The organism is Pseudomonas sp. AK-TSAG1-1 (assembly GCF_056821665.1).
In genome coordinates, this window is the sequence record NZ_CM165965.1 from 5457186 (window position 1) to 5514534 (window position 57349).

Sequence of the window (57349 nt, forward strand, 5' to 3'; positions counted from 1 at the left end):
CTCGGCAAACACCTGCAAGGCGCGCTTGCGCCCGTCTATATCATCAGTGGCGATGACCCGCTGTTGTGCCAGGAAGCCGCCGACGCCATCCGCAGTGCCGCCCGCCAGCAAGGTTTCGACGAACGCCAGGTGTTCGCCGCCGACGCCAATTTCGATTGGGGTACGTTGCTGCAGGCCGGCGCCAGCATGTCGTTGTTCGCCGAAAAACGCCTGCTGGAACTGCGTTTGCCGTCAGGCAAGCCTGGTGACAAGGGTGCGGCGGCGCTGATCGAATACTGCTCGCGCCCCGCTGAAGACACGGTGCTGCTGATCAGCCTGCCCAAGCTCGACGGCAGTGCGCAGAAGACCAAGTGGGGCAAGGCGCTGGTCGAAGGTCAGCAGACCCAGTTCATCCAGATCTGGCCAGTGGATGCCAATCAGCTACCGAGCTGGATTCGTCAGCGTCTGTCGCAGGCCGGTTTATCGGCCAGTCAGGACGCGGTCGAACTGATTGCCGCACGCGTCGAGGGCAACCTGCTCGCCGCCGCGCAGGAAATCGAGAAGCTCAAGCTGATGGCCGAAGGCGGGCAGATCACCGTCGAAACCGTGCAGGCCGCGGTGGCTGACAGTGCCCGTTTCGACGTGTTCGGCCTGACTGACGCCGTGCTCAACGGCGAACCGGCCCATGCACTGCGCATGCTCGAAGGCCTGCGCGGTGAAGGCGTCGAACCACCAGTGATTCTCTGGGCGCTGGCGCGTGAGTTGCGCCTGTTGGCCAATATCTCGTTGCAGTACAGCCAGGGCACGCCGCTGGACAAGTGTTTCAGCCAGGCGAAACCGCCAGTCTGGGACAAGCGTAAACCGCTGATGAGCAAAGCCCTGCAACGCTACTCGGCGCCACGCTGGGCGCAGTTGTTGCTCGAAGCCCAGCGCATCGATGCGCAGATCAAGGGCCAGGCTGCCGGTTCGCCGTGGATGAGCCTGAGCCGATTGGCGTTGTTGATGGCGGGTCAGCGCCTGACATTACCCGCTGAGTGACGTCAGGCGCTGAGAGGCGCATTTTTTGCCGCAGCAATTCACTGCTTCACCTGGTCACCAAGGGCAAAGCTGAAAGAAGCAGCCTGCCCTGCGCCTATCGTAAGTTTGACGATCGGTACGATTTTCCCCGCAGCCTTATCAAAGTATGAACTCTGGTTTTTCTTTGCCTGCGCCAAGCCATCGGCATTTGTATAAAAGAACGCTTCGATTGGCATATTAACGGCCGGCTGCCTGGCCCATACAGTCGCGACCAGTTCGTTCTCATCGTTCACTCCATTCTTCGGTATACGGGGCATCGCCGCTAGCGCCTCTCGAAACAACGCAGCTGTCTGGTAGGGCGATGAGTCACGGACATCGAAGCTGCACTGTTTCTGCTCTCTCGTAGGCGTGTTTGCCATGTAATGAGCGACAAACTGATTGGCCGTCGTAATGCCCTGCTGAGAACAAGACCGGCTGATGGCTCCATGAAGACTGTGTTGTCCGCATCCTTTGTCTGCTCGCCACTCCGTGGCACCGTCGATTGGAAAGAAGCACGTGTATTGAAGCTTTATCTGGCCTGGGAGCGCATCAGAAACAGGACGGACGATGTAGCCGTTATTCGCATGACTATAAAGTGCGGGAAACCTTGCATCATTGCGCATATAGGAAAACGCGACAAAGCCTTTACTTACACTGCTCGGACTGGGATCCCAAACGTTATACCCATCACCATACGTCGTTGCTCGGATAATGATCCCCGAACATAAAAATGTCGGTGCCGTCTCACTGTTAAAACAGTTGCGCGTGGTTTGTGCATAACGAGTGTTGAGTGTTGCGGCGACCGCAGCCCCATCATTCGTGGCAAGCCCCATAAGGCCCACCGGCTCACTACTTGCTGTCGTGGGAGGAGGCGCTGTTTCATGTTGAACACAACCGAATAACAACGAAACTGCTAAAGCCAAAATTATTTTTCCCATGGCGATCTCCAATATCCTTCGCAATAAAACAATGGAATATGTCGGGCGCTTCGCACGACAGTCAGCGGCGTCACTTGGAAACGGCTCCTTACCAAGCCACGCCTTGTCTTCAAATTCGAGTGTTGTTGCTCGGATTGCGGGGGGCAGGCAGAGGCGTATACTCTTGCGCGCCATACAGGAGATCCGCCATGAGTAAAAAACGATCCAACAAAGCCAAATCCATCATCGCCCAACCCTTGTTCCGCAGCCGCCAGGAACGACCAACCAAGGGCAAGGGCAGCTACCGCCGCGAAGCCTTCCAGTCTAATAGCTGGGAGGCTTCTTGCTTTCTGGCTGCCTGAAAAATGGCCAACAGCAGCTTTTTCATCTCAATACTCTCGGTGGGTATCAAGCCGAAGCAATCAGCCACAAGATGTGAGTGAACCTCCAATAGTGATCCCTCGACAACTGTCAGATATGACAGTTGAACAGCGTGCAAGGAAAGGAATAAGGTGACCCGCATACGGGCCTGTCGCTGATCAAATTCCCGTACCGAATCCCGATTTTCAGGGCCGGCATGTTAAGGTCTGTACCTGAATAGTATTCCCTGGAACTGTGCATGCCCTTTCGTCTTTCCCGTCGTTGGCCCGTTCGCCAACTGATCGCTGCCTCCAGCTTCATTCTGCTTGTCGCCTGTGCGGAAAAACCGACCGCCGCCGATGCGCAACCGTTACAGACCGTCCCCGCAGTCACGGCCCCAGCGATCATCCCGCCGGTAGTGCCGTCCGGCGACAATCTCGATATTCAACCGACCCAGACGTTTGCCGAATGGCAGGCAGGTTTCCGCAAGGATGCCCTCGCCGCCGGTATTCGCGCGGATGTATTCGACCGCGCCTTTGCCAATGTCAGCTTCGACGCCAGCGTGATCCGCGCCGACCGCAGCCAGCCGGAATTCTCCCGCCCGGTGTGGGAATACCTCGACGGCGCGTTGTCGCCGCTGCGCGTGCGCAAGGGTCAGGCGCTGATCAGTCAGTACGCCGACATCCTGCAAAGCATCGAGCAGCGTTATGGTGTGGATCGTCAGGCGCTGGTGTCTGTGTGGGGCATGGAAAGCAATTTCGGCCAGTTCCAGGGCACCAAGTCGGTGATCAACTCACTGGCGACTCTGGCCTACGAAGGCCGGCGTCCGGGCTTTGCCCATGCGCAACTGATCGCTGCCCTGCAAATCCTGCAACAGGGTGATATCACTCCGGAGAAGATGTTGGGCTCGTGGGCCGGTGCGATGGGCCAGACCCAGTTCATTCCGACCACCTACAACACCCATGCCGTGGATTTCGACGGTGACGGTCGCCGCGACATCTGGGGCAGCCCGGCGGATGCGCTGGCGTCCACCGCGCATTACCTGCAAAGCTCCGGCTGGCAGCGCGGTCAGCCGTGGGGCTTCGAAGTGCAACTGCCGAGCGGCTTCAATTACACCCTGGCCGACGGCGCGATTCGCAAGAGCGTTGCCGAATGGCGTCAACTGGGGGTGATCCTGCCCAATGGCGCTCAGGCCCCGGCCGGTTCGGAACAGCTGTCTGCGGCTTTGCTGCTGCCGGCCGGTTACCGTGGCCCGGCGTTCCTGATCCTCGACAACTTCCGGGCGATCCTCAAGTACAACAACTCCTCGTCCTATGCACTGGCGGTGAGCCTGTTGTCCGAGCGCTTCAACGGTGGTGGGCTGATCAATGGCAGCTGGCCAAAAGATGATCTGCCATTGAGCCGCTCCGAGCGTATCGAATTGCAGACCCTGTTGAGTGCGCGTAATTACGATGCAGGCACGGCGGACGGGATCATCGGCGCCAACACGCGTAAAGCGATTCGCAGCGCACAGCAGTCGTTTGGCTGGCCAGCGGACGGGTATCCGACGCATAAGCTGCTTGAGAGCCTGCGCACTCAATAGTGGGCAGGTTGTATGGCTGATGGTGCCTTCGCGAGCAAGCCCGCTCCCACATTGGTTCTGTGTACGACACAAATCAAATGTGGGGGCGGGCTTGCTCCCGAAGACTGACACACAGGCAACAAAACTCTAGAGTTTGATCACTACATCCTGCTCCAGCATCAACTCCTGCTTCCCCGCATCCAGCCGCACCAACGCGCCCATTGGCAGCGTCAGGTTCGGGTCGCAATGCCCGCTGCGCCATCCCGACAACACCGGAATCCGCAATGGCTCGAACGTCTGCTTGAGCAAGCGGTTCAACGCCTCGACATCCACCCCCGCGACATCACCGACCAGCACCCCGCGCAACCTGGCCAGCTTGCCGGCCAAGCGCATCTGGGTGAGCAAGCGGTCGATGCGATACAGCGGCTCGTTGACGTCCTCGATCAGCAGAATCACGCCTTCCACGTCGATTTCATAAGGCGTCCCCAGTGTCGAGGCAATCATCGCCAGATTGCCACCCAGCAGCCGCCCATGGGCAATACCGGGCTCGACGGTAGTCAACGGATAAGCCACCGGATGGCTCAGCACACTCCCCGCTTTCAATTGACCACGCAGCATGGCGAAGAATGAGGTAACGGTCGGCGGCTCCTTGTCGCCCAGCAGATCAGCATTGAGCAGCGGGCCGTGAAAGGTCACAAACCCTGCGTAGCGACTGATAGCCAGATGCAGGGCGGTGATGTCGCTGTAGCCGACAAACGGCTTGGCATGACGACTCAGGAGGTCAAAGTCGATCCGGTCCAACAGACGCGGCGTACCGTAGCCGCCGCGCAGGCAGATGATCGCATCAACCTCGGGGTCGGCGAACGCGGCATGCAGGTCATTGAGGCGTACGTCGTCGCTGCCGGCCAGATAGCCGTCCTTTTCGTAGACACCGGGAAACACCTTCAATCCGTAACCACGGGCGCGCATCCACTGCACAGCCTTGTCGGTGTCCAGTGCACCGGGGCCGGCGGGCGCGATCACGCCGATCCGCCCTTCTGACGGCAGCGCCGGCACCGGCTTGTGTGCAAAAAGGGTGTGAGTCGGTCGAACGGTCATCCATGGGTCTCCCTGTGTGAAGTCTTGCAGACACAGTAGTCAGGAACAGCGATAAACAAAAGAGATTCGGTGCTCGGCAGGCGCAAACAAAAATACCCGCCAGGGCGGGTATTTTCGGAAGCACTCAGCGCTTAATCAGGAACCGAGCAGCTCGGCCTTGACCAGTTTCGCCTGCTCATCGGCGTGGTACGAGGAACGTACCAGCGGGCCGGAAGCGACGTTCTTGAAGCCCATCTTGTAACCTTCCTCGGCGAACCAGGCGAAGGTGTCCGGATGCACGAAACGCTGCACCGGCAAGTGGCTGCGCGACGGTTGCAGGTACTGGCCGAGAGTCAGCATGTCGATATCGTGTTCGCGCATGCGTTTCATGACTTCGATGACTTCTTCGTCGGTCTCGCCCAGGCCCAGCATCAGGCCGGATTTGGTCGGGATGTGCGGCATCATCTGCTTGAAGCGCTGCAGCAGGGTCAGCGACCACTGGTAGTCCGAACCCGGACGCGCAGCCTTGTACAGACGCGGCACGGTTTCCAGGTTGTGGTTGAACACATCCGGCGGCTCGGCTGCGGTGATTTCCAGGGCGATGTCCATGCGGCCACGGTAGTCCGGGACCAGAGTCTCGAGTTGCACGTTCGGCGACAGTTTGCGGATTTCGCGGATGCAGTCGGCAAAGTGCTGGGCACCACCGTCACGCAGGTCATCGCGGTCAACCGAGGTGATCACCACGTACTTGAGCTTCAGGTCAGCGATGGCGATGGCCAGGCTTTCCGGCTCGTTGACGTCCAGTGGTTTCGGACGACCGTGGCCGACGTCGCAGAACGGGCAGCGACGGGTGCAGATGTCACCCATGATCATGAAGGTCGCGGTGCCGCCGGAGAAGCACTCGCCGAGGTTCGGGCAGGACGCTTCTTCGCAGACGCTGTGCAGCTTGTGTTTGCGCAGCAGGCTCTTGATCCGGTCGACTTCCGGTGAAACCGGGATCCGTACGCGAATCCAGTCAGGCTTCTTCGGCAGTTCGGTGGTCGGAATGATCTTTACCGGGATGCGTGCAACCTTCTCGGCGCCGCGCAGCTTGACGCCGGCTTCAACCTTGGGACGCGGGGCCGGGCGCTCGGTCACGTCGAGCGTCGGGATCATGGTTTGCACTGCATCAGTAGTCATATCAGTCGATTCCGCCCGTCAGGGTCGTCTGCTCAGCATAGTCGAGGTGTTTGACGAGCTGCGCGCGCAGCCGGGCACTTACCTCGGCAAATTCAATCGATCCTGCGTGATCGCTCAGCTGGGTCATCGCCAGCCCGGCATAGCCGCAGGGATTAATCCGTCGAAACGGTTCCAGGTTCATATCCACGTTCAGGGCCAGGCCATGAAAGGAACAACCGTGGCGAATCCGCAAACCCAGAGAAGCGATTTTCGCTCCGTCGACGTAGACGCCGGGAGCATCTGGCTTGGCGGCGGCGGTCACGCCGTAGCTGGCCAGCAGTTCGATCAGGCACTGTTCCATGCGCGTGACCAGGTCTCGTACGCCGAAACCCAGCTTGCGTACGTCCAGCAACAGGTAGGCCACCAGTTGGCCGGGGCCATGATAGGTCACTTGCCCGCCGCGATCGACCTGTACCACCGGGATATCCCCCGGCAGCAGCAGGTGTTCGGCCTTGCCGGCCTGGCCTTGGGTGAACACCGGAGGGTGCTCGACCAGCCAGATTTCGTCGGCGGCATTGCTGCCGCGTTCGTTGGTGAAGCGTTGCATGGCATGCCAGACCGGCTCGTAAGCCATCTGGCCAAGTTCGCGAAAGCCCAGCGTGCCCGGCATCACAACACCATGTGTACGAAACCGGTCGCCCGCAGTTCGCTGTTGATGTTGTACAGCTGATCCTGGTCGGTTGCGACGATGTGCAACTGGATGGTGGTGTACTTGCCGTTGGTGCTCTGGCGCTCGTCAACACGCTCATCGTTGATGGTCGCGAATTTCTTCACGATCTCGATGATCTTGTCCTTGTGGCCCACACCCGTGTCGCTGATTACCTTAACCGGATAATCAACCTGGGGAAATTCGATCTTTGGCGCCTTTACTTCGGTATCGGTCATGGCGTAACGGCCTCGTAAGCGTAAGCCGTGGTAACGCACATGGCCCCGATCCGGATGGGAACGGGGCCATGCAGGTCAACACTCAATCAGTTGAACAAGCCGTAGAAGAATAGACGGATGCTATCCCACATGCGACGGAAGATACCACCCTCCTCGACAGCGTCCAGAGCGATCAGGTCGGCGCTGTGCACCACCTTGTCGTCCAGTTTCACTTCGACTTTACCGATCACGTCGCCCTTGGCGATTGGCGCGGTCAGTTGCGGGTTCATGGTCATGCTGGCAGCGAGCTTTTTCAGCTGGCCTTTTGGCAGAGTCATGGTCAGGTCTTCAGCCAGGCCGGCCTTGACTTGACTGGTGGTGCCTTTCCACACCGGGGCCTGAGCCAGTTCGGTGCCCTTCTGGTAGAAGGTCTGGGTTTCGAAGAAACGGAAGCCGTAGGTCAGCAGTTTCTGGGTTTCAGCGGCGCGAGCCACTTCGCTGTTGGTGCCGAACACCACCGCGATCAGACGCTGGCCGTCACGTACAGCCGAGGACACCATGCAGTAGCCGGCTTCGTCGGTGTGACCGGTTTTCAGACCGTCGACGGTCTTGTCGCGCCACAGCAGCAGGTTGCGGTTAGGCTGCTTGATGCCGTTCCAGAAGAACTCTTTCTGCGAGTAGATCGCATAGTGAGCCGGGTCTTCGTGAATGATCGCACGGGCCAGGATCGCCATGTCGTGAGCCGACGAGTAGTGCTCAGGATTCGGCAGGCCGGTCGGGTTCATGAAGTGGGAATTGGTCATGCCCAGATCGGTAACGGTCTTGTTCATCAGGTCGGCGAAAGCGTCTTCGCTGCCGGCGATGTGCTCGGACAGTGCGACGCTGGCGTCGTTGCCAGATTGAATGATGATGCCGTGCAGCAGGTCGCTGACGGTCACTTGCGAGCCGACCTTGATGAACATCCGCGAACCGCCGGTACGCCAGGCGTTTTCGCTGACGGTCACCGGGTCGTTCTCACCGATCTGGCCGCGACGGATTTCCAGCGTAGCGATGTACGCGGTCATCAGTTTGGTCAGACTGGCTGGCGGCAGACGCTGATCACCATTGTTCTCGACCAGCACGTTGCCGCTGCTGGCGTCCATGAGCACGTAGGCTTTTGCAGCCAGTTGAGGTGGCGACGGCATCATCTCGGCCGCGAAGGCGGCTGGCGAGAGGAGCAGCGGGACTAGCAGACACAGGCGTTTGGCAAAGGTGGTGATGTTCATCCGTCTCTCGAAATCGCTAATGGAAACTTGCCCGAGGGCAAAACTATTCAGACAGCCTTCTAACGGGCCATCGCGTGTTCAGTTGCTCACTCCAGTCACCCTTGCCGGGCTTTTGTTCTTCGACGAGCCAACAACCAGGTCCACCCCCCAAAACCGCAAGTGAACCGTCAATCAAGTACTACGTTTATTACTCAGTGACCACGCTCGGCGAGCCGAGGTTGGCCAGGCGCACGCTGTTCTGCACCTGGGCGATTTCACCCGGCGAACCGATCGGCCCCAGGCGTACCCGGTGCAGAGTCTGCTGATTGCGCACGATCGAGCTGATGAACACCGGAGCGCTCACCATCCCGCTGAGCTTCGACCTCAGGAGTTCTGCAGCGTCCGGGTTGGCGAACGCGCCCACCTGCAGATACTGGCCAGACGCTGGTGCAGAAGCGTTTTTTTTTGCACTGATCGGTACGGGAACCGTGTCCGAGGCGTGCTGCTGCGGTGGCGGAGTCCATTGCTCGACAGTGCCGGCCGAAGCCGTGATCACCGGGGCGCTATTCTGCGCGACTTGCGGCTCGTTGAGCATCAAGGGCGCCGGACGGCCCTTCGCGGCCCACCATTGTTGCGGATCAATGCCTTCGACCTTGACCCGCGCCGTGCCGATTTCGGCATAACCGAGCTTCTTGGCAGCGGCGTAGGACAAGTCGATGATCCGGTCCGAGTAGAACGGCCCGCGATCGTTGACCCGCAGGATCACGCTCTTGTTGTTGTCCAGGTTGGTCACCCGAACGTAACTTGGCAGTGGCAAAGTCTTGTGAGCGGCACTCATGCCGTACAGGTCATACACCTCGCCGTTGGCGGTGTTCTGACCATGAAACTTGGTGCCGTACCAGGACGCCGTGCCCGAGGCGACGTAGGTCTTGGATTCCTGCAACGGGAAATAGGTCTTGCCCAGCACGGTGTACGGGTTGGCCTTGTACGGGCCGGTGTGCAGGGTCGGCGTGGCATCCGGGATCCGCGAAACATCCACATCCCACCACGGCGCGCCATCTTTATGCGCACGGTTGATGTCCAGCCCCGGCTGCGCACGCACCGCGGTGGAGGACGTTTTCTGACTTGGCGCGCGACTGGTCGAACAACTGGCGACCAGCACCGCCAACGCAGCGAAAGCCACCAGCTTCAGGGGTTTATTGATAGGCAATGCCCGCATTACTTGACGCCCCGTGCTTTTACCAGCTCTTCAGACAGTTGATATACGGCCATGGCGTACATCACGCTGCGGTTATAACGCGTGATCGCGTAGAAATTCTTCAGGCCCATCCAGTATTCAGGGCCGTTGTCGCCTTCGAGGCGAAATGCAGTAACCGGCATATCATCGCGCAGCGCATCATGACTTGACCAGCCCAGCGCCCGCAACTCTCCCACCGTCTTTGTCGGCTCGATCCCGGTGGTCAGCCCCTCGTCGACCTGATCGCCACGGGCATCGGCCCGACTGACCACCGGCTCGCCAGCAACCCAGCCGTGACGCTTGAAATAGCTGGCAACGCTGCCGATCGCATCATCCGGATTGGTCCAGATGTTGATGTGGCCATCACCGTCGAAGTCCACCGCATAGGCGCGAAAACTGCTCGGCATGAACTGCGGCAAGCCCATTGCCCCGGCGTACGAGCCCTTGAGGGTCAACGGATCGACCTGTTCTTCGCGGGCCAGCAGCAGGAACTCACGCAATTCCTTGCGGAAAAATTCGGCACGGGGAGGATAGTCGAAACCGAGCGTGGACAAGGCATCGATCACCCGATAATTACCGGTATTACGTCCGAAAAAGGTCTCGACGCCGATGATCGACACGATGACTTGTGCCGGTACGCCGTATTCCTGCTCGGCACGGGCCAGTACCGCCTCGTGCTGACGCCAGAAGTCCACACCCCGGGCAATGCGCGCGTCGGTAAGGAACATCGGGCGATATTCTTTCCACTGCTTGACCCGCTCGGCCGGTTTGGAGATAGCGTCAAGAATCGCCTGCTTGCGCTGGGCCTCGCGAAACACCGCCATCAGTTGCTCGCCGGCAAAACCGTAGTCGCGGGTCATTTCACCGACGAATTCGGCCACCTGCGGCGAGCCTTCGTAATCGCCGGCCAGCGCTTCCTGCGCGCTGCCAAGGATGCCGACCAGACCGACCCACGGCGCGTAACGAGTCGCCCAGCTGCGCATGACTTGCATTGAACTCTTCACCTTATTCAAACCTGTGCGATCCACTTGCGATGGGTATGGATCGACATCAAAACCCCAAACGCTGACAGCAGTGTCACCAGCGAAGTTCCTCCGTAGCTAATGAAGGGCAACGGCACCCCCACCACCGGCAACAGGCCACTGACCATACCGATGTTGACGAAAACATAAACAAAAAACGTCATGGTCAACGCACCGGCGAGCAATTTGCCGAACAGCGTCTGCGCCTGGGCAGTAATCACCAGGCCGCGACCGATCAACAGCAAATAGATCAGCAACAGTGCACAGATGCCCACCAGGCCGAACTCTTCGCCCAGTACGGCGATGATGAAGTCGGTGTGGCTTTCCGGCAAAAAGTCCAGGTGCGACTGGGTGCCCAGCAGCCAGCCCTTGCCAAATACACCACCGGAACCGATGGCGGCTTTCGACTGAATGATGTTCCAGCCCGTGCCCAACGGATCGCTTTCCGGGTCGAGGAAGGTCAGGATCCGCTGCTTCTGGTAGTCGTGCATGATGAAGAACCACATGGCGATCGCCACGGGTACGGCGGCCGCCAGCACGCTGAGGATCCAGCGCCAGCGCAGCCCGCCCATGAACAGCACGAACGCGCCACCGGCCAGAATCAGCAGCGACGTACCGAGGTCGGGCTGACGCACGATGAGAATGAACGGCACGCCGATCAGCAGCAGGCTGATGCCCACGTGCTTGAGCTGCGGCGGCAGCGTGCGCTTGGACAGGTACCAGGCGATCGTCGCCGGCATCAGGATCTTCATGAACTCCGAGGGCTGGAAGCGGATCACCCCGGGGATGTTGATCCAGCGCGTGGCGCCCATGGCGTTGTGGCCCATGATGTCCACCACCATCAGCAACACCACGCCGACCACGTAACCGAGCGGCACCCAACGGGCCATGAACCGCGGCTCGAACTGGGCGATGACGATCATCGACACCAGGCCGATGCCGAACGAAGTGGCCTGTTTGCCTAGCAGGTCCCAGCTCTTGCCGCTGGCCGAATACAGCACGAACAGACTGCCTGCGGCGAGGATCAGCAGCAGGATCAACAAAGGACCATCGATATGCAGACGTTGCAGCAGCGTCGCACGGCGACGCATCACATCCTCGCTGGAGAGCATGCGATCAAAATTATTCATCACGGGCCGTAGCCTCCGCACTGATAGGACCGGCGTATTCGGCCTTCAACCGACCATCCTGGTCCAGAAGCCAGGCATCCATGACCTGACGCACTACCGGCGCGGCGACACCCGACCCGGACTCACCGTTCTCGACCATCACCGAGACGACGATTTTCGGGTTGTCGGCCGGGGCAAATCCAACGAACAAGGCGTGGTCGCGGTGGCGCTCCTGAACCTTGGAACGGTCGTATTTCTCACCTTGCTTGATCGCCACCACCTGGGCCGTACCCGACTTGCCGGCGATCCGGTATTGCGCACCGACCGCCGCCTTGCGCGCGGTCCCCCGGGCGCCGTGCATCACCTGCTGCATGCCGTGGTTGACCTTGGTCCAGTCCGACGGATCGCGCAGGACGATGTCCGGTATCGGGTTCTCGTCCACCGGTTTTGCACCTTCGATGGTCTTGGCCAGGTGCGGGCGGTTCCAGATGCCTTTGTTGGCCACCAGCGCCGTGGCTTGCGCCAATTGCAACGGCGTGGACTGCATGTAGCCCTGGCCGATCCCCAGAATCAGGGTTTCGCCCGGGAACCACGCCTGCTTGCGAGTCGCGCGCTTCCACTCGCGCGACGGCATCAGGCCGGGAGATTCTTCGAACATGTCCAGCGAGACCTTCTGGCCGATGCCGAACTTGTTCATGTAGGCCGACAGCCGATCAATGCCCAGCTTGTGCGCCAGGTCATAGAAGTAGGTGTCGTTGGAACGCATGATCGCCGTGTCGAGGTCGACGAAGCCGTCACCGGTGCGGTTCCAGTTGCGGTATTTATGATCGTAGTTGGGCAGCATGTAGTAACCGGGGTCGAACACCCGGCTCGACGCTGTCACCACGCCCGAATCGAGACCGGCAATCGCCACCGCCGGTTTGATTGTCGAACCTGGCGGATACAGGCCACGCAGCACCCGGTTGAACAGCGGCCGATCGATGGAGTCGCGCAGCTCGGCGTACGCCTTGAAGCTGATGCCGGTGACGAACAGGTTGGGGTCGAAGCTCGGCTGGCTGACCATCGCCAGCACTTCGCCAGTCTTCGGATCGAGCGCCACCACCGCGCCGCGCCGCCCGCCCAAAGCGGCTTCAGCCGCTTCCTGCAATTTGATGTCCAGACTAAGGACGATGTCCTTGCCGGGAATCGGATCGGTACGCTTGAGCACGCGCAATACGCGGCCTCGAGCGTTGGTCTCGACTTCCTCGTAACCCACCTGCCCGTGCAGTTCCGGCTCGTAAAAGCGCTCGATGCCGGTCTTGCCGATGTGATGGGTGCCGCTGTAGTTGACCGGGTCGAGGGTCTTGAGCTCTTTCTCGTTGATCCGCCCCATGTAACCCACCGAATGCGCAAAATGCGCGCCCTGCGGGTAGTGGCGGACCAATTGCGCGACCACTTCCACCCCGGGCAGGCGGAACTGATTCACCGCGATCCGGGCGATCTGCTCTTCGGTCAGCTCGAACAGGATCGGCACCGGCTCGAACGGCCGGCGCCCCTGACGCATGCGTTTCTCGAAGATCACCCGATCCTCGGGCGTCAGTTGCAGCACTTCGACGATCGCGTCGAGCACTTGTTGCCAGTCGCCGGAGCGCTCGCGGGTCATGCTCAGGCTGAAGCTGGGGCGGTTGTCCGCCACCACCACGCCGTTGCGGTCGAAGATCAGCCCGCGGGTCGGCGGAATCGGCTGCACATGGACGCGGTTGTTTTCCGAGAGCGTCGAGTGGTACTCGTACTGGATCACCTGCAAGTAGTACAGCCGCGCAATCAGTACGCAGATCAACAGCATGACCGCAATGGCCCCGAACACGACGCGGCTACGCACCAGGCGGGCGTCCTTTTCGTGGTCCTTGATGCGGATCGGCTGAGACATGAGGGCAGGACTACTTGTGGTAAGGGTGACCGGACAGCACGGTCCAGGCACGGTACAGCTGTTCGCCGATCAGGATCCGCACCAGCGGGTGCGGCAAGGTCAGCGGCGACAGCGACCAGCGCTGATCGGCGCGGGCACAGACCTCCGGCGCCAGCCCTTCGGGGCCACCGACCATGAAGTTGACCGTGCGCGAATCCAGCCGCCAACGGTCAAGCTCGACCGCCAGTTGCTCGGTGCTCCAGGGCTTGCCGTGGACTTCCAGCGTGACGATCCGCTCGTTCGGCCCGACCTTGGCCAGCATGGCTTCGCCTTCCTGGCGGATGAAACGGGCCACGTCGGCGTTCTTGCCACGGGTATTGAGCGGAATTTCCACCAGTTCCAGCGCCAGCTCGGACGGAAGACGCTTGGCATATTCATGCCAGCCTTCTTCCACCCACTTGGGCATGCGTGAACCGACGGCGATCAGTCGCAGTCGCACAGCAATCCCTTACAGCTGGTCTTTGTTGAGCTTGGTGAAATGCTCGTGGGTGTTTTCCGGGCTGTGGTGCTTGGCGTCTGCCGCACGGCTTTGCTCGGCACCGGCCCACAGGCGCTCCAGGTCGTAGAACTGACGTGCCGAGGCGGTCATCATGTGTACGATCACCAGGTCCAGGTCCAGCAGTACCCAGTCGCTGTCGCCCTTGCCTTCTTCGCCCAGTGGCTTGGCGCCCTGCTTTTTGACTTCTTCGCGGACCTTGTCCAGCATCGCGTTGATCTGGCGATTGGAAGTACCGGTGGCGATGATCATGTAGTCAGTGATGCTCTGCTTGTCGCGAACATCGATGATCTGGATGTCTTGTGCCTTGACGTCTTCCAGGGCCGCCACGGCAACCTTGACCAGTTCGTCGCCCTTGAGCGGCTCGTTGGTGTTGGCGACTTCCGGCAGCGGAGCGCTCTTGAACGTGCCTTTGCGCTTAACTTTGCTTACGTCTTTGTCAGTCATATAAAACTCGTTTTGCTCGTATATTCGGCGGCTTGGCGATACGTGGATTCGTATCAGTGAAGCACGCCTTGTTCAGTTCGACGCACGATACAGACCGTGCGCATCGATGTAGGCCAGGACCGCGTCGGGCACCAGGAAACGTACCGACTTACCGCTGGCCAGCAGTTGACGGATCTGGGTGGCGGAAACCGCGAGCGGTGTCTGCCAGACGAATGCAATCTGTCCGCTCGGCCCTTTCAGAGCCAGCGGGTCGCTCACCGAACGCGCTGCCAGCAGGTTGCGCAAGGCATCCGGCGGTTCGCTGTCGGCGTCCGGGCGCTGTAGCACCAGGATGTGGCAATGCTGGAGCAACTCTTCCCAGCGGTGCCAAGTGGGCAGGCCGCAAAATGCGTCCCAGCCCAAAAGCAGAAAAACCTGGGTTTCTGCGGCCATTTCGGCGCGCATCAACTCCAGGGTATCGATGGTGTAGGACGGTTTGTCCCGCTGCAGTTCGCGGGCGTCCACCACCAGCGGCGGCACTCCGGCCACCGCGCACTCGACCATCGCCAGCCGATCCTGCGCCGACACCTGCGGCATATCGCGATGCGGCGGCCGCGCGCTGGGCATCATGCGCAGCTCGTCGAGCAGCAGCGCTTCGGCCACTTCCAGCGCACCGCGCAAATGGCCGATGTGCACCGGATCGAACGTGCCGCCCAATACGCCGATGCGCCGGGGCTGGAGCTCGCTGCCAGGCAGCGACGCTGTCAGGTCGAGGTCGGTCAAGTCAGACCGTCGCCTGGCCGCGCAACTGGCCATCACCGACCACGATGTACTTCTCGCAGGTCAGTCCTTCGAGGCCCACCGGGCCACGGGCGTGCAGCTTATCAGTAGAAATGCCAATCTCGGCACCCAATCCGTATTCGAACCCATCGGCGAAGCAGGTCGGGGTGTTGATCATCACCGACGCCGAGTCGACTTCCGCCACGAAACGACGGGTGTCCGCGAGGTTTTCGCTGACGATCGAGTCGGTGTGATGCGAGCCGTAATGATTGATGTGTTCGATGGCCTGGTCCAGCCCGTCGACCACGCGAATCGACAGAATCGGCGCCAGATACTCGGTGCTCCAGTCATCTTCGCTGGCCGCCACGGCATCAATGATCGCCCGGGTGCGCTCGCAGCCACGCAGCTCGACGCCTTTTTCGCGGAACTGGGCAGCCATCGAAGGCAGGAAATCCTTCGCAACACTTTGATCGACGAGCAAGGTCTCCATTGCGCCACAGATGCCATAACGGTAGGTCTTGGCATTGAAGGCGATGCGCTGGGCTTTCGCCAGGTCAGCGTGGGCACTGACATAAACGTGGCAAATGCCGTCCAGGTGCTTGATCACCGGCACGCGGGCATCGCGACTGATGCGCTCGATCAGGCCACGGCCACCGCGCGGCACGATCACATCGACGTACTCGGGCATGGTGATCATCGCGCCAACGGCGGCACGGTCGGTGGTTTCGACCACCTGCACCACGGCTGCCGGCAACTCGGCCTCGGCCAGACCGCGCTGAATGCACGCGGCAATCGCCCGGTTGGAATGAATCGCCTCGGAGCCACCGCGCAGGATGGTCGCGTTGCCCGACTTCAGGCACAGGCTGGCGGCATCGATGGTCACATTGGGACGGGATTCGTAGATGATCCCGATCACACCCAATGGCACACGCATCTTGCCGACCTGAATACCAGACGGACGAAAGCTCATGTCACGGATCGCACCGACCGGATCCGGCAGTGCAGCAACCTGGCGCAAACCGACGATCATGCCGTCGATGCGCGCCGGGGTCAGTTCCAGACGTTCCAGCAGGGCCGGCTCCAGGCCATTGGCGCGGCCGGCGGCCAAGTCCTGTTCATTGGCGGCGGCCAACTCGGCGCGCGCGGCGTCCAGGGCATTGGCTGCAGCCTGCAGGGCGCGGTTTTTCTGCGCGGTGCTGGCACGGCCGATGACCCGGGAAGCTTCGCGGGCGGCGCGACCCAATCGGGTCATGTAGTCAAGAACGGACTCAGTCATGGTCTGCTGGGGTCTTGGCAAAGAGGAAAGCGGCAGATTATAGCTGTCGCGTCCCGGGACTAACAGCGGTGACAGGCGGATGGTCGAAATGGACTGCAATTTGCCGACGTTCAGCCGTAATTAAGCCTCGGATTGTTATCATCACGACCTCTTTCGCCTGGATAAACACCGTTTGCCATGTCCAACCTGACCGTTCGCGCGACCGCCGAGCGCCTGCCACTGGGCCTTCCGGACGCTTTTTTCGACCGTGATGCGCAAATGCTGGCCCGCGACCTGCTCGGCAAAGTCATCCGCCACAGGGTCGGCGATCTGTGGCTCAGCGCCCGGATCATCGAAACCGAAGCTTACTACTGCGCGGAAAAAGGCAGTCATGCGTCCCTCGGCTACACGGAAAAGCGTAAGGCTTTGTTTCTGGATGGCGGGCACATCTATATGTATTACGCCCGCGGCGGCGATTCGCTGAACTTCAGCGCTCAAGGGCCGGGCAACGCCGTGTTGATCAAATCGGCTTATCCGTGGGTCGATGAGCTCAGCGGGCCGGCGAGTCTGGCGCAGATGCTGCTGAACAACCCCGATGCTCAGGGCCGCCCTCGCCCTTCGCAAAAGCTCTGCGCCGGCCAGACCTTGCTGTGCAAGGCGCTGGGATTGAAGGTGCCGGTGTGGGACGCCAAGCGTTTCGACCATGATCTGCTGCTGGTGGAAGACACCGGCCCGGCGCCTGCACAGATTATTCAGACCACCCGCCTGGGCATCCCTCATGGGCGTGACGAACACCTGATGTACCGGTTTGTCGACGCCACCTACGCGCAATGGTGCACACGGAACCCGCTGCGCCGGGGTCAGGTCGAAGGTCGCGATTATTTTTTGCTGCCGGGGTTAGAGGCAGGTCTGAAGTAAAAGGAATTCACTGTAGGAGTGAGCCTGCTCGCGATAGCGGTGTATCAGTCAACGAAGAACTCGACTGACCAGGCGCCATCGCGAGCAGGCTCACTCCTACAAGGATCAATTGAAGATTTGATGGAGTGGTTTTATGGGCCCATGGCTCGATAGCGTGACCGGTTGGCTGGCCGCCAATCCGCAGTGGCTGGCCGCTGCGGTGTTTATCGTCGCCTGCGTGGAGTGCCTGGCGATTGCCGGGCTGATCGTGCCGGGCACGGTGTTGCTGTTTGCCGTCGCCGTACTGGCTGGCAGCGGCGCGCTGTCGTTGAGCGAAACCTTGCTGCTGGGCTTTCTCGGCGGGATTCTGGGCGACGTGATTTCGTACTTCCTCGGCCGGCATTTCCACCAGAACATCCGCCGTTTGCCAGGGCTGCGTCACCATCCGGAATGGATGGCCGGCGCCGAAACCTACTTCCAGCGCTACGGTATCGCCAGCCTGCTGGTCGGGCGCTTCATCGGCCCGTTGCGGCCAATGCTGCCGATGGTCGCCGGGATGTGCGACATGCCCTTCCCGCGCTTTGCCGCGGTCAGTCTGCTGGCCGCCGCCGGCTGGAGCGTCGCCTACCTGCTGCCGGGTTGGGCCACCGGCGCGGCGATCCGCCTGCCGCTGCCGGAAGGTTTCTGGCTGCAGGCCGGCATCGTCGCCGCCAGCATCGCGGTGATGGTCGGCCTGAGCGTCAACAGCAGCTTGCGCCAGCATCGCCGTGCGACGATCTGGATCAGCAGCATGAGCCTGTTGATCCTGCTCGGACTGTTCGTGGGCTATCCGTACCTGAGCGCCCTCGATCAGGGCGTGATGACATTGGTGCAGGAACACCGTCAGCCGTTGCTGGATGAAATCGCGGTGACGTTCACCCTGATCGGTGAATTCCGCAACATGCTGATGTTCAGCGCCCTGCTAACCGGCCTGTTATTGCTGTGCCGGCAATGGCGCCAGGCACTCTTTGCCGGCGGCACTTTGCTGTGCACGGCGTTGCTCAATACCGTCACCAAACAGTTTTTCGCCCGGGTACGCCCGGAAGTGCTGACCGATCCGTTGACCAGTTACAGCATGCCCAGCGGCCATGCCTCGGGTTCGTTCGCGCTGTTTCTGGTGCTCGCGGTTCTCGCCGGCCGCGGCCAGCCACCGCGCATGCGCCTGACCTGGCTGCTGCTCGGCTGTATTCCGGCGCTGTCGATTGCCTTGTCGCGGGTGTATCTGGGCGCGCACTGGCCGACGGACATCCTGGCCGGTGCAATGCTCGCAGCATGCGTGTGTGCGGCAGGCTTGTGGCTGAGTCAGCGCCAGACGCCGCTCAAGCCACTGCCGTTCAAGGTCTGGTGGCTGATTCTGCCGGCGTTGCTGGTGCTGTTCAGCCTGTTCGTCTTCCGGCATCTGCCGCAAACGATGCTGCGTTACGCCTACTGACACTCAGGCAAACAGCTCGCCCTGCAACTCATCAAGCAGCGCCTGGATCGCATCCAGCCGCTGCTGCGGATCGTCGAGTTGCAGCAGGTCGATCTTGTCCTCCTCGGCGAACGGCAGCAGGTACGCCAGCTGATTGGCCAGCGACTGCTGACCCAACGCCTCGCTGCCCATGTTCAACGCCTCGACCATCGGGTGCTCGGCCAAAGCCTTGAGCAGCGCCACCAGATCGGCGTCTTCATCCTGCAACGGCTGCTCCGGTTCATCGTCCAGCCATTCGACATCGGCGAGAATCAACTGATCGCGCTGCACTTCGGTGCGCAACACATTGAACCGGCGCCCGCCCTGTACGCGAATCCCCAGCAGGCCATTGTCCTGCTGCTGGAAATCGGTGATCCGCGCTTCGCAGCCGACCAGGGCAAAACCCTCTGGCGCAACGCCCACCTCGTGGCCCTCAAGGATGCACACCACGCCGAAACCGCCGCCTTGTTTCATGCAGCGGCCGATCATGTCCAGATAGCGCGCCTCGAAGATCTGCAAGTCGAGATTGCAGCCGGGAAACAGCACCGTGTTCAGCGGGAAAAGCGGCAGACTCATAGACATTTCCTTAGACCACCATCGACACCGCCAACGGCAGGAACACCGCCGTGGCCACGCCCATCAAACTCATCGCCAGCGCCGCGAAGGCGCCGCACTCATCACTTTCCTGCAGCGCCACCGAGGTGCCGACTGCGTGCGCGGTCATGCCCAGCGCCATGCCGCGCGCCTCGGGGCTGTGCACCCCGAGGCGGGTCAGCAGCGCCGGCCCGAAGATCGCGCCGATCACCCCGGTGATCAGCACGAACACCGCCGCCAGCGCCGCGACACCACCGATCTGCTCGGCCACCAGCATGGCAATCGGCGAGGTCACCGACTTCGGCGCCATGGTCATCAGAATCATGTGCTCGGCACCGAACCACCAGCCCAGCAACACGCCCATGCCGGTGGCGACTACGCCACCTATCACCAGCGTAGTAAAAATCGGCCAGAACAATTGGCGGATACGCTTGAGGTTGAGATACAGCGGCACCGCCAGCGCCACGGTCGCCGGGCCCAGCAGAATGCTGAGGATCTCGGTGCTCTTGCGGTACTCGGCGTAGGTCAGGCCGCAGCCGACCAGCACGCCGATCACCAACAGCATGGAGACCAGCACCGGTTGCAGAAAGATCCAGCGGGTTTTCTCGAACGCCGCCAGCACCAGTTGATAGGCCCCCAGCGTGATGCCGATACCGAACAACGGATGATGGATCACCGAGGCCCACGCGCCTTGCCAGTCAAAGAGCATCAGGTGTCCTCCGAGTGCGGCGCGTGACGCTTGACCATGCGCTGCATCAGCACCCCGGCGAAGGCCATCGACAGGATCAACGACAGCACCAGCGCGCCGACAATCGCCCAGAAATCGGCGGCAATGTCGCTCGCATACACCATCACACCCACTGCCGGTGGCACCAGCAGCAATGGCAGATAGCGCAACAGGCTGCCGGCCGCCAGGTTCAGTGGCTCGCCGACTTCACCGCGAATGATCAGAAACACCAGCAACAGCAGCAGGCCGATGATTGGCCCCGGCAGCACCGGCAACAGCAAATGGTTGAGCGCCGTGCCGAGCAGTTGGAACAGCACCAGCATGGTCAGGCCACGTAACAACATCAGACATCTCCCACCGCAAGTCGCCGGCATTATAAGCACGCCTGCGCTATGGATCGGCATTCGCCAAAAGCATGGCAGGTTGACCGGAGCAAATCGCCATGTTGATCTACAGTGGTTCGCAGGGCGGTCAAATCCCCCACCTGAAAAACTATAAAACCGATGAACCCAAGGAGAGTCTCAATGCCCTATGTTCCAGTTGCAGAGCTCAAAGATTATGTCGGCAAGGAACTCGGACGTTCCGAATGGCTCACCATCGATCAGGAGCGTATCAACCTGTTCGCCGAAGCCACCGGGGATTATCAGTTCATCCATGTTGACCCGGTCAAAGCCGCGCAAACGCCATTTGGCAGCACCATTGCCCACGGTTTCCTGTCGTTGTCGCTGATCCCCAAACTGATGGAAGACATCCTCGTGCTGCCGCAAGGCCTGAAGATGGTGGTCAACTATGGCCTGGACAGCGTGCGCTTCATCCAGCCGGTGAAGGTCAATTCAAAAGTTCGCCTGAAGGTCGATCTGGCCGAAGTGAGCGAGAAGAAACCCGGACAATGGCTGCTCAAGGCCACTGCCACGCTGGAGATAGAGGGCTCGGACAAACCGGCCTATATCGCCGAGCCGTTGTCGCTCTGCTTCGTTTAAGCCTCTGGATGCGAAACAGCGCACGCTGTTTCGCATCAGCGCTGTTTTTACCGGCTGTATAAGGTCACATAGCTGCGGCATACTCGGTCGCCTAATTGCCCGGATCCCGCTATGCGCCCACTTGCTTCCCTTGCACCCCTTGCCCTGACCCTGATGCTCACCGCGTGCGGCGACGGCGAATCGCTGCTGCCTCCGGATGCGCGTCTGCCGGACGGCGGACGCTATCGCGGCGAACTGGTCAACGGCTTGTTGCAAGGCCAGGGTCGCGTCGACTACCCCAACGGCAGTTGGTACGCCGGGCAGTTCGACAAGGGCCAATGGCATGGCCAGGGTGAGTGGCACGGCAGCAATGGCGAGGTCTATCGCGGCCAGTTCCAGCAGGGCCTGTTCGATGGCCAGGGCAGCCTGACCACCAACGCCAGCAGTTACACCGGCGGCTTCAAACAGGGGCGGCGCGACGGCGAAGGCACCCTCAAGGAAAACGCCATGACCTACCGTGGCGAGTTCAAGGCCGACCAGTATTCCGGGCTGGGCCGTCTGGAAATGGACGACGGCAGTTCCTATCAGGGCCAGTTCACCCACGGCAAACCCAACGGCGAAGGCCAGCGCGGCGACGCCAGCGGCAATTCGTTCAGCGGCCATTTCGTCAACGGCCAGCTTGAAGGCAATGGCACCTTCAACAGTGCCGACGGCGACATCTATGTCGGCGGTTTCAAGAACAGCCAGTTGCACGGCAAGGGCCGCTATGAAAACGCCGATGGCGACGTCTGGCTCGGCCAGTTCAAGGAAGGCGCGCTGACCGGCAAGGGCGAATTGATCGGCGCCGACGGCAGCCATTACATCGGCTACTTCAACGACTGGCGCTTCAGCGGTCAGGGCCGCTTGAACCTGTCTGACGGCAGTTTCTACATTGGCGAGTTCGACAGCGACAGCTACGCCGGGCGCGGCACCCTGGTGCTGACCGATGGCACCGTGCTCAGCGGCACCTGGATCAACGGCCAACGGGTACGCGACGCCGACGGCAAACTGTTGCCCGACACCCTCGAACTCGGTCTGCTGGCCCAGGGTCGCCTGCTTGATAATGCGCTGGCCGCCGTGCCCGCCTCGACACCAGCGGTGGAGCTGTACACCCTGACCCTCGGCGGCGACGGCAAGCAAAGCGTGTTCCTGCGCGAGTCCGATTACGTCGCCAACATGCTCACCACGCGCTTCGGTGCCTATGGTCAGATTCGCCTGGTCAACCACCGCGACCATCTCGCCGATCGGCCGATGGCCACCCGCGAAAACCTGCGCCGTGCCGCCCAGACCCTGGCCGAGCGCAGCGGCCCGGAAGACCTGATCTTCATCTACCTGACCAGCCACGGCACCGCCGAACACGAGTTGGTGCTCGACCAGCCGCGCATGGAACTGGCCGACCTGCCCGCCGACGAACTCGCTGCAGTGCTCGCGCCGCTGAAGAATCGCGACAAGGTGATCGTGATTTCATCGTGCTACTCCGGCGGTTTCATCCCCGCGCTGAAAGATGAGCGCACACTGATCATGACCGCCTCGCGTGCCGATCGCGTGTCGTTCGGCTGCTCGGAAGAAGCCAACTTCACTTACTTCGGCGACGCCCTGTTCGCCCAGGCGCTGAACCAGACCGACGACCTCGAACAAGCCTTCAAACTGGCCAAGGCCACGGTTGCCGAACGTGAACTGGCAGACAACTTCGAAGCCTCGGAGCCGCAGATCTGGGCACCGAAAACCGTGCTGGCACACTGGCAACTGCTGCGCAAACAGCAGGCAAGAAAAGCTTTGCAAAGTGCTGCATTGAACGACGGAGCGACAAACAGCAACTAAGCTGAACAGTATCAAGGGAGAGACACTATGTACTTGACGCCTCAGCACGTATTGCTTGCCGGAGCCACCGGTTTGACCGGTGAACACCTGCTCGACCGCTTGCTCAACGAGCCAACGATCACCCGCGTGCTCGCCCCTTCCCGCCGGCCACTGGCTGAGCATCCGCACCTGGAAAACCCGGTTGGCGACCCACAGGCGTTTCTGCCGCAACTCAGTGGTCGCGTCGATATCGCCTACTGCTGCCTCGGCACCACCATCAAGCAGGCAGGCTCGGAAGCGGCGTTTCGCGCGGTCGACCTGGACATGGTGGTGGCGTTCGCCAAACGCGCCCGGGAGATGGGTGCACGGCACCTGATCGTGATCAGTGCGCTGGGCGCCGATCCGAAATCATCGGTGTTCTACAACCGCGTCAAGGGCGAAATGGAAGAGGCGTTGCGCGCCCAGGACTGGCCGCAACTGACCATCTGCCGGCCGTCGCTGCTCCTGGGCGATCGAACCGAACCGCGCCTGGGCGAACAACTGGCCGCGCCGTTTTCCAAGCTGATTCCCGGCAAGTACCGCGGCATCGAAGCCTGCCAACTGGCCCGGGCGATGTGGCGGCTTGCGCTGGAAGAACAGGATGGAGTGCGGGTGGTCGAGTCGGATGAGCTGCGCAAGCTCGGCAAGTAAGCTATAGCGCCTGGAAGAAAGCTTTCGCGAGCAGGCTCGCTCCCACATTTGCACCGCGTACCGCTGTGGGAGCGAGCCTGCTCGCGAATGGAGTGCAAAGCACTCCCCTACAATCCGCCAGTCGCCTGAAACCCCACGCCAATCACCGTGAGCAAGGACAACGGCAGCAACAGCGTATCGAGCAACGCACTGGCCGGCAGGTCCACTCCCGGATAGCCCGGCGCCTCAGCCCCGAACCGGTCCATCGCACAGCACCCGCCATTCATCGCGTACAAATCCAGCCGCGTCCCGGAGTACACCACCGGCGCGCCGGGTTTGGCTGCATCCAGCGTTCGCGCCGTGGCGCAGCCAGTCAGTTGCAACGCCAGCACAATCGTCAGCAGCTTATTCATCGCTGCTCAGATGATGCTCGCCCCAACGCGGCAGCATGTCCTGAGGAATGCCCAGCAGATTGAGGATCCGTGCCACGACAAAATCGATCAGGTCATCGATGGTCTGTGGCTGGTGATAGAAACCCGGCGAGGCCGGCAGGATGGTCACGCCCATGTTCGACAGCTTGAGCATGTGCTCCAGATGAATGCTCGAATACGGCGCCTCGCGTGGTACCAGAATCAGCTGGCGGCGTTCCTTGAGTGTCACGTCCGCAGCCCGTTCGATCAGGTTGTTGCAGGCACCGGTGGCAATTGCCGACAAGGTGCCGGTGGAACACGGCACCACGACCATCGCCGCTGGCGCGCCGGAGCCCGAGGCCACCGGCGACATCCAGTCTTCCTTGCCGTACACGCGGATCTGCCCGGCAGCCGCCCCGGTGTACTCGGTAAGGAAGGCCTGCATCATCTGCGGCTTGGGCGGCAGCGAGACGTCGGTCTCGGTGGCCATCACCAATTGCGCAGCCTTGGAGATCAGGAAGTGCACTTCGCGATCTTCGCGCACCAGGCAATCGAGCAGGCGCAAACCGTACTGCGCGCCAGACGCGCCGGTCATGGCCAGCGTGATGCGTTCCGGGCCACCGTCCCGGGAATGCGTGTTCATTGCAGCGCCTCGGCGAGTTTGCCGTGCAGGCCGCCGAAGCCGCCGTTGCTCATGATCACCACGTGGGTGCCGGGCTGGGCCTGGCTCTTCACGCGCTCGATGATGCCTTCGAGCGAATCGCTGACGATCGACGGCACCGTGCACAGCGCGGCGGTGCCGGCCAGATCCCAGCCGAGGTTGGCCGGGGCGTACCAGATCACCTGATCGGCATCATTCACACTTTCCGGCAAACCGTCGCGGTGCGCGCCGAGCTTCATCGAATTGGAGCGTGGTTCGATGATCGCGATCAGCGGTGCGTCGCCGATGCGTTTGCGCAGACCATCCAGCGTGGTGGCAATGGCCGTCGGGTGGTGGGCGAAGTCGTCATAGATGGTGATGCCGCGCACTTCGGCGACTTTCTCCATCCGGCGCTTGACGTTCTTGAATGCGCTCAATCCGGCGATGCCCATCGATGGCACCACACCGACATGCCGCGCGGCCGCCAGAGCAGCCAGGGCGTTGGCGACGTTGTGCTGACCGGTCAGCTCCCATTCGACGGTGCCTTGGGACACGCCTTCGAACATCACTTCGAACGCCGAACCGTCATCCTTGAGCAACTTGACCTGCCACTGACCACCGGCACCGGTGGTTTGCACCGGGGTCCAGCAGCCCATTTCGATCACGCGCTGCAAGGCAGGCTCGGTCGTCGGGTGAATCACCAGACCTTCGCTCGGGATGGTCCGCACCAAATGGTGGAACTGCCGCTCGATCGCCGGCAGATCGGGGAAGATATCAGCGTGATCGAACTCAAGGTTGTTGAGGATCGCAGTGCGCGGGCGGTAGTGGACGAACTTCGAACGTTTGTCGAAGAACGCGCTGTCGTATTCGTCCGCCTCGATCACGAAGAACGGCGTGCCGCCCAGACGCGCGGACACCGAGAAGTTCTGCGGCACACCGCCGATCAGGAACCCCGGGCTCATGCCGGCGTGCTCCAGCACCCAGGCGAGCATGCTGCTGGTGGTGGTCTTGCCGTGCGTACCGGCGACCGCCAGCACCCAGCGACCTTGCAGCACGTGATCAGCCAGCCACTGCGGGCCGGAGACGTACGGCAGGCCTTTGTTCAGCACATATTCCACCGCCGGGTTGCCGCGGGACATGGCGTTGCCGATCACCACCAGATCCGGTGCCGGATCGAGCTGAGCCGGATCGTAGCCTTGGGTCAGTTGAATGCCCTGGGCCTCAAGCTGCGTGCTCATCGGCGGATAGACGTTGGCGTCGGAGCCCGTCACGTGATGGCCCAGCTCTTTGGCCAGAACCGCCATCGAGCCCATGAAAGTCCCGCAGATACCCAGAATATGAATGTGCATAGTCGACCTCGTAAAACATGGCCGCAGGTTAGCGTAGGGTGGGGAAAATCGCACCTTGTGTTTCGCCTGCGCCGACGCCTTCGCGAGCAAGCCCGCCCTCACAAGGTCGGCGCCAACCCTGTGGGAGCGAGCCTGCTCGCGAATGGCGCGACTCGGTTCAGCGGGTGATCGCGTGTTTACGCAGCTTTCTATAGAGGGTGTTGCGACTGACGCCGAGCTGCTGCGCGGTCTGAGTCATGTGCCAGTGTGTCTGCTGCAGCGCGTTGAGCAACGCCAGACGTTCGGCATCCTCCAGCGGATGCTCGGATTCAGGGGTTTTCAGCTCCAGTGGCGGCCGCACCTGGCGAATCATTGCCGGCAAATCCCCCAGCCTGATCCGTCCGTCATCGCACAACGCCGCCAGCGTACGCAGGACATTGCGCAACTGGCGCACGTTGCCCGGCCAGTTGAAGGCCAGCAACGCCTGGCGTGCCGGTTCATCGATCACGATCACCTCCCCACCCGCCTCCTCGGCCAGCAGGAAATCCAGCAATTGCGACTTGTCGCTGCGCTCGCGCAACGCCGGTAGTGCAACTTCGAGACCGTTGAGCCGGTAATACAGATCTTCGCGGAAGCTGCCGTCCTCGACCCGTTCCAGCAGATTGCGGTGCGTGGCGCTGATGATCCGCACGTTGACCGCTTCTGGCTCGCCACCGATCGGCACCACCTGGCGGTCCTCCAGCACCCGCAACAAACGGGTCTGCAGCGCCAGCGGCATGTCACCGATTTCATCGAGAAACAGCGTGCCGCCATCGGCCTGCTGCAACTTGCCGCGCATGCCGTCCTTGCGCGCACCGGTGAAACTGCCGCCGCGATAACCGAACAATTCGCTCTCGATCAGGCTCTCGGGAATCGCCGCGCAGTTAAGGGCGACGAAGGCTTTGTTGGCGCGCTGGCTGGCGTGATGCACAGCCTTGGCGAAGGCCTCCTTGCCGGAGCCGGTTTCGCCATTGACCAACAGCGGCACGTCGCGCTCGAACACGCGCAGCGCCTTGCGAAAATCGGCTTGCAACGCCGCGTCGCCGAGACAAATGCCCGCCAGTGGCTGAGCCTTGGCCAACACCGGAACCGGCGTGATCGGCTGCGGTTTGCGCGATTCGCCGCGCAGCAAGGCAAACAGATGCCGGCCATCACGGGTGCGCAGCGGCCAACTGGCGCTGGCATTGGCGCTGGCACGACCGAGCAGTTCGTCCAGCGAGCAATCGAAAAACGCTTCCACCGGTTTGCCGAGCAAGCCACCACGAATATGCCCCAGCAGATTCAGCGCACTCTGGTTGACCGCACTGATCCGCCCGTCGCCATCAAATGCCAGCAACCCTTCGCTGAACAACCCGACGGACTCGGCCTGCAAGTGAAAACGCAGCAGCCACTGGTTATCGAAGCAACGCAGGAAATAACAGCTCTCGATCATCTTCGCCGACAGGTTGACCAGCGCCATGGTGTGGAACTGGCTCTGGCGCGAGACATCGTGGCGCGCCGAGGACACATCGAGCACCGCGAGCAATTCGCCGTGCGGGTCGAACACCGGGCTCGCCGAGCAGGTCAGCCCGGTGTGACGGCCGCGAAAGTGTTCGTCCTGATGAATGGTCAGCGCCTGGCGCTCGACCAGACAGGTGCCGATGCCGTTGGTACCTTCGCAGGCTTCGCTCCAGTCGGCGCCAAGCCAGAGCCCGGCACGTTCGAAAATCTTGCGTTCGGCCGGCGCGGTGACGCAGTTGAGGATCACCCCGCGCGCGTCGGTCAGCAACACCGCATGGCCGGCGCCGGACAGTTGTTGATGCAGGCTGCTCATTTCATTGCCGGCAATCTGCAACACTTGTTGCAGGCGCTCGCGGCTTTCGAGCACGCGCCCGTGTTCAAGCACGGTGGGCGCCATGGTCAGGGCCGGGTCGAGGTGATAGTCCTCAAGACAGCGCAGCCACGAACGCGCAATCGACGGGTCGGCACCGGGCCCGTGCAGGTGCGGTTTGCCCTGAGTAACGGTGAGAACCTGTTGGGCATGGCGACTCAAATGGTTGTCGTGCATTTCTTATTATTCTCCCCGAGGCTCGATGGCCCAATGCTGAGGTGACGCCCAGCATCCTCCAGCCGCCCCGGCATTGCAATGCTGGCGAGACCACTCGGTCACAGGCTGTGCCAGAAGCGGTACAAACTGTCACCCAACCTGTACCGAAACCGTCACGCCGCGAATCCGCCTGTCCGACAAAAACCACGCAAGGCCTTGATCTGCCTGCCCTGTACGGCAGTGGCCCGACCTTTGCTCTACGCTTATAGCAAGCGCACTTGCGCGTTTCTCTAATAAGTACAAAGCCAAGGAGAACATCATCATGCGTTACGCTCACCCCGGTACTGAAGGCGCCAAAGTCTCGTTCAAGAGCAAGTACGGTAACTACATCGGCGGCGAGTTCGTCGCGCCTGTCAAAGGTCAATACTTCACCAATACCTCGCCAGTGAATGGCCAGCCGATTGCCGAATTCCCCCGTTCCACTGCCGAAGACATCGACAAGGCACTGGACGCCGCCCACGCCGCTGCTGACGCGTGGGGCGCGACCTCGGTGCAGGCGCGCTCGTTGATCCTGCTGAAAATCGCCGACCGCATCGAACAGAACCTCGAATTGCTGGCAATCACCGAAACCTGGGACAACGGCAAAGCCATCCGCGAAACCCTCAACGCCGACATCCCGCTGGCTGCCGACCATTTCCGCTACTTCGCTGGCTGCCTGCGTGCCCAGGAAGGCAGCGCTGCCGAAATCGACGGCAACACCGTGGCCTATCACATCCATGAACCGCTGGGCGTGGTCGGCCAGATCATCCCGTGGAACTTCCCGCTGCTGATGGCCGCATGGAAACTCGCCCCGGCGCTGGCTGCCGGCAACTGCGTGGTGCTCAAACCTGCCGAGCAAACCCCGCTGGGCATCTGCGTGCTGATGGAGCTGATCGGTGATCTGCTGCCACCGGGCGTGCTCAACGTGGTGCAAGGCTTTGGCAAAGAAGCCGGCGAAGCGCTGGCCACCAGCAAACGCATCGCCAAGATCGCTTTCACCGGCTCGACCCCGGTCGGCTCGCACATCATGAAATGCGCCGCCGAGAACATCATTCCATCGACCGTGGAGCTGGGCGGCAAATCGCCGAACATCTTCTTTGAAGACATCATGCAGGCCGAACCGACCTTCATCGAGAAGGCCGCCGAAGGGCTGGTGCTGGCGTTCTTCAACCAGGGCGAAGTGTGCACCTGCCCGTCCCGCGCACTGGTGCAGGAATCGATCTACGACGAATTCATGCAGGTGGTGATGAAGAAAGTCCTGCAGATCAAACGCGGCGACCCGCTGGACACCGACACCATGGTCGGCGCGCAGGCGTCCGAGCAGCAATTCGACAAGATCCTGTCGTACCTGGAAATTGCCAAGGGCGAAGGCGCCGAGCTGCTGACCGGCGGCAAGGTGGAAAAACTCGAGGGCAATCTGGCGACCGGGTATTACATCCAGCCGACCCTGCTCAAGGGCACCAACAAGATGCGCGTGTTCCAGGAAGAAATCTTTGGCCCGGTGGTGAGCATCACCACCTTCAAGGACGAAGCCGAAGCCCTGGCGATTGCCAACGATACCGAGTTCGGCCTTGGCGCCGGCCTGTGGACCCGGGACATCAACCGCGCCTACCGCATGGGCCGTGCGATCAAGGCCGGTCGCGTGTGGACCAACTGCTACCACCTGTACCCGGCGCATGCCGCGTTCGGCGGGTACAAGAAGTCCGGCGTCGGCCGTGAAACCCACAAGATGATGCTCGATCACTATCAGCAGACCAAAAACCTGCTGGTGAGCTACGACATCAATCCGTTGGGCTTCTTCTAAAAACCTGGGCAACACAGATGACTCTGTGTTGCCTGTTCAATCGCCTTCGCGAGCAAGCCCGCTCCCCCAGGGGACTTGCTTCGGGCCACATTGTTGGACATCCAATGTGGGAGCGGGCTTGCTCGCGAAGGCGTCCTCAATGACACATCACACAAGGCCTGGCCGCTCTGGCACGGCCCTTGCGTACCCGTCATTCAGGTTTTTGCCGAAAACTGCCGCTGCGTGAACAGCATCCCTCCACCCAACCGCTGCACCCGAAAGTCCAACAGATCGAACAATAAAAAACAGAGAGGACTTATGACTTCCACCACACAGCTCAAACCCACACTCGGCACCCTGCACCTCTGGGGCATTGCCGTCGGCCTGGTGATTTCCGGCGAGTACTTCGGCTGGAGTTACGGCTGGGGCACTGCGGGCACCCTCGGGTTTCTGGTCACGGCGCTGATGGTCGCGACCATGTACACCTGCTTCATCTTCAGCTTCACCGAACTGACCACCGCGATTCCCCACGCGGGTGGGCCGTTTGCCTACAGCCGTCGGGCCTTCGGCGAGAAAGGCGGGTTGATCGCCGGCATTGCCACCCTGATCGAATTCGTTTTTGCACCACCGGCGATCGCCATGGCGATCGGCGCCTACCTCAACGTGCAGTACCCGGAGCTTGATCCGAAGGTCGCGGCGGTCGGCGCGTACTTCGTGTTCATGACCCTGAACATCCTCGGCGTCAGCATCGCCGCGACCTTCGAACTGGTGGTCACCGTGCTGGCGGTCGCTGAATTGCTGGTGTTCATGGGCGTGGTCGCACCGGGCTTCAGCTTCAGCAACTTCGTGCTCAACGGCTGGTCGGGCTCCAACGAGTTCACCATGGGCTCGATCCCCGGGATCTTCGCGGCGATCCCGTTCGCGATCTGGTTCTTCCTTGCCATCGAAGGCGCCGCCATGGCGGCCGAAGAAGCCAAGGACCCGAAACGCACGATCCCCAAGGCGTACGTCAGCGGCATCCTGACCCTGGTGTTCCTCGCCATCGGCGTGATGGTGATGGCCGGTGGCGTCGGCGACTGGCGCCAACTGTCGAACATCAACGATCCACTGCCGCAGGCGATGAAAGCGGTGGTCGGCAACAACTCCTCGTGGATGCACATGCTGGTGTGGATCGGCCTGTTTGGCCTGGTGGCGAGTTTCCACGGGATCATCCTCGGCTACTCGCGACAGTTCTTCGCCCTCGCCCGCGCCGGTTATCTGCCGAAAAGCCTGGCCAAGCTGTCACGTTTCCAGACCCCGCACCGGGCGATTCTGGCCGGCGGCGTGATCGGCATCGCGGCGATCTACAGCGATGGCCTGGTCAATCTGCAGGGCATGACCCTGACCGCTGCGATGATCACTATGTCGGTGTTCGGCGCGATCGTGATGTACATCATCAGCATGCTAAGCCTGTTCAAACTTCGCAAAACCGAACCGAACCTGGAGCGCACCTTCCGCGCCCCGGGCTACCCGGTGGTGCCGGCGATTGCGCTGTTCCTGGCGGTGGTGTGCCTGGTGGCGATGGCGTGGTTCAACACGCTGATCGGTTGTGTGTTCCTTGGCTTCATGGCCGCTGGCTACCTGTACTTCCAGCTGACCGCCAAGCAACGCGCCGAAGCCCCGGCAGACGCTATGCTCGAAGGTATCTAGTTGCACCGGCACCGGGCCCGACGCCCGGTGCCCGCCATATAGAAGTGCATGAAGATCCAGTGTGGGAGCGGGCTTGCTCGCGAATTGCGGTGTGTCATCCAGCAACCATGTCGTCTGACACGACGCCTTCGCGAGCAAGCCCGCTCCCACAGGGGATCGAGTTATCCACAGAATCAGGAGGACACCGCCCCATGGCCACATTTGCCCATTCCGTCGGCGCCCAGACCTATCGCTTCGACAGTCTCAAGGACGTCATGGCCAAGGCCAGCCCGGCGCGCTCCGGGGACTTCCTGGCCGGCGTCGCCGCGCTCAATGACGGCGAACGCGTGGCCGCGCAAATGGCGCTGGCCGACATTCCGCTCACGCATTTTTTGCAGGAAGCGCTGATTCCCTACGAAGCCGATGAAGTCACCCGATTGATCATCGACACCCACGACATGCAAGCCTTTGCCGTGGTCAGCCACCTCACCGTCGGTGGTTTGCGCGACTGGCTGCTCAGCGATGCAGCCGACGAAACCAGCCTGCGCAACCTCGCCCCCGGGCTGACCCCGGAAATGGCCGCCGCCGTGTCGAAGATCATGCGCGTGCAGGATCTGGTGCTGGTGGCGCAGAAGATCCGCGTGGTCACCCAATTCCGTGGCACCCTAGGCCTGCGCGGGCGCCTGTCGACCCGACTGCAACCCAACCATCCGACCGACGAACCCTCCGGTATCGCCGCGAGCATTCTCGACGGCCTGCTGTACGGCAACGGCGACGCAATGATCGGCATCAACCCGGCCACCGACAGCATCGCCTCGATCTGCGCGATGCTGGAGATGCTCGACGCGATCATCCAGCGCTACGACATCCCGACCCAGGCCTGCGTGCTGACCCACGTCACCACCTCGATCGAAGCGATCAACCGTGGTGTGCCGCTGGACCTGGTGTTTCAGTCGATTGCCGGTACCGAAGCGGCCAACGCCAGTTTCGGCATCAACCTCAACGTATTGCAGGAAGGTTATGACGCGGGACTGAGCCTCAAACGCGGCACCCTCGGGCAGAACCTGATGTATTTCGAGACCGGTCAGGGCAGCGCGCTGTCGGCCAACGCCCATCACGGTGTCGACCAGCAGACCTGCGAAACCCGGGCCTACGCCGTGGCGCGGCATTTCAAGCCGTTTCTGGTGAACACCGTGGTCGGCTTCATCGGCCCGGAATACCTGTACAACGGCAAACAGATCATCCGCGCTGGCCTCGAAGACCATTTTTGCGGCAAGTTGCTCGGCGTACCGATGGGCTGCGACATCTGCTACACCAACCACGCCGAAGCCGACCAGGATGACATGGACACCCTGCTGACCCTCTTGGGTGTCGCCGGAATCAATTTCATCATGGGTATCCCTGGCTCCGACGACATCATGCTCAACTACCAGACCACCTCGTTCCACGACGCGCTCTACGCGCGCCAGACCCTCGGCCTGAAACCGGCGCCGGAATTCGAGCAATGGCTGGCGAACATGGGCATCTTCACCCAGGCGGACGGCAAGGTTCGCTTTGGCAACAACCTGCCGCCGGCCTTCCGCCAGGCGCTGGCGCAACTGGGATGAGTGTTATGGAAAAACCGCCTGTCGACCCGCAAAACCCGTGGCTGGCGCTGCGCCGCCTGACCCCGGCGCGCATTGCCCTCGGCCGCACCGGCACCAGCCTGCCGACCAGCGCTCAGCTGGATTTCCAGTTCGCCCACGCCCAGGCGCGGGATGCGGTGCATCTGCCGTTCGATCATGCCGGGCTCAGCGCGCAACTGAGCGAACGCGGGCGCGAGAGCCTGTTGCTGCACAGCGCGGCGGTCGATCGCAACAGCTACCTGCAACGGCCGGATCTGGGACGCAAGCTCAGCGAAGACTCGGCGCAGAACCTGCGCGATTACGCTGCGGCGCATCCGGGTGGGGTAGATCTGGCGATTGTGGTCGCGGACGGTCTGTCAGCGCTGGCGGTGCATCGGCATACCTTGCCGTTTCTGACTCGCCTCGAGGAGCAGATGAGCGCCGACGGCTGGTCGATTGCCCCGGTCGTGCTGGTGGAACAGGGTCGGGTCGCCGTCGGTGACGAAATCGGCCAGTTGCTCGGCGCGAAAATGCTCGTGATGCTGATCGGTGAGCGCCCTGGACTCAGCTCGCCAGATAGCCTCGGTTTATATTTCACCTACAATCCAAAGATCGGGCTGACCGATGCGTATCGCAATTGCATCTCCAACGTGCGGCTTGAGGGCTTGAGTTACGGCATGGCGGCGCATCGCTTGCTGTACCTGATGCGCGAAGCCTGCCGACGGCAGTTGTCAGGGGTCAATCTGAAGGACGAAGCACAGGTGCAGACGCTGGAGTCGGACGCCGGCGCCGATATGAAAGGAAACTTCCTACTGGGCCCGTCGACAACCTGAACCGTTTCCGCATTGCGTTTCTGCGCTGCTTTCAGGCAGGATCGGTGCACGGCCGCCAGGGTTTCCCATCGCCGTCAGAGCAGTTGAAGACAGCCCCTTGAGGATGAGACCTATCATGCGGATTATTCAAGCGACCCTCGAACACCTGGATTTGCTGACCCCGTTGTTCGTCAAATATCGCGAGTTCTACGGCTCACTGCCTTACCCGGACTCCTCCCGCGCGTTTCTCGAAAAACGCCTGCGGCGCAAGGAATCGGTGATTTACCTGGCCCTGGCCGACGATGACGACAAGAAGCTGATGGGCTTCTGCCAGTTGTATCCAAGCTTTTCCTCGCTGTCGCTCAAACGCGTGTGGATCCTCAACGACATCTATGTCGCCGAAGACGCCCGCCGCCAACTGGTGGCCGACAACCTGATCCGCACCGCGAAGAAAATGGCCAAGGAAACCCAGGCCGTGCGCATGCGCGTCTCCACCAGTGCCGATAACGAAGTGGCGCAGAAAACCTACGAATCGATCGGTTTCAAGGAAGACACCGAGTTCAAGAACTACGTACTGCCGATCAGCGACGAGCTGTAATCGCCCAAGCCTCAGTGATGAGGGAGCAAGCTCCCTCATCACCATTAACCCTGCCTGACAAATATTCACACCCCGACATTCCTCGCTACAAAACCAACGCGTTTTTCACCTCCCAGACCGTATAATCCCGAGCTTTCCGGCTTGTAAGAAAAACTACACCCCGCTGTAGGCTTACACCCGAATCATCCGCACAGGCCTGCCGAGTCGGGCCGCCACCACAGGTGCCCCCATGGATTTCAACCCGCTCGACCTTATCCTGCATCTCGACGTGTACCTCGATTTGCTGGTAACCAACTACGGGCCGTGGATCTACGCGATTCTGTTCGCTGTAATCTTCTGTGAAACCGGTCTGGTGGTGATGCCGTTCCTGCCGGGCGATTCGCTGCTGTTCATCGCCGGTGCCGTGGCGGCGGGTGGTGGCATGGACCCGGTTCTGTTGGGTGGTTTGCTGATGCTCGCGGCCATCCTCGGCGACAGCACCAACTACGTGATCGGACGAACGGCGGGCGAAAAACTCTTCAGCAACCCGAACTCGAAAATCTTCCGCCGCGACTATCTGCAACAGACCCACGACTTCTACGACAAGCACGGCGGCAAAACCGTGACCCTCGCGCGTTTCCTGCCAATCATCCGTACATTTGCACCGTTCGTCGCAGGCGTCGCGCGGATGCCCTACCCGCGTTTCTTCGGCTTCAGCGTATTCGGCACCGTTCTGTGGGTCGGCGGCCTGGTAACCCTGGGTTACTTCTTCGGCAACGTGCCATTTATCAAGAAGAACCTGTCGCTGCTGGTCGTCGGTATCATCCTGCTGTCGCTGGTGCCGATGATCATCGGTGTGGTGCGCAGCCGTTTCGGCGGCGCCAAAGCCGAAACCCGCTGAGCCGATGTGGTCACTGAGCGCCTGGCGTCGCCGGCGCATTCTGGCCAGACACCCGATTGCCGACGACCTGTGGCAACGGGTGCGCCACCACCTGAGCTTCCTCGATGGCATCAGCGCCGCCGAGGACCAGTGGCTGCGTGAAGCCTGCGTGCTGTTTCTCGAAGACAAACACCTGACCGCCCTGCCCGGCGTCGAACTGCATCAGGAGCAACGCCTGCTGCTCGCCGCACAGGCCCAGTTGCCGCTGCTCAATCTGGGCGACTTGAACTGGTATCAGGGCTTTCACGAAATCATCCTCTACCCCGATGACTTCCTCAGCCCGCAACGCCATCGCGATGCCAGCGGGGTCGAGCACGAGTGGGACGGCGAACACAGCGGCGAAGCCTGGCAACAGGGGCCGATCATCCTCGCCTGGCCGGGCGTAATGGCCAGCGGTGGCTGGGAAGGCTACAACCTGGTGATCCACGAACTGGCGCACAAACTCGACATGCTCAACGGCGACGCCAACGGCCTGCCGCCACTGCACGCCGACATGCGCGTCAGCGACTGGGCCGAGGTCATGCAGCACGCCTACGATGACCTCAACCGCCAGCTCGACCGCCATCCCGATGCCGAAACCGCCATCGACCCATACGCCGCCGAAAACCCTGCCGAGTTCTTCGCAGTCACCAGCGAATACTTCTTCAGCGCCCCGGATCTGCTGCACGAGGCTTATCCACAGGTCTACTTGCAACTGAAGCTTTTCTACCGGCAGGATCCGTTGGGCAGGTTGCGGCAACTTCAGGCCACAGACCCGGTCTATCAGGCGCACGAGTAAGCGCTGCACGACTTCTGGTACGTGGCGTCGGCGTAGGAATGTGCCTATAATCGCCGCCACTTTTTGGTCAATCCGGCCAAGTGTTTTTGGTCAACTACGGGGGCAACGCCCAATGAGCTACAGCAAGATTCCGGCTGGCAAAGACCTGCCGAACGACATCTACGTCGCGATCGAGATCCCGGCCAACCACGCGCCGATCAAATACGAAATCGACAAAGACAGCGATTGCCTGTTCGTTGACCGTTTCATGGCCACCCCAATGTTCTACCCGGCCAACTACGGTTACATCCCGAACACCCTGGCTGACGACGGTGATCCCCTCGACGTGCTGGTTGTGACCCCTTACCCGGTTGCTCCAGGCTCGGTGATCCGCGCGCGTCCGGTCGGCATCCTGAACATGACCGACGACGGCGGCGGCGATGCCAAAGTCATCGCAGTCCCACACGACAAGCTGTCCCAGCTGTACGTCGATGTGAAGGAATACACCGACCTGCCGCCACTGCTGATCCAGCAGATCGAGCACTTCTTTGCTAACTACAAAGATCTCGAAAAAGGCAAATGGGTCAAGATCGAAGGCTGGGCTGGCGCTGACGCCGCTCGCGACGCGATCACCAAGTCGGTTGCTGCCTACAAGGGCTAAGCACTTGCTTGCTGCGTGAAGTCTGAAGAAAACCCCGGTTGATCCGGGGTTTTTTGTGCCTGAGAGAAGCTGTCTTAAACGTTGCGTTTATGGCGGACTACAGAAAAGTTTCGAAGTGAGTGATTTCCCACAAGCACGCCTTACATCCAGTCGCAAAATACAGCCCTTTTTTGAACGCCCGGTTTATTCAAACCGCTCTGGCACGGCCGTAGACTCGGTGTTTATGAGAAAGAACACTAGCGGTCCAAGATTCAAGGCACTCCTGGAAGCAGCGAACATCACCACCACGGGATTCGCAAAGTTCTGGGGCACGGAAGCCCAAAATATTCATAACTGGTACACCCGGGGCGTCCCGGCGTATCGCATGGAGGAAGTCTCACGCCTGCTGTCTGTCAACAGCGATTGGCTGAAAACCGGCGAAGGCAGCAAGGAGTCTCCCCGCCTGCAAACCCCTGCCAGCAATGGCGACACCTTCGACGCCCAGGCCATCCGCGGTGTCTACACAGTCATCGACCCCAACGACATCGAACTGCCGTTTTTCAAGGAAACGCCACTCACCACCGGCGCCGGCAAGACCCACGTCATCCTCGACCCCGAGCAAACCATCCGCCTGCCCCGTGCCCACCTCGACCAATTGGAGATCCGTCACACCGACGCTATCTGCGCGCACATGATCGGCAACAGCATGGGCGAGCGCATAGAAGACGGCTCCATCGTCGGCATCGATCGTGGCCTGACCCAGGTGGTCGACGGCGAAATCTACGCCATCGAACACGACGGCATGCTACGCATCAAGTACCTGCACCGCATGCCCGGCAACGCCCTGCGCCTGCGCAGCCACAACAGCGCCGAACACCCGGACGAAATCTTTCGCGCGGCGCAGATCGATGAGCAGCGGATACACATTCTGGGCTGGGTCTTCTGGTGGTCGACCCTGGGCAAACGTCGCCCGGTGGTGCCGTTTCTATGACCGGATACGAATCTTCGACCCTGCACCAAACCCTGTGGGAGCGGGCTTGCTCGCGAAGAGGCCCCAAAAGTCAGTACAAATTACGAATTTCGATCACCGCAGTGGCTCTATTCCGCAGTTGAGACTGGGAATCCCCAACAAAACTCAGTATCCTGCGCCCCACATTTGCGCATCGACCCGCTCCCGCGGCCCAGATGACGCCCGACGCGGCAGACCAACGTCTGACCAAGTCCCACAGCCGGACGCAGATCCGGGTGTACGTTTTGAAGGCTGGCAAGGCTTACCAAAAATAGGCCAAGCCAGTCCCCGAGAAGCCGGCCACAAGCCGGCTTTTTAATGCCTGTGAGAAAGTGAACCAGCCAGATATTCGACATATGTGCGAACCGAGACATAGCGACTTACGTTTTCACGGAAACAGCGCTTACTCTCCAAGGTGTCCTAGGCGAGCGTTAATTTATGCTCGCCCGCCGGTTAGTTAAAGAACCTTCAGCACAGGGATGCGCCTATGTCCGTTCCAACCTACGATCAGTTCATCGAGCCGATCCTTCGTTTTCTCGCTACAAAACCCGAGGGTGCGGTTGCTCGGGACGCTCACGAAGCGGCAGCTAAAACGCTGCAGTTAAGAGAAGCGCAGCGTGAAGAGCTGATCGCCAGTGGTCAGGCCACCTACAAGAACCGGGCAGGCTGGGCGCACGATCGACTCAAACGTGCCGGACTTTCGAGCAGTGCCAAACGTGGCTACGGGGCGCCGCGACTGAGTATGAAGGGAATACATGAGCTGCAGGATTATTGATCGAGCAAGTTTCGGAAACGACCTACAGCCAACCTGCTTGCTTTAGTAATACAGTGATTAGCCAATCAAAGGAGGGTTGCACATGGCTAATCACGGATACATGTCGATTACTGGAAAAAAGCAAGGTTTGATCTCGTCGGGCTGTTCTAGCCCGGACTCTATCGGAAACAAATGTCAGCTTGGCCACTTTGATGAAATCATGGTACTGGCTTACTCCCATAACATGGTTGCCGGTAGCGATGGAACGGTAACAGGCGGTCGCGGGCAGCACATGCCCATTGTTATCACAAAAAATATTGATAAATTTTCGCCACTCATTGCGCGATATTCCTGGGCGCATGTTCAGGCTGGCACCAGTGCACACAGTACGTGGAATAACGAAATATGAGTGACCAACAGTGCGATATGCACGACGTTACGAAAGCAGCCTCGGATCTGATGTCCTTAGGCTGTATGGCGAGCGGTACGTACCTGTCTGATAGCGTGGCTCAGGCGCAATTCAGCTCATTTATAGCAAACTACGTAAATGAAATAATCCAGAATGTTAACGAGGGCGTAATTACTGCATGGGATGGGGTTCAGGAGTTGAGAGCAGAATATGACGTGCTAATTACAGACGACATGGTTTTATGCAAAAAACGGGATCGGAGTGGCGGCAGGTGTTATGCAGGTTGAGGTTGGAGTGGTTATCTCGGCCTCTTCTGGCGGTCTAGCCGTGATACCTAGCGTGCTTCTAGCGGGGCATGGTGTAAACAATATATATGAAGGCATAGGGAACATACACAACGGGCTTGAGGACGAAAGTATAACAGGGCCAACTAGGGCCGCCTACCAAGCAATTTTTAGAGGTGAGCATAGAGGCAATATGGCCTACTACTCTACAGACTTTCTTTTATCCGGTTTCGGCTTGTTGCGCTCAGTGAAAAAACCCGAGACCACACAGCTATTTGTGCACGACTCAATCAACCATGAAAAAGCATACAGACAAACGAATAGCCTGGCGATGTTTTTTGAAGGGCTTATTGACTCACTAACAATTGACTCACTACATTCCGAATACTTAAAAAAGACTCAAGATAACAACCAGAACTAGCTCTATATTATATTCCGAAGCCTTTTGCCATATACGCAAAACCCGATACAAGCCACGATAATGTACGCAGCAATATACAATACATTTAGATAACTGACTGCAATTTGCAGTATCTCAGTCACAACCCAAACTGCGATTCCCGCGACAGGAATTGAGCACCCAAGAACCAAAAAAATCAGAGTCAAATAGTAGCGAAGGCTTTCAGTTTTCATACGTTAACTTCCTTTTAAAATGCTCTATAGAGCTGGTTAAGTTCTGTGTGTGTCAGATACCGTGTCGCTCCGTACCACTTTCCTGGATTCTGACTGTGTCACAGGTTTCAGTTCACCGTAACCCGGATCCGCTCTGACGTTTCTAAACGACACCCGATATCGCCCTCAGAGCACGCATAGAACAAGACGCCGCCGCCAGAGGCTTGACTTTACCTGTCCATGCGCGTCCCAAATGATATTTCCAATGATCAGATTCACCCAAGGCAACCTTCTTGAAGCCAAAACCGAAGCCCTCGTTAACACGGTGAACACCGTGGGCGTGATGGGCAAAGGTATCGCGTTGATGTTCAAAGAACGCTTTGCGCAGAATTACCGTCTGTATGCAGCAGCGTGCAAAGCCGGTGAGGTAGAAACCGGCAAGATGCACATGACGGCCACCAATGAGCTTGATGGCCCACGCTGGATCGTGAACTTCCCTACCAAGCGCCACTGGCGCTCTCCGTCGCAAATGGCGTGGATAACCGAGGGTTTGCATGATCTGCGTCGTTTCTTGATTGAGAACGATGTGAAGTCTGTCGCTGTTCCGCCGCTAGGTGCGGGTAATGGTGGACTGAAGTGGCCCGAGGTTCGAGAGCAAATAGTGATGGTGTTGCGCCAACCGTTCCGGCTTTACGCGAAGCGCTGATGAAATGGGAGGGTGGCTCCAGCGCTGCGGCGCGAAAAAACAAGCTATTTGACGATCAAGCTTTGAGGATTGTGCTTGAACGCCTGACCTTCAGCAGCTTCAGTCCAAACATGGCGGCCTGAAGCAGCCGCAAAATAGGGCCATTGGTGATGCGCAATTGCCCTGCTGTCTGTCTCAATCGCTAAGGCATCCTCTCGTTCACATAGCGAAACTTGCCAAACCCAACCCCCACAGTGCTAAATCCCGCCTTATAACCACCCTCTGTTTTTACCCGCATCCCCGTCCGGTCGGATTCCGGTATTGAGCCTCACGGGAATCCATGGAATGGCCCTGCATATCCCGACCCTACTGGTCGTCGCGGTCTTCGTCTTTTCTTTGATGGGGTTGTTGACCCTGCACGCCTGGTATCGTGAATCCCGCGAACGGCCATTAGCTTACCTTGCCAGCATGATGCTATTCGCCGCGCTGGGGGTGGTGCTGATCAGTTGGCGTGATCGCGGCGTCGATTTCATTCCGATCCTGTTTGGTAATGTGGCTTTGCTACTCAGTGCAGCATTGGGCTGGACAGCGATGCGCACGCTGGTCGGTCGCAAGCCTTTCGTTCCGGGGATTCTCGCCGGGTCGGTCATCTGGTTGTTGCTGTGTCTGATTCCGCCGTTTTATCAAACGATGTCGTATCGAGTGCTGGCTTATTCGCTACTGGCGTTCGGGTATTGTGTGATCACCACGCTGGAGTTCTGGCGCAGCCGTCACACGCTGGATGTCGCGTTCATACCGGCATTGGTGTTGAACGTGCTGCATACGGTTTTCTATGCCGTACGCAGCCTTATGGATGAGGGTTTGCCGGTCACCAAGGCTTTGCTGGGCAGCGGCGAAGGCGTACCGTTTTTCTCGTTCATGCTGTTCGAGTCGATGCTGTATGTGATCGGCATCGCTTACGTGACGCTGGCGATGGTCAAGGAACGCGCCGAACTCAAGCTCAAGGCTGCGGCGTTCAGCGATCCGCTGACCGGCATCGGCAACCGTCGGGCGTTCATGTTGCACGCGGGGCGATTGCTATCCGACAGCAAGCAACACACGGAACCAGCGGCGTTGCTGCTTTGCGATCTGGATAACTTCAAGCGTCTGAATGACACCTATGGTCATCCCGTTGGGGATCAGGCGTTGATTGCGTTCGGCCGGATCGTGGTCGAGAGCCTGCGCAAGGAAGATGTTTGCGGGCGGATCGGTGGTGAGGAGTTTGCTTGCTTGCTCAACGATTGCGATGAGCAGACTGCATTGGAGATTGCCGAGCGGATCCGCCGCTCATTCTCCCAACTGTCGATTCTTGAGCCGGGCCTGCTCAGCGTCAGCATCGGCGTGGTGACCACTCGCGAATCCGGCTATGACTTGTCGCGCCTGCTCTCGGAAGCGGATCAGGCGCTATACGGCGCCAAGGATCAGGGACGCAATCGTGTACAGACGCTGCGCTCGCTGTACCTCAGCCTCACGGATAACTAAACGACTTCACCAACGTCAACTCCCCCACCGCCCGCATCGGCACGACAAACGTCTCCATCTTCTCGCTCGGCGTGCCTTCCTCGGTAATCACCGTCACCTGCGCCGTCGTCAGCGGCTGCACCGCCTCTTCGCCGCCCTCGTCATCCCCGCGATAACCGCCGCCGAAGTAGTTCACATACACCAGATACTGGCCCTTGATCGGCGCCGGCATGGCGAAGATTTCCGGGCCATAACCGGTGGTGACGTCGACGTCGAGCGCTGCACCGTTGGGGGCGACGCGGTCGCCGTACCAGATGTGCGCGCCGTCGGGGGTGATCAGGTGCAGGTCGAGGTCGGTGCCGTCGCTGTCCCACGACAGCAGCACGCGCAGCTTGGCCGGGGTGGCGCCGCCGCTGGCGTTGAGGAACTGGGTGCGGTGGCGTTGCTGGCCGTCGGGGCTGCGCACTTCGACGCTGTTGCTGCCGTTGGGGAAGGAGAACGGGCGGTCGAAGCGGCCGCTGTCGTCGATTTTCAGCGGCATGCTGACGCCGTTGACGATCAGTCGGCCGGGATCTTTGCTTTTGGGGGTGGCTTTGATTTCGCCGCTGATGCGCGCGGTGTTGGCCTGGCCGACCGGGGTGTTCACCGAGGAGGCCGGGTAGTTGACGGTCTGGCGGAAGTTTTCGCCTTCGCCCTCAGGCGCGCCGGTGCGCCAGCCGCCGACCGGGGTGTCGAGTTTGACGCTGTCAGCGGCCATTGCCATCGGCAACGCATTGAACGCGCAGAGCAACAGCAAGACCTGTGGATAACGGAGTGTCATGGTCTATTCCAGCAAGAGGTGACGGGCAAGCCCTTCGATGTAAGTTTCATCCTGGCCGTTGGGATGTGCTTCAAAAGCCAGGTGCAGATATTCGTGAGTCAGGTCGAGGCGATCCTGCAGCGTCAGCACGCCGCGCACGTAGATTCGCTGACGCTCGCGGTCGACAAACGGGCGGCCGAAAGCCAGTTTGCACACGGCGAAGGTACTGACTTCGTTGTAGCCGGTTTCGCTTTCCAGCGTCGGACGCCAGCCGCGACGCTGCTTTTGCAGCCAGTCCTGGGCGGCCGGCAGCGCTTCGCAGGAGGCGACCGGGTTGTCCCAACGGCTGAGGCTGGCGCGCGGATAGGCGTGCAGCAGAATCGCGTCGTAACGCTGGCCGGCGTTGGCCTGTTCGACGGCTTGTTGCCAGGCGAGTTTGTCCGGGCCTGGTTGGTCGGAATGATAGGTGACGGTGCTGCCGGCCAGCACCAGATCCGCTGTCCACGCCGCGATGTTGCGCGACTCGGCGGAAGCCGGGCGTGGGGCGACGCGCTGACGGTTGCTGCTGTCGTCGATGCTCAGGCAATCGCCGTTGCGCGTGGCGTTTTGCAGCAGATAGGTGCGGATCGCCACAGCCAGTGCCTTGGCTGCTTCGGCGGGTTCGGGTCTGGCTTCGCGCTCAAGGACACGGGCGACGTATTCCTCACGGTCAAGCCGTGCGACGAGTTTGTCGTTGAGCAGAAACAGTTCGCCGGCGCTGTGGATATCCAGCGCGTTACCGTTGGCGAATTCGACGCGGTAGTCGCCCTGCAAAGGCCCGGCGCCGGCAACGCGCTCACCCGACAGGACTCGCGAAACCGGATAACGCGAGAACAGTCCGACCTCGACACAACGCCCTGCGTCAGCCGGCCAGGAAGAAGGCAACACCGTCGCCAACGCCTGCCCGTAATGGCGCAAAACCATCTGACTGGTGCCACGCCCACCGGCCCAGATCGGCGAACCGTCCGCCGTCCAGCCGGCAAAACCACCCTGGCGCGATAGCGGATCCTGATCACCGAGCCAGCTCCAGGTCTTCACCCGCAAACGCCCACCCAGTTCACCGACGACGTTGCCGTCCGCCGCGTTCAGCACGACGTCGAGCAACACGCGGCGCATCTGATCCTGCGCCGGCAGCAAAGCCAAAACGCCCAATAACTCAGCCACCGAAACCCTTGTTGCCGGTTGCACGGTTGGCAAATCCAGCAACCACGACGGCGCCTGCCGCGCCTGCCAATACGTGCGCCAATCGGCAGAAGCAATGCCCAACCGTGACGGATCAAAGTACAACCCGCAGGATTTCACCAACGCCTGATCACGCTCGATCTTGCCGCCCGCCGAGCAGCAATAAACCTCTTCCTTGGACTGCCCGCGACATTCATAAGCCGGCTCACGCGCATCGGTATCGACCAGCCACGCGTACACGAACAATTTCCACAGGCTGCCCAGCGGCGTATCCAGCGTCGACGGCAAGGGCTCGCGAGCGATCAGTTGCGTGTGATTCAACGACAGCAGCTCGCCCTTGTACGCCAGCCGCAGTGGCTCATCCTGCGCCGTCGCCAGCGCAGGAATCACACACATCAGCAGCCACAGCAGCGGCCGGTTCATGTCAGTTGACCGTGACCTGGCCGAGGGCGGCTTTCGCTTCCTGGGCCTGATGCTGCGGCGCGTACACCTGCGTGAAACGCACCGGCGGCAGGTTGAACTGGCCCTTCTGCGAGAAACGCACCAGATGGCGCAGACGCAATTCGCCGCTCAGTGCATCCACCGGCACCGCGTAGGCCAGTTGCCCCGGCTCGAAGCGCGCCTTCTCCAGCGCGGTCGGTTCGGTGCCGTCCTTGCCCTGCAACTTGATGCCCCAGGTGGTGCGCTCGACATCGGCGCCCGGTGGCAGCGGCACTTCGAGCATGCCGTAGCGCAGCGGTTTTGGCGCCTTGCTGGTGAGGATCACTTCGTCCAGGTACAGGCTGTCGCTGGACAGCGGCCTGGTGCCGACCGGCTCCAGTTTGAAGGTGAACGCTTCATCGCCCGGCACCAGTCGCGACAGGCGACGGGTGATGGTCACGGCCATTGGATCGACCGCCGGTTGCTGGGTCTGGAAGCTCAGCGCCGCACGCAGCGGACGCTCCTGAGTACCGGACACCGACAACACGCTCGGCACCGGCGTCGCGCCCTGCCACGTCCAGAACATCTCACCGGTTGCGCCGTAGTTTTTCTTCCAGCCTTCACCCGGCATCAGCGCGATGGTCGGCGAGGCCTGAGCGATGCTGCGTTGCAGCCAGCTCAGCGCCAGTGCGCGTTCGAGAGTCGATTGTTGTGGCAGCAGACGTTGCAGCAATGCGCTCGCGCGGGCCTGATCGAACGCTTGCAGCGACAGGTTCAGCGCCTCGGCAAACGGCTGCGAACTGACCGCCAGACGCTGTTGCGCCGCGCCGACCTGACGATTGAACGCCTCCGGCAACGCCACTTTCGACTGGGTGGCCAACGATGCGGTCAACACCCGCGCCGCCGCCAGACCGAGCGCCGAATCCGGGTCGCTCATCACCAGGCTGTCTTCGCCGTCGTCCATCAAGGTCTCGGCGTTGCCTTCACCGGCCTTGGCCAGATCGTCCATCAAGCCGCTGAGCAAAGTGTTCACTGGCAGGTGCATCTGCTTGGCGAACGACAGGATCAGCGCCCGCTGCAGCAACGGCGTGTTCGGCGCTTGCTTGGCGTAGACCTCCAGCACTCGCTGCCAGTGCTCTGGCGGCAGGGTCAGTTCCAGCACCTGGCTGGCGTTCCAGTCGGCGTAATAGGCGTAAGCGGTAAGGAAGGCATCCGGCTCACCGTCGAAGCCCCACCAGGTGAAGCTCGCCGACGGCCCGGCCATTTGCACCAGACGCAAGCGGCTGTTCTGCATGATCAGACGCAGGCGATCGCGGATCTGCGGGTTCGACGCCAGCGACGGATAAGCGATGCTCAGCGGCAGCAAACGGCTGGCAGTCTGCTCGACGCCGCCGTACGGGTAGCTCAGCAGATCATCGAGGGCCGAACGGAACAGCGCTTGCGGACTGTCATCCAGACGCAGGCGAATGTCGGTGGCGTCCGCCGGCAGGCTCAACGGTGTGTCGCCGCTAGCCACATCGAGGCTCTGGGTTTGCGTCACTTGCCAGCCGTCACCGGTCGCGCTCAGGCGTACGGCTAGGGCGTCAGCGGTTTTGCCGTCCTGCACCAGTTCGGCAGTCCACTCACCCGAGGCCAGGGCGAACGCGGGCAGCGGCACGTAATTGATGCCGTTGTTCAGGGTCACCGGCAGGCGCTGTTCGGCGCCCGCGTAATGCGTAACCAGTTCCGCCTTGACCGGTTTCTCGGCCTGGCTGAAAGCGAACACGCCGAGTTGCGGCTGATCGCCCTTGCGGAATTTGCTTGGCCCGCTCCACTTCAGGTACAGCGGTTTTTCCGAACGCACGAACTGCTTCTTCTGCCCGACCTGACCGTCATCGGCGATGGCCCGTGCGGTGATGCGCCAGCGGGTCAGCGAGTCCGGCATCTTGAAGGTGAAGCGGGTTTTGCCGTCGGCACCTGTGAGCAGTTCCGGCTGCCATGCCGCGGTATCGACGTCTTCGCGACGCGGACGCTCCAGCACTTTCACCCCACGCTCGCTGCGGTTGGCCTTGCCCGGTGCACCGGGGCTGCCCGGCAACGCCACGTCGTAACTGATGAACGACAGGCTGGCGCTGGTGCGCACGTTGTTGCGACGCGGGTGGTAGAAGAACTGGTCGATGGTCGGCGCGACTTCCGGTTGCAGCGCGTAGACCATTTCATCGACCACGCTGACGGTCAGGTGCGCCGGCACCGCTTTGCCGGCGAACTGGGTAGTCAGGTCGACGGTGACGGTATCGCCCGGTTGATACACCGCTTTGTCGGTGCTGATCGCCACGTCGATTTGCGGCGCAACCACCTTGATCCCGGCGTTCTGGAAGCTGTACTGACCACCCTTGGTGTACAGCACCGAGAAGGTCAGGTTCGGCGCGAAGTTGTCCTTCACCGGAATGCGTGCGCGGTATTGGGTGTCGCTGAGTTTTTCCAGTTTCAGCCAGTCGCCGCCCTTGCCCAGCAGCGCGGTGGCTTCGACCTTGTCGCGCTCCAGCGACAGCAGTGCATCGCTGACCGGCTCAGGGAACGTGATCAGCGCCAGCGCTTCATCGCCGGCCTTGTACTCGGGCTTGTCGAGGACGATTTCCACGGTGCCCGGCACCGCTTTGACGCCCTCACCGGTGACCGAATGGCCGGTGGCGCCGAGGACGCGACCGTGTTGATCTTTCAGCGTCAGGTTGTAAGTACCGGGACGTTCGAAGGCAATGCTGAAGCCCTTGTCCGTCGCCGCAAGTTTGCCTTCGCCCGTGCTCTGGTCTTCCAGACGCACCCAACTGTAGCTGCTCGGGGTGACCGCTTTGCTCTGCTCGCTGCCTCCCTCGTTGGCATAGCTGAACGCGACTTTATCGTTGACCGCGCTGAAGCGTTGCGGCGCGCTCAAACGGAAGCTGGCGGCGCCACGGTCGATGAGGATTTCCTTGGTGGTCTTGACCCGATACGCCGCGCCGTCGCTGGCGAACACGGTGAGCATGTAACGGCTCGGCTTGTCGGCGGCCGGCAGGTCGAGGGTCGCGTTACCTTTGCTGTCGGTGGTCAGTTCGGTGCTGGTCAGCTCCACCGGGAATTGCCCGAGGTATTGCAGTTCGTTATCGACCATCGACAGTTGCTGGGCGCGCAGGCTCAGGGTCAACTTGGCGTTGGCCACCGGTTTGCCGTCCGGGTAGAGCAGCACCAGACTGCCCTTTACCGGTTCACCGGTGCGGTAATCCTGCTTGGCCAGATTCAGCGAAATCTCGAAGTGCGGCTTGATGTACTCGGCCACGCGGAAGGCACTGCTGTAGGCCTGATCCTTGTAGTTGAAACGGATCTCGTAACCACCGGCCACGGCGTTGTCCGGCAACTGGAAACGGCCCTGAGTACCGGCCTTCGAATCGAGTTTCAGGTCGAGGTGTTGCAGCTCGGTGCCGGTGGCGTCGAGTACGCTGACCGTGACATCCGCCGCGCCTGGCAATACCGAATCCCGCGCGTTCTTGAACTCACGGCCAACGATTTTCAGCGACACCCAATCACCCGGGCGATACAGCGGTCGATCAGTGAACGCATAGAGCTTGGTGTCGTAGATTTCGCTGTCGTAATAGAAGTTTTCGGAGACGAACACCCCGCCCTCTTCGTCCTCACCGATCACGAACGAACGCTCGGGACTGACGTGTTTCAGACGCAGCAAACCATCGGCATCGGTAGCACCGCTGCTCATCACGCCGAGGCCGTCGGTCCATAGCACATTGACCTTCGGCACCGAACTGCCTTCGTGTTTGCGCGCCGCCCACACCAGCAGTTCATCACCGGCAATCTTGCTCACCGCCACGGTATTGGAGACGAAAACCATGGTGGTCGCGCGGTACTTGCCGATCAGCGCTTCGACCAGGTACAGGCCCGGTTTCAGGTTGCCCAACGGGATGTACACGTTACCCGGTGCAACGCTGACGAACTCACTGGAAGAGCCGGCCAGATTGACCCCGGCCGGCGGCTGGATCGGCTTGGCCTGCCACAACGGATAGCGGAACTGGCTGACCACCGGCAGACCCGGAATCAGCGCGAATTGCGGCTGTGCGTCGTACGGGGTCGGCGCGGCGATGGCGGTGCCCATCTTCAGTTCCGGCACTTCCTCGGTGACCTGCTTGCGTGACTCATAGGAGAACGCGCGCTGCATCACCCGCCGCGATTTGCGGTACCAGTTGTCCCACAGGTACGCGAGGGTGTTGGACAGCCCTTCGCCCTTGAATTGGCCGTCGCTGACCACGCGGTGCAGGTTCTTCTGACGCTTGAGGAAATCCAGCGGCTTGTCGATGCGGTACACGCGAATGTCGGCGCCGCCGTAAGGCTCCATGCGGAAACGACGATAGTCGCGGCCCGGTGCTTCGAGGCGCACCATCGCCTGTTCGTCGGCAGCGAAACTGCTGTCGGCGAGCAGGAAGAAGCTTTCACCGGCGACCGGCGTGTAGCCGCTCGGCTCCACCGAATCTTCAGCGTTGACGGTTGCCAATGGCAGCAACAGCGCCAGCAGCAGGGGAATTCGAGCGCAGAGTCGCAGCATGCGGGCACCGGTCATTGGGAGAGAAAGTTCAGTCGATAGACGCCGATGAAGTTGGGGTTGGCTGCGTCGGGTATCCATCGGGTGTCCTTCCATGTCATGAGTTGCTGCAGGCTTGCCGAACGCATGCCGTTGTCAGTGGGGGTGGTCGTGCCGGTGTGATAGGCGATGTAGCGGCCCACCCAGATCATCAGGTGCTGGTCGTCGCCCTGATCGAAAAACATCAGGTCGCCGGGGCGTGCCTGGGACACGTCGCGGCTGACCAGATGGCTGTTGAACTGAATCAGTTTGATCGCGTTGACGTATGGCCCGACCTTGCCGCCGCCCTGCTGCCATTGCTGGGCGAGCTTGCGCTGCTCATCGCTCAGCGACAGTTCCGGCGGCAGGTAGCGATTGGACAGACCATTGCTGCGCAGCCACTTGTCGTCGTGGACTTTCAGCGCTTCGTTGGCGGCAAAACGCACCAGCCCGGCGCAGTCCTGCTGATACCAGCGCGGGCTCGGCCCCTGGCTCAATTGCTCCTGAGCGATACGCACGAACCAGGCGCGGAATACCTGGGACTGCGCCGGATCAAGTGCTGGCGCTTCAACGGCTCGAGCACCCGCACTGAGCAGCAGCGCGAGCAGGCCGAGGCTGCGGATCAGTGCCGTCACAGCGCTTTCCATTCCAGCGGCAGCCATTGCCAGTGCCCGTCGGGCTCGCTGCCTTGCGGCAGGGTCAGCGCGTATTTGCCGTAGCCACCGAGGGTGCGCAGTTTCGGGATCAGGTAAGTCTGTGCCGCGTTGTAGAACACCGGCTCCATGTCCTGCGGCAGGCTGTCGAGGGTTTCCTGCTGCATCAGTTGCGCCATCGAATCCGGGCCGAAATAGATCGGCATCAGCACGTCTTTGGGCAACACGTCAGCCATCGGCGGGAAGCGTTTGTCGAGGGTGCCAAGGGCCTTGTCGACCAGTTTGTCGTCGAGGGAAAACAACAGCGTCGAACCATGACGCGCGAGGCTGACTTTCATGAAGGCGCGGCCGCTGATCGCGTCCGGGTTCTCGGCCGTCTTCGCCGCGTACGGGCCGAAGTTGGAGCTGACCTGACGCTGCCAGACGTGGCTCTGGCCTTGCTGTTTCTCGACCACCGGAAACGCGTGTTCGTCGACATTCGACTCGTAGGCGCCAACCATCGAACCGAACAACGTGCCCAGGTCACCGTCGAGTTTGCTGCTGTCCTCGTCCTTCAGGCTGGCAACCAGCAACGGTGTGTACAACCGCGAGTCGGCGTACCAGCACAGACCCGCCGCACCGGCGACGTGCTCGGTGAGTTTCTGCGCCACCGCTTCGTCGGCGCCGAGTTTCACCAGCAGCGGTTTCTGCGGTTCGGCCGCCACCGGCAAGGTCACGCAGGCACTGGCACCCAGCGGCATGGCTTGCCACACCGGTTTGAAATCGAAGTCCGGCTGGTTATCCAGCTCGTCCATGGCAAGGAAGCTGTGCCAGCCCTTGTCGTCCATGTCGAAGCGCAGCCCGGCGAAGTTCGGGATGAAGCGTTGATAGCCCATGGCGAGGACGCTGGAATTGACCGACAGACGCTGCTTGATCTCCGGCGCCTTGGCCGGCAAGCCGAAGGCCTCGGGGAACAGTTTGTCGCCGTTGAGCAGGGCCGCCAGCGCTTGTGGCGAGACGTGCCCCGACTCCTCGGATTCACCGGTGGCCGGGTCGTAGTACTTGTTCGGATTGGACAGCACCACCAGTTTGTCGCCGCGCGAAGCGAACAGCAGCGATTTGCTGGCGTTGTAGCTGAGCTGGTACAGCGGCACCTCGTCACTGCCGACCTTGAGGCTGCCGAAGACGCTGAGCTGCGAATCGTCCAGCGCCACTTTCGCCAGTGGTTCAAGCAGCTTCGCCAACCCGCCGCGATCCATCACCAGCAGGAAATCCTTGAGCCGGCCATCGGCACCGCGCCACAGCGCGACATCGGCCGGCTGATCGAAAAGCTGCTCGATCAGGCTGTCCTGCAGCTTCAGGTCATGCTCGTAGATGATCCGCCGCAGGCTGCCGATCAGCCCCAGGCGGTCGGCGTGGGTTTCGTAATAGAAGACGAAATCTTCGGTGAGCGTGGCCTTGAGGAACGGCACCGTCAGCAGGTCTTTGGGCAACTGGCTCAAGGAGCGGGTTTCCAGCAGCGCGTCCGGACGGCTCAGGCCGAGCTTGTCGCTGGCAAGTGCCGCCGCCGGCAGCTTGGGTTTGTGCAGCAGCCAGCCAAGACCACCGGCTACCCCGCCCACCAGGACCAGGCCGATCAGCAGCGCCGGCCAGCGCCGGGAAGGTTGGCCGGCAGGTGTCGGGACGGCCGGAGAAGCAGCGTTATCACTCATGTTCACAAAACCCGAAGTTCATCCGTGGTGCGGGATGCTTAATAGTTGAAAGTCTTGACCAGCAGCAGATCACCGATCGCCCGCAGGGGCACGATGAATGTTTCGCGTTTTTCGTCGACCGTGTTTTCGTTGAGCACCAGCGTGATTTGCGAGGTGATGACCTCGTTCTGATTGCTGGCCTCCTCGAAGTTATAGCCGCCGTCACCGAAGTTGCCCCAATAGTTGACGTAAACCAGATAGGTGCCATGCAGCGGCGCGGTCATGGTGAACATTTCCGGGCCGGGGCCATCGACGCCATCCGGGTCCAGACCGCCGCCGTTGGTCAGCGCCGTGTGGGCGAAGAACGCGTGTTGGCCGTCGGGGGTAATGATGTGCAGGTCGAGCTCGGCCTTGGGGTCGTCCCAGCCGAGCACCACACGGATCTTCGCCGGCGTGCGCAGGTTATTCGCTTCGTAAAACTGCACGCGCTTGAGCGACTGGCCCGCGGCGCTGCGCACCTCGACACTGTTGGAGCCGGCGCCGAACGCATACGGCCGGGCGAAACGCCCGTCATCGTCGGTGTACAGATTCAATGGATTGCCGTTGACCGCCAGCGTGTGCGGCCCGCGCTGATTGCCAATGGCCTTGAGCTGGCCCTGGATCATCGTGCGATTGCGCTGGATACCGCGATCGATCGGCGGCGTGGGGTAAGCGACCTGCGGGTTTTCACTGCGATCAAGCAGGCCGTGGTAACGCCAGCCGCCCGCCGGTTCCGACAGTTCAGCGCTCGGCGCCGCCGAGAGCGCAGGCGCGCAAGCCAGGCCGATCAGCAGCAAAAGAAATGAACGCATGTAATGCCTCCTGCCATGCCTGGACGAAACCTTGCACCCGATCCTCGGTACTTCACAGCGGTGAAAACTGCGTTTCGTCTGAAAGACCCGTGACTACCGGGTCGTAGAAGGCGCGAAGATTAGCGATTCGGCAGTTTTTTAACAATCGGATACATCTTGAAATGCGGTGGGAATCACGCACATTTACGAGGCGTGAGTCGAATAGCGGACTTATTCGGCTCACAAAATGAGCCGAATAACTTTCACCACGTCCAAAACCCGTTTCCCATCCGCCCGCGATGGCCGTGAAACCGCCGCTCATTTGCCCATACCCCCCCTATCTGCTAGTGTCGCGCCGGTTTAACGTCAACCGGAAATCGCCGCCATGGCCCGCAAAAAAGCTGCACTGGATTTCGAACAGTCCCTCGCCGACCTGCAAACACTGGTCGAGCGTCTGGAGAACGGAGAATTGTCGCTGGAAGACTCGCTGACCGCTTTCGAGCAGGGCATCGGCCTGACCCGTGACTGCCAGGCAGCGCTGGCCCAGGCCGAGCAGAAGGTGCAAGTGCTGCTGGAGCGCGATGGCGAACTTGCCGAGGAACCCTTCGACGCGGAACAGCCAGAATGATTGCAGCGTATTCGGCGACCAGCCAGGCGCGGGTCAATGCGGCACTGGAAATTCTCTTCAAGGCACCGCTGCCAGAGCTGTCGCGTCTGTATGAGGCGATGCACTACAGCGTGATGATCGGTGGCAAACGCGTGCGTCCGCTGCTGGCCTACGCCGCCTGCGAAGCGCTCGGCGGCAAGGTCGAGCAAGCCAACGGCGCGGCCTGCGCGGTGGAGTTGATCCACGCCTATTCGCTGGTGCACGACGATTTGCCGGCGATGGACGACGACGATCTGCGTCGCGGCCAGCCCACCACTCATAAAAAATTCGACGAAGCCTGCGCGATCCTCGCCGGTGACGGTTTGCAGAGCCTGGCGTTCAGCGCCCTGCTTGACCCACGCCTGAGCACCCTCGACGCCGACATCCGCCTGCAACAGGTCACGGCGCTGGCGCACGCGGCAGGCCCGGCGGGCATGGTCGGCGGGCAGGCCATCGACCTCGGTTCGGTCGGCCTGAAGCTCGATCAGCAAGCACTGGAATTGATGCACCGGCACAAGACCGGCGCGCTGATCGAAGTCAGCGTCCAGCTTGGCGCCTTGGCCAGTGGTCGTGCCGAAAAGGACGAACTCAAGGCCCTGCAGACTTATGCACAGGCCATTGGCTTGGCTTTCCAGGTCCAGGACGACATTCTCGACGTCGAAAGCGATACCGAAACCCTCGGCAAACGCCAGGGCGCCGACATCGCCCGCGACAAGCCGACCTACCCGGCCCTGCTGGGTCTGGACGCGGCCAAGGCCTACGCTCTGGAACTGCGCGATCAGGCGCTGCACGCACTGCGACCGTTTGACGCGGCGGCAGAGCCTTTGCGCGACCTGGCCCGGTATATCGTCGAGCGGCGTAACTGAACGCCAACCTGCCAAAAAAGACCAACGCGTGGGCAGGGGGCGATGCATCAGGTAAACTGCCGCATCTTTTATACCTATAACGATTCGCCTGATGCCCACGACGTTTCATGAGATTCCCCGCAAGCGCCCGACCACGCCCCTGCTCGACCGCGCGAACACGCCGGACGGCCTGCGCCGGTTAGGCGAAGCCGAGCTGGAAACCCTGGCCGATGAGTTGCGCCTGGAATTGCTCTATACGGTCGGTCAGACCGGTGGGCATTTCGGTGCCGGCCTGGGCGTCATCGAGCTGACCATCGCGTTGCATTACGTCTTCGACACCCCGGATGACCGGCTGGTGTGGGACGTCGGTCATCAGGCGTATCCGCACAAGATCCTCACCGGTCGCCGCCAGCGCATGGAAACCCTGCGCCAGAAGGACGGCATTGCCGCCTTCCCGCGTCGCGCCGAGAGCGAATACGACACCTTTGGCGTCGGCCACTCCAGCACCTCGATCAGTGCAGCGCTGGGCATGGCGATTGCCGCCCGCCTGCAAAACAGCGATCGCAAGGCGATTGCCGTGATCGGTGACGGCGCGCTGACCGCCGGCATGGCTTTCGAGGCGCTGAACCACGCGCCGGAAGTCGACGCCAACATGCTGGTGATCCTCAACGACAACGACATGTCGATCTCGCGCAACGTCGGCGGCCTGTCGAACTATCTGGCGAAGATCCTTTCCAGCCGCACTTACGCAAGCATGCGCGAGGGCAGCAAGAAAGTCCTGTCGCGCCTGCCCGGCGCCTGGGAAATCGCCCGTCGCACTGAAGAATACGCCAAGGGCATGCTGGTGCCCGGCACCCTGTTCGAAGAGCTGGGCTGGAACTACATCGGCCCGATCGACGGCCACGACCTGCCGACCCTGATCGCCACGTTGCGCAACATGCGCGATCTGAAAGGCCCGCAGTTCCTGCACATCGTCACCAAGAAAGGCAAAGGCTTCGCCCCGGCGGAAGTCGACCCGATCGGTTATCACGCGATCACCAAGCTCGAACCGGTCGACGCCCCGGCCGCTGCGCCGAAAAAGGCCGGCGGGCCGAAGTATTCGGCAGTGTTTGGCGAATGGCTGTGCGACATGGCAGCGGCTGACCCACGCCTGGTCGGGATCACCCCGGCGATGAAGGAAGGCTCGGACCTGGTGGCGTTCAGCGAGCGCTTCCCGCTGCGCTACTTCGACGTGGCGATTGCCGAACAGCACGCCGTGACGTTCGCTGCCGGTATGGCCTGCGAAGGTGCCAAACCGGTGGTGGCGATCTACTCGACGTTCCTGCAACGCGGCTACGACCAACTGGTGCACGACGTCGCGGTGCAGAACCTCGACGTGCTGTTCGCCATCGACCGCGCCGGGCTGGTGGGCGAAGACGGCCCGACCCACGCCGGCAGTTTCGATCTGTCGTACCTGCGCTGCATCCCGGGCATGGTCATCATGACCCCGAGCGACGAAAACGAACTGCGCAAGATGCTCACCACCGGCCATCTGTACAACGGCCCCGCGGCGGTGCGTTACCCACGCGGCACCGGCCCGAACGCGAGCATCGACAAAGATCTGGAGCCGATCGAAATCGGCAAGGGCATCGTCCGTCGTCAGGGCCGCAACGTCGCCTTGCTGGTGTTCGGCGTGCAACTGACCGAAGCGCTGAAAGTCGCCGAGAAGCTCGACGCCACTGTGGTCGACATGCGCTTCGTCAAACCGCTCGATGAACAACTGGTGCGCGAGATTGCCGCTAGCCACGAGCTGCTGGTGACCATCGAAGAAAACGCGATCATGGGCGGCGCCGGTGGGGCGGTCAGCGAATTTCTCGCACGCGAGAACATCCTCAAGTCGATGCTGCACCTGGGCTTGCCGGATGTTTACGTCGAACACGCAAAACCGGCGCAGATGCTGGCCGAATGCGGGCTGGACGAGGCCGGAATCGAGGCCTCGATTCGCGAGCGCCTGGAACTGCTCAACAAGTAACACGCAATACCCATGTGGGAGCGGGCTTGCTCGCGAATGCGGACTGTCAATCAACTCAGTGTTGACTGGTTCACCGCCTTCGCGAGCAAGCCCGCTCCCACATTTGATTTGTGTACATCAGAAATACCCAATGGATCACCGATGAACCTCTCGCGCCTCGCCCTGCCCTTGCTCCTGCTGCCAGCCACCAGCGCCCTCGCCGACACCTTCGAACGCGACGAAGCCCTGAAGCTGCCGGACACGCTGATCAGCGCCAACCGCCAGGTTGAAGCGCGCAACGACAGCAGCGCTGCCAACACCGTGTTCACCCGCGAAGACATCGATCGCCTGCAGCCGAGCAGCGTTACCGACCTGCTGCAACGGGTGCCGGGCGTGCAAGTGGCGCAGACCGGCGGACGCGGCAGTCTGCCGGGAATCTACATTCGCGGCACGCAGTCGGCGCAGAGCCTGGTGCTGGTCGATGGGCAGCGCATTGGCAGTTCGACCTCCGGCGACAGCAACCTGCAGCACCTGAACATCGATCAGATCGAGCGCGTCGAAGTGCTGCGCGGTTCGCGCTCGGTGATTTACGGCAGCGATGCGATTGGCGGGGTGATTCAGATCTTCACCCGGCGCGGCAACGGCCAAGGCCTGCAGCCGCGCCTGCACGTCGGTTTCGGCAGCCATCAGACCTGGGAGCGCAGCCTCGGCCTGTCAGGGGGCGATGACAAAACCCGCTTCAACCTTGGCGCCAGCCTCGATGACACCGCCGGTCTCAATCGCACTCACGAGTCCTACCCCAGCGACAGCGATCATGACGCCTACCGCAACAAATCCATCAGCCTGAGCCTCAGCCATGCGCTGACCGATGACATTGAAGTCGGCGCCAATCTGCTGGATAACCGTGGCAAGAGCGAGTTCGACAATCCGTTCGGCCGCTTCGACACGAGCACCTTCGAATCGGTGCAGCAGCAGCCCTACAGCGACTTCAACGTCAGCAGTGTCAGCAGCTACGTCGATGCGCGGGTCAACGAAACCTGGAAAACCCGCGTCGAGTTCGGCCACACCGAGAACCGCGAGAAGACCCTCGACAAGCTCAGCGACGAGCGCACGGTGTTCAATACCTACCGCGACTCGCTGACCTGGCAGAACGACCTGGCCCTGGATGCGCGCAACAGCCTGATCCTTGGCGGCGACTGGTACGAAGACCGGATCAACAGCAGCACCGCGTTCAACGAGGACAGCCGCTGGAACCGCGCCGTCTTCATCCAGCATCGCTATCAGGCCGACAGCTTCTCGACTGAACTGGGCCTGCGTCACGATGACAACCAGCAGTTCGGCAGCCAGAACACCTGGAGCGGCACCTTTACCCTGCCGCTGAACCCGGACAACGACCTGTTGCTCAGCTACAGCGAAGGTTTCCGTGCACCGACCTTCAACGACCTGTACTACCCGGA

The 57349-nt window shown here is 61.1% G+C and carries 50 protein-coding genes, 1 tRNA gene and 4 pseudogenes (2 of these 55 only partly in view); 28 read left to right on the forward strand and 27 right to left on the reverse strand.

Annotated features, from left to right (window positions below; genetic code table 11):
- Positions 1-1017 carry the 3' portion of a DNA polymerase III subunit delta gene (gene holA, locus AC1UK9_RS24680; protein WP_458833968.1) on the forward strand. 21 nt of this gene lie to the left of the window's left edge, so 1017 of the gene's 1038 nt are visible here — the last part of the coding sequence; its start codon lies off the left edge, out of view; it ends in the stop codon at positions 1015-1017.
- Between the two features lie 38 nt (positions 1018-1055).
- Here the strand turns inward: holA and AC1UK9_RS24685 are convergent, their stop codons facing one another.
- Entirely contained in the window at positions 1056-2147 is a 1092-nt protein-coding gene (locus tag AC1UK9_RS24685) for a hypothetical protein (RefSeq protein WP_482578675.1), read from the reverse strand.
- A gap of 14 nt (positions 2148-2161) precedes the next feature.
- Between AC1UK9_RS24685 and arfA the strand changes: the two genes are divergently transcribed.
- Both arfA and AC1UK9_RS24695 read left to right on the forward strand, forming a co-directional pair.
- Positions 2162-2314 (forward strand): alternative ribosome rescue factor ArfA, encoded by a 153-nt coding sequence (gene arfA / locus AC1UK9_RS24690; protein WP_473013673.1) that lies wholly within the window; start codon positions 2162-2164, stop codon positions 2312-2314.
- A 257-nt stretch (positions 2315-2571) separates the two neighbouring features.
- The gene (locus AC1UK9_RS24695) at positions 2572-3894 is read left to right on the forward strand and encodes a lytic murein transglycosylase (protein ID WP_473013674.1); all 1323 of its coding nucleotides are present in this window, start codon (positions 2572-2574) and stop codon (positions 3892-3894) included.
- 126 nt (positions 3895-4020) lie between these two features.
- On the opposite strand, the gene AC1UK9_RS24700 is transcribed toward AC1UK9_RS24695, so the two are convergent.
- The 13 genes from AC1UK9_RS24700 to AC1UK9_RS24760 all read right to left on the reverse strand — a co-directional run bounded on the left by AC1UK9_RS24700 (position 4021) and on the right by AC1UK9_RS24760 (position 16570).
- Positions 4021-4971 (reverse strand): S66 peptidase family protein, encoded by a 951-nt coding sequence (locus AC1UK9_RS24700; RefSeq protein WP_482578676.1) that lies wholly within the window; start codon positions 4969-4971, stop codon positions 4021-4023.
- A 135-nt stretch (positions 4972-5106) separates the two neighbouring features.
- Positions 5107-6105 carry a lipoyl synthase gene (gene lipA / locus AC1UK9_RS24705; RefSeq protein ID WP_160768663.1) on the reverse strand — a complete coding sequence of 333 codons (999 nt, stop codon included), beginning with the start codon at positions 6103-6105 and terminating at the stop codon, positions 5107-5109.
- A gap of 25 nt (positions 6106-6130) precedes the next feature.
- Entirely contained in the window at positions 6131-6778 is a 648-nt protein-coding gene (lipB, locus tag AC1UK9_RS24710; protein ID WP_025108695.1) for a lipoyl(octanoyl) transferase LipB, read from the reverse strand.
- The gene (locus tag AC1UK9_RS24715) at positions 6778-7053 is read right to left on the reverse strand and encodes a DUF493 domain-containing protein (RefSeq protein WP_025108694.1); all 276 of its coding nucleotides are present in this window, start codon (positions 7051-7053) and stop codon (positions 6778-6780) included. The genes lipB and AC1UK9_RS24715 overlap by 1 nt, the downstream gene beginning before the upstream one ends.
- An 86-nt stretch (positions 7054-7139) precedes the next feature.
- Complete coding sequence (locus tag AC1UK9_RS24720) at positions 7140-8297, reverse strand: D-alanyl-D-alanine carboxypeptidase family protein (protein ID WP_025108693.1); 1158 nt, start codon at positions 8295-8297, stop codon at positions 7140-7142.
- 187 nt (positions 8298-8484) lie between these two features.
- Positions 8485-9495: a septal ring lytic transglycosylase RlpA family protein gene (locus AC1UK9_RS24725; RefSeq protein WP_025108692.1), complete on the reverse strand. Its 1011-nt coding sequence runs from the start codon at positions 9493-9495 to the stop codon at positions 8485-8487.
- The gene (mltB, locus tag AC1UK9_RS24730) at positions 9495-10505 is read right to left on the reverse strand and encodes a lytic murein transglycosylase B (protein WP_025108691.1); all 1011 of its coding nucleotides are present in this window, start codon (positions 10503-10505) and stop codon (positions 9495-9497) included. The genes AC1UK9_RS24725 and mltB overlap by 1 nt, the downstream gene beginning before the upstream one ends.
- Positions 10506-10522: 17 nt before the next feature.
- Positions 10523-11626 (reverse strand): rod shape-determining protein RodA, encoded by a 1104-nt coding sequence (gene rodA, locus AC1UK9_RS24735; protein ID WP_049827977.1) that lies wholly within the window; start codon positions 11624-11626, stop codon positions 10523-10525.
- Positions 11627-11657: 31 nt separating this feature from the next.
- Positions 11658-13553, reverse strand: a complete 1896-nt coding sequence (mrdA, locus tag AC1UK9_RS24740) for a penicillin-binding protein 2 (protein ID WP_025108689.1) — start codon at positions 13551-13553, stop codon at positions 11658-11660.
- A 10-nt stretch (positions 13554-13563) separates the two neighbouring features.
- Positions 13564-14031, reverse strand: coding sequence for a 23S rRNA (pseudouridine(1915)-N(3))-methyltransferase RlmH (rlmH, locus tag AC1UK9_RS24745; RefSeq protein WP_003185785.1), 468 nt, complete (start codon positions 14029-14031; stop codon positions 13564-13566).
- A 9-nt stretch (positions 14032-14040) separates the two neighbouring features.
- Positions 14041-14535 (reverse strand): ribosome silencing factor, encoded by a 495-nt coding sequence (gene rsfS / locus AC1UK9_RS24750; RefSeq protein WP_007960601.1) that lies wholly within the window; start codon positions 14533-14535, stop codon positions 14041-14043.
- A gap of 72 nt (positions 14536-14607) precedes the next feature.
- Entirely contained in the window at positions 14608-15330 is a 723-nt protein-coding gene (gene nadD / locus AC1UK9_RS24755; RefSeq protein ID WP_482578677.1) for a nicotinate-nucleotide adenylyltransferase, read from the reverse strand.
- Positions 15299-16570, reverse strand: a complete 1272-nt coding sequence (locus AC1UK9_RS24760; RefSeq protein WP_025108687.1) for a glutamate-5-semialdehyde dehydrogenase — start codon at positions 16568-16570, stop codon at positions 15299-15301. Before AC1UK9_RS24760 ends, nadD begins: the two co-directional genes overlap by 32 nt.
- A 177-nt stretch (positions 16571-16747) precedes the next feature.
- Between AC1UK9_RS24760 and AC1UK9_RS24765 the strand changes: the two genes are divergently transcribed.
- Complete coding sequence (locus AC1UK9_RS24765) at positions 16748-17467, forward strand: DNA-3-methyladenine glycosylase (RefSeq protein ID WP_482578678.1); 720 nt, start codon at positions 16748-16750, stop codon at positions 17465-17467.
- A 133-nt stretch (positions 17468-17600) separates the two neighbouring features.
- A complete protein-coding gene (locus tag AC1UK9_RS24770) occupies positions 17601-18917 on the forward strand; it encodes a bifunctional DedA family/phosphatase PAP2 family protein (protein WP_482578679.1) in 1317 nt (438 codons plus the stop codon).
- Between the two features lie 3 nt (positions 18918-18920).
- Here the strand turns inward: AC1UK9_RS24770 and AC1UK9_RS24775 are convergent, their stop codons facing one another.
- Genes AC1UK9_RS24775 through AC1UK9_RS24785 form a run of 3 tightly spaced genes read right to left on the reverse strand, consistent with a single transcriptional unit; the run spans position 18921 to position 20600 of the window.
- The gene (locus tag AC1UK9_RS24775) at positions 18921-19511 is read right to left on the reverse strand and encodes an LON peptidase substrate-binding domain-containing protein (RefSeq protein WP_025108684.1); all 591 of its coding nucleotides are present in this window, start codon (positions 19509-19511) and stop codon (positions 18921-18923) included.
- Between the two features lie 10 nt (positions 19512-19521).
- A complete protein-coding gene (locus tag AC1UK9_RS24780) occupies positions 19522-20238 on the reverse strand; it encodes an LrgB family protein (protein WP_007960614.1) in 717 nt (238 codons plus the stop codon).
- Positions 20238-20600 carry a CidA/LrgA family protein gene (locus tag AC1UK9_RS24785; protein ID WP_025108683.1) on the reverse strand — a complete coding sequence of 121 codons (363 nt, stop codon included), beginning with the start codon at positions 20598-20600 and terminating at the stop codon, positions 20238-20240. Before AC1UK9_RS24785 ends, AC1UK9_RS24780 begins: the two co-directional genes overlap by 1 nt.
- 180 nt (positions 20601-20780) lie before the next feature.
- On the opposite strand from AC1UK9_RS24785, the gene AC1UK9_RS24790 reads away from it, so the two are divergent.
- From AC1UK9_RS24790 to AC1UK9_RS24800, 3 genes are all read left to right on the forward strand, one after another.
- On the forward strand, positions 20781-21236 hold the full coding sequence (locus tag AC1UK9_RS24790) for a MaoC family dehydratase (RefSeq protein WP_025108682.1): 456 nt from the start codon (positions 20781-20783) through the stop codon (positions 21234-21236).
- 111 nt (positions 21237-21347) lie between these two features.
- Complete coding sequence (locus AC1UK9_RS24795; RefSeq protein ID WP_482578680.1) at positions 21348-23075, forward strand: C13 family peptidase; 1728 nt, start codon at positions 21348-21350, stop codon at positions 23073-23075.
- A 27-nt stretch (positions 23076-23102) separates the two neighbouring features.
- Positions 23103-23744 (forward strand): oxidoreductase, encoded by a 642-nt coding sequence (locus AC1UK9_RS24800; protein ID WP_025108680.1) that lies wholly within the window; start codon positions 23103-23105, stop codon positions 23742-23744.
- A 107-nt stretch (positions 23745-23851) separates the two neighbouring features.
- Here the strand turns inward: AC1UK9_RS24800 and AC1UK9_RS24805 are convergent, their stop codons facing one another.
- From AC1UK9_RS24805 to AC1UK9_RS24820, 4 genes are all read right to left on the reverse strand, one after another.
- The gene (locus tag AC1UK9_RS24805; RefSeq protein ID WP_025108679.1) at positions 23852-24136 is read right to left on the reverse strand and encodes a YceK/YidQ family lipoprotein; all 285 of its coding nucleotides are present in this window, start codon (positions 24134-24136) and stop codon (positions 23852-23854) included.
- Entirely contained in the window at positions 24129-24776 is a 648-nt protein-coding gene (gene ubiX, locus AC1UK9_RS24810; RefSeq protein ID WP_473013680.1) for a flavin prenyltransferase UbiX, read from the reverse strand. Before ubiX ends, AC1UK9_RS24805 begins: the two co-directional genes overlap by 8 nt.
- Entirely contained in the window at positions 24773-26122 is a 1350-nt protein-coding gene (gene mpl / locus AC1UK9_RS24815) for a UDP-N-acetylmuramate:L-alanyl-gamma-D-glutamyl-meso-diaminopimelate ligase (protein ID WP_473013681.1), read from the reverse strand. Before mpl ends, ubiX begins: the two co-directional genes overlap by 4 nt.
- A 157-nt stretch (positions 26123-26279) precedes the next feature.
- Positions 26280-28187 carry a sigma-54-dependent Fis family transcriptional regulator gene (locus tag AC1UK9_RS24820; protein WP_482578681.1) on the reverse strand — a complete coding sequence of 636 codons (1908 nt, stop codon included), beginning with the start codon at positions 28185-28187 and terminating at the stop codon, positions 26280-26282.
- A 301-nt stretch (positions 28188-28488) separates the two neighbouring features.
- Between AC1UK9_RS24820 and exaC the strand changes: the two genes are divergently transcribed.
- From exaC to AC1UK9_RS24895, 15 genes and pseudogenes are all read left to right on the forward strand, one after another.
- The gene (gene exaC / locus AC1UK9_RS24825; RefSeq protein WP_025108675.1) at positions 28489-30009 is read left to right on the forward strand and encodes an acetaldehyde dehydrogenase ExaC; all 1521 of its coding nucleotides are present in this window, start codon (positions 28489-28491) and stop codon (positions 30007-30009) included.
- Positions 30010-30306: 297 nt separating this feature from the next.
- Positions 30307-31677: an ethanolamine permease gene (gene eat, locus AC1UK9_RS24830; protein ID WP_025108674.1), complete on the forward strand. Its 1371-nt coding sequence runs from the start codon at positions 30307-30309 to the stop codon at positions 31675-31677.
- 191 nt (positions 31678-31868) lie between these two features.
- Positions 31869-33263, forward strand: coding sequence for an ethanolamine ammonia-lyase subunit EutB (locus AC1UK9_RS24835; protein ID WP_482578682.1), 1395 nt, complete (start codon positions 31869-31871; stop codon positions 33261-33263).
- A 5-nt stretch (positions 33264-33268) separates the two neighbouring features.
- Positions 33269-34093, forward strand: a complete 825-nt coding sequence (gene eutC / locus AC1UK9_RS24840) for an ethanolamine ammonia-lyase subunit EutC (RefSeq protein ID WP_473013685.1) — start codon at positions 33269-33271, stop codon at positions 34091-34093.
- 115 nt (positions 34094-34208) lie between these two features.
- Complete coding sequence (locus tag AC1UK9_RS24845; RefSeq protein ID WP_007958617.1) at positions 34209-34670, forward strand: GNAT family N-acetyltransferase; 462 nt, start codon at positions 34209-34211, stop codon at positions 34668-34670.
- Positions 34671-34899: 229 nt separating this feature from the next.
- On the forward strand, positions 34900-35550 hold the full coding sequence (locus AC1UK9_RS24850; RefSeq protein ID WP_025108671.1) for a DedA family protein: 651 nt from the start codon (positions 34900-34902) through the stop codon (positions 35548-35550).
- Between the two features lie 4 nt (positions 35551-35554).
- A complete protein-coding gene (locus tag AC1UK9_RS24855; RefSeq protein ID WP_473013686.1) occupies positions 35555-36367 on the forward strand; it encodes a M90 family metallopeptidase in 813 nt (270 codons plus the stop codon).
- A gap of 112 nt (positions 36368-36479) precedes the next feature.
- A complete protein-coding gene (gene ppa / locus AC1UK9_RS24860) occupies positions 36480-37007 on the forward strand; it encodes an inorganic diphosphatase (RefSeq protein ID WP_008052339.1) in 528 nt (175 codons plus the stop codon).
- A 223-nt stretch (positions 37008-37230) separates the two neighbouring features.
- Positions 37231-37977 (forward strand): S24 family peptidase, encoded by a 747-nt coding sequence (locus tag AC1UK9_RS24865; protein WP_025108669.1) that lies wholly within the window; start codon positions 37231-37233, stop codon positions 37975-37977.
- 505 nt (positions 37978-38482) lie between these two features.
- A pseudogene (locus tag AC1UK9_RS24870) lies at positions 38483-38719 on the forward strand (winged helix-turn-helix domain-containing protein); the annotation flags it as partial.
- A gap of 133 nt (positions 38720-38852) precedes the next feature.
- A pseudogene (gene tssD, locus AC1UK9_RS24875) lies at positions 38853-39092 on the forward strand (type VI secretion system tube protein TssD); the annotation flags it as partial.
- A 342-nt stretch (positions 39093-39434) separates the two neighbouring features.
- A complete protein-coding gene (locus AC1UK9_RS24880) occupies positions 39435-39863 on the forward strand; it encodes a DUF4225 domain-containing protein (RefSeq protein WP_482578684.1) in 429 nt (142 codons plus the stop codon).
- 367 nt (positions 39864-40230) lie between these two features.
- Positions 40231-40311 (forward strand): annotated as a pseudogene (locus tag AC1UK9_RS24885) (type II toxin-antitoxin system toxin DNA ADP-ribosyl transferase DarT); the annotation flags it as partial.
- A gap of 8 nt (positions 40312-40319) precedes the next feature.
- Positions 40320-40727 (forward strand): annotated as a pseudogene (locus tag AC1UK9_RS24890) (macro domain-containing protein); the annotation flags it as partial.
- 357 nt (positions 40728-41084) lie between these two features.
- Complete coding sequence (locus AC1UK9_RS24895) at positions 41085-42260, forward strand: GGDEF domain-containing protein (protein ID WP_482578685.1); 1176 nt, start codon at positions 41085-41087, stop codon at positions 42258-42260.
- On the opposite strand, the gene AC1UK9_RS24900 is transcribed toward AC1UK9_RS24895, so the two are convergent.
- From AC1UK9_RS24900 to AC1UK9_RS24920, 5 genes are read right to left on the reverse strand one after another with little or no spacing between them, the layout of a single operon-like run.
- Positions 42247-43059 (reverse strand): YfaP family protein, encoded by an 813-nt coding sequence (locus AC1UK9_RS24900; RefSeq protein ID WP_473013692.1) that lies wholly within the window; start codon positions 43057-43059, stop codon positions 42247-42249. The genes AC1UK9_RS24895 and AC1UK9_RS24900 overlap by 14 nt on opposite strands.
- Before the next feature lie 3 nt (positions 43060-43062).
- On the reverse strand, positions 43063-44682 hold the full coding sequence (locus tag AC1UK9_RS24905) for a DUF2300 domain-containing protein (protein ID WP_473013693.1): 1620 nt from the start codon (positions 44680-44682) through the stop codon (positions 43063-43065).
- Position 44683: 1 nt separating this feature from the next.
- Positions 44684-49258 carry an alpha-2-macroglobulin family protein gene (locus AC1UK9_RS24910; RefSeq protein ID WP_482578686.1) on the reverse strand — a complete coding sequence of 1525 codons (4575 nt, stop codon included), beginning with the start codon at positions 49256-49258 and terminating at the stop codon, positions 44684-44686.
- A complete protein-coding gene (locus AC1UK9_RS24915; RefSeq protein ID WP_482580526.1) occupies positions 49255-49905 on the reverse strand; it encodes a DUF1175 domain-containing protein in 651 nt (216 codons plus the stop codon). Before AC1UK9_RS24915 ends, AC1UK9_RS24910 begins: the two co-directional genes overlap by 4 nt.
- Complete coding sequence (locus AC1UK9_RS24920) at positions 49890-51044, reverse strand: DUF2138 family protein (protein WP_473013695.1); 1155 nt, start codon at positions 51042-51044, stop codon at positions 49890-49892. Before AC1UK9_RS24920 ends, AC1UK9_RS24915 begins: the two co-directional genes overlap by 16 nt.
- Here AC1UK9_RS24920 and AC1UK9_RS24925 point away from each other — a divergent pair.
- Positions 51015-51103, forward strand: a tRNA-OTHER gene (locus AC1UK9_RS24925). The genes AC1UK9_RS24920 and AC1UK9_RS24925 overlap by 30 nt on opposite strands.
- A gap of 537 nt (positions 51104-51640) precedes the next feature.
- On the opposite strand, the gene AC1UK9_RS24930 is transcribed toward AC1UK9_RS24925, so the two are convergent.
- Positions 51641-52432 carry a YfaP family protein gene (locus AC1UK9_RS24930; protein ID WP_025108662.1) on the reverse strand — a complete coding sequence of 264 codons (792 nt, stop codon included), beginning with the start codon at positions 52430-52432 and terminating at the stop codon, positions 51641-51643.
- 364 nt (positions 52433-52796) lie between these two features.
- Here AC1UK9_RS24930 and AC1UK9_RS24935 point away from each other — a divergent pair, with 364 nt between their 5' ends.
- From AC1UK9_RS24935 to AC1UK9_RS24950, 4 genes are all read left to right on the forward strand, one after another.
- Positions 52797-53039 (forward strand): exodeoxyribonuclease VII small subunit, encoded by a 243-nt coding sequence (locus tag AC1UK9_RS24935; protein ID WP_003228627.1) that lies wholly within the window; start codon positions 52797-52799, stop codon positions 53037-53039.
- Positions 53036-53923, forward strand: a complete 888-nt coding sequence (gene ispA, locus AC1UK9_RS24940) for a (2E,6E)-farnesyl diphosphate synthase (protein WP_473013696.1) — start codon at positions 53036-53038, stop codon at positions 53921-53923. Before AC1UK9_RS24935 ends, ispA begins: the two co-directional genes overlap by 4 nt.
- Before the next feature lie 91 nt (positions 53924-54014).
- Positions 54015-55913: a 1-deoxy-D-xylulose-5-phosphate synthase gene (dxs, locus tag AC1UK9_RS24945; RefSeq protein WP_473013697.1), complete on the forward strand. Its 1899-nt coding sequence runs from the start codon at positions 54015-54017 to the stop codon at positions 55911-55913.
- A 141-nt stretch (positions 55914-56054) separates the two neighbouring features.
- Positions 56055-57349, forward strand: the 5' portion of a protein-coding gene (locus AC1UK9_RS24950; protein ID WP_482578687.1) for a TonB-dependent receptor domain-containing protein. The gene runs 589 nt beyond the window's last position; the window shows 1295 of its 1884 coding nt (coding positions 1-1295); it begins with the start codon at positions 56055-56057; its stop codon lies beyond the right edge, outside the window.

Excerpts from the sequence above, each read along its gene's own strand:
- AC1UK9_RS24775 (WP_025108684.1), bottom strand. The coding sequence starts at position 19,511 with ATGAGTCTGCCGCTTTTCCCGCTGAACACGGTGCTGTTTCCCGGCTGC.
- rodA (WP_049827977.1), bottom strand. The coding sequence starts at position 11,626 with ATGCGTCGCCGTGCGACGCTGCTGCAACGTCTGCATATCGATGGTCCT.
- AC1UK9_RS24720 (WP_025108693.1), bottom strand. The coding sequence starts at position 8,297 with ATGAACATCACCACCTTTGCCAAACGCCTGTGTCTGCTAGTCCCGCTG.
- AC1UK9_RS24835 (WP_482578682.1), top strand. The coding sequence starts at position 31,869 with ATGGCCACATTTGCCCATTCCGTCGGCGCCCAGACCTATCGCTTCGAC.
- AC1UK9_RS24795 (WP_482578680.1), top strand. The coding sequence starts at position 21,348 with ATGCGCCCACTTGCTTCCCTTGCACCCCTTGCCCTGACCCTGATGCTC.
- AC1UK9_RS24855 (WP_473013686.1), top strand. The coding sequence starts at position 35,555 with ATGTGGTCACTGAGCGCCTGGCGTCGCCGGCGCATTCTGGCCAGACAC.
- AC1UK9_RS24935 (WP_003228627.1), top strand. The coding sequence starts at position 52,797 with ATGGCCCGCAAAAAAGCTGCACTGGATTTCGAACAGTCCCTCGCCGAC.
- dxs (WP_473013697.1), top strand. The coding sequence starts at position 54,015 with ATGCCCACGACGTTTCATGAGATTCCCCGCAAGCGCCCGACCACGCCC.
- AC1UK9_RS24910 (WP_482578686.1), bottom strand. The coding sequence starts at position 49,258 with ATGACCGGTGCCCGCATGCTGCGACTCTGCGCTCGAATTCCCCTGCTG.
- mpl (WP_473013681.1), bottom strand. The coding sequence starts at position 26,122 with ATGCACATTCATATTCTGGGTATCTGCGGGACTTTCATGGGCTCGATG.
- nadD (WP_482578677.1), bottom strand. The coding sequence starts at position 15,330 with ATGGCCAGTTGCGCGGCCAGGCGACGGTCTGACTTGACCGACCTCGAC.
- eutC (WP_473013685.1), top strand. The coding sequence starts at position 33,269 with ATGGAAAAACCGCCTGTCGACCCGCAAAACCCGTGGCTGGCGCTGCGC.
- ubiX (WP_473013680.1), bottom strand. The coding sequence starts at position 24,776 with ATGAACACGCATTCCCGGGACGGTGGCCCGGAACGCATCACGCTGGCC.
- lipA (WP_160768663.1), bottom strand. The coding sequence starts at position 6,105 with ATGATCCCGACGCTCGACGTGACCGAGCGCCCGGCCCCGCGTCCCAAG.
- AC1UK9_RS24765 (WP_482578678.1), top strand. The coding sequence starts at position 16,748 with ATGTCCAACCTGACCGTTCGCGCGACCGCCGAGCGCCTGCCACTGGGC.
- mrdA (WP_025108689.1), bottom strand. The coding sequence starts at position 13,553 with ATGTCTCAGCCGATCCGCATCAAGGACCACGAAAAGGACGCCCGCCTG.
- ppa (WP_008052339.1), top strand. The coding sequence starts at position 36,480 with ATGAGCTACAGCAAGATTCCGGCTGGCAAAGACCTGCCGAACGACATC.
- AC1UK9_RS24900 (WP_473013692.1), bottom strand. The coding sequence starts at position 43,059 with ATGACACTCCGTTATCCACAGGTCTTGCTGTTGCTCTGCGCGTTCAAT.
- AC1UK9_RS24695 (WP_473013674.1), top strand. The coding sequence starts at position 2,572 with ATGCCCTTTCGTCTTTCCCGTCGTTGGCCCGTTCGCCAACTGATCGCT.
- AC1UK9_RS24780 (WP_007960614.1), bottom strand. The coding sequence starts at position 20,238 with ATGCTCTTTGACTGGCAAGGCGCGTGGGCCTCGGTGATCCATCATCCG.
- eat (WP_025108674.1), top strand. The coding sequence starts at position 30,307 with ATGACTTCCACCACACAGCTCAAACCCACACTCGGCACCCTGCACCTC.
- AC1UK9_RS24785 (WP_025108683.1), bottom strand. The coding sequence starts at position 20,600 with ATGTTGTTACGTGGCCTGACCATGCTGGTGCTGTTCCAACTGCTCGGC.
- exaC (WP_025108675.1), top strand. The coding sequence starts at position 28,489 with ATGCGTTACGCTCACCCCGGTACTGAAGGCGCCAAAGTCTCGTTCAAG.
- ispA (WP_473013696.1), top strand. The coding sequence starts at position 53,036 with ATGATTGCAGCGTATTCGGCGACCAGCCAGGCGCGGGTCAATGCGGCA.
- AC1UK9_RS24685 (WP_482578675.1), bottom strand. The coding sequence starts at position 2,147 with ATGGCGCGCAAGAGTATACGCCTCTGCCTGCCCCCCGCAATCCGAGCA.
- lipB (WP_025108695.1), bottom strand. The coding sequence starts at position 6,778 with ATGCCGGGCACGCTGGGCTTTCGCGAACTTGGCCAGATGGCTTACGAG.
- AC1UK9_RS24845 (WP_007958617.1), top strand. The coding sequence starts at position 34,209 with ATGCGGATTATTCAAGCGACCCTCGAACACCTGGATTTGCTGACCCCG.
- AC1UK9_RS24930 (WP_025108662.1), bottom strand. The coding sequence starts at position 52,432 with ATGCGTTCATTTCTTTTGCTGCTGATCGGCCTGGCTTGCGCGCCTGCG.
- AC1UK9_RS24800 (WP_025108680.1), top strand. The coding sequence starts at position 23,103 with ATGTACTTGACGCCTCAGCACGTATTGCTTGCCGGAGCCACCGGTTTG.
- AC1UK9_RS24880 (WP_482578684.1), top strand. The coding sequence starts at position 39,435 with ATGCAGGTTGAGGTTGGAGTGGTTATCTCGGCCTCTTCTGGCGGTCTA.
- AC1UK9_RS24895 (WP_482578685.1), top strand. The coding sequence starts at position 41,085 with ATGGCCCTGCATATCCCGACCCTACTGGTCGTCGCGGTCTTCGTCTTT.
- AC1UK9_RS24700 (WP_482578676.1), bottom strand. The coding sequence starts at position 4,971 with ATGACCGTTCGACCGACTCACACCCTTTTTGCACACAAGCCGGTGCCG.
- AC1UK9_RS24770 (WP_482578679.1), top strand. The coding sequence starts at position 17,601 with ATGGGCCCATGGCTCGATAGCGTGACCGGTTGGCTGGCCGCCAATCCG.
- AC1UK9_RS24850 (WP_025108671.1), top strand. The coding sequence starts at position 34,900 with ATGGATTTCAACCCGCTCGACCTTATCCTGCATCTCGACGTGTACCTC.
- mltB (WP_025108691.1), bottom strand. The coding sequence starts at position 10,505 with ATGCAAGTCATGCGCAGCTGGGCGACTCGTTACGCGCCGTGGGTCGGT.
- AC1UK9_RS24725 (WP_025108692.1), bottom strand. The coding sequence starts at position 9,495 with ATGCGGGCATTGCCTATCAATAAACCCCTGAAGCTGGTGGCTTTCGCT.
- AC1UK9_RS24915 (WP_482580526.1), bottom strand. The coding sequence starts at position 49,905 with ATGGAAAGCGCTGTGACGGCACTGATCCGCAGCCTCGGCCTGCTCGCG.
- AC1UK9_RS24805 (WP_025108679.1), bottom strand. The coding sequence starts at position 24,136 with ATGAATAAGCTGCTGACGATTGTGCTGGCGTTGCAACTGACTGGCTGC.
- arfA (WP_473013673.1), top strand. The coding sequence starts at position 2,162 with ATGAGTAAAAAACGATCCAACAAAGCCAAATCCATCATCGCCCAACCC.
- AC1UK9_RS24865 (WP_025108669.1), top strand. The coding sequence starts at position 37,231 with ATGAGAAAGAACACTAGCGGTCCAAGATTCAAGGCACTCCTGGAAGCA.
- AC1UK9_RS24790 (WP_025108682.1), top strand. The coding sequence starts at position 20,781 with ATGCCCTATGTTCCAGTTGCAGAGCTCAAAGATTATGTCGGCAAGGAA.
- AC1UK9_RS24715 (WP_025108694.1), bottom strand. The coding sequence starts at position 7,053 with ATGACCGATACCGAAGTAAAGGCGCCAAAGATCGAATTTCCCCAGGTT.
- rsfS (WP_007960601.1), bottom strand. The coding sequence starts at position 14,535 with ATGACTGACAAAGACGTAAGCAAAGTTAAGCGCAAAGGCACGTTCAAG.
- AC1UK9_RS24905 (WP_473013693.1), bottom strand. The coding sequence starts at position 44,682 with ATGAACCGGCCGCTGCTGTGGCTGCTGATGTGTGTGATTCCTGCGCTG.
- AC1UK9_RS24820 (WP_482578681.1), bottom strand. The coding sequence starts at position 28,187 with ATGCACGACAACCATTTGAGTCGCCATGCCCAACAGGTTCTCACCGTT.
- AC1UK9_RS24760 (WP_025108687.1), bottom strand. The coding sequence starts at position 16,570 with ATGACTGAGTCCGTTCTTGACTACATGACCCGATTGGGTCGCGCCGCC.